This is a genomic window from Polaromonas sp. 39-63-25 (assembly GCF_002278925.1).
In the GTDB taxonomy this organism is placed as follows: domain Bacteria; phylum Pseudomonadota; class Gammaproteobacteria; order Burkholderiales; family Burkholderiaceae_C; genus Polaromonas.
Map to the genome: position 1 here is coordinate 336,714 of NZ_NCJH01000007.1, position 57,671 is coordinate 394,384.

At 63.4% G+C, this 57,671-nt stretch carries 49 protein-coding genes (2 of these 49 cut by a window edge); 12 read left to right on the forward strand and 37 right to left on the reverse strand.

The features are described 5' to 3' along the window. The 3 genes from B7X65_RS11370 to B7X65_RS11380 all read right to left on the reverse strand — a co-directional run. On the reverse strand, positions 1–241 hold the 5' portion of the coding sequence (locus B7X65_RS11370; protein ID WP_293594408.1) for a YciI family protein. Its footprint begins 140 nt before the window's first position; only the first 241 of its 381 coding nucleotides appear in the window; its start codon is at positions 239–241; its stop codon lies off the left edge, out of view. Between the two features lie 290 nt (positions 242–531). Beyond that, positions 532–1,230 carry a glutathione S-transferase family protein gene (locus tag B7X65_RS11375; RefSeq protein WP_293594409.1) on the reverse strand — a complete coding sequence of 233 codons (699 nt, stop codon included), beginning with the start codon at positions 1,228–1,230 and terminating at the stop codon, positions 532–534. A gap of 20 nt (positions 1,231–1,250) precedes the next feature. Further along, positions 1,251–1,673 carry a DoxX family protein gene (locus B7X65_RS11380; RefSeq protein WP_293594410.1) on the reverse strand — a complete coding sequence of 141 codons (423 nt, stop codon included), beginning with the start codon at positions 1,671–1,673 and terminating at the stop codon, positions 1,251–1,253. A 79-nt stretch (positions 1,674–1,752) separates the two neighbouring features. Between B7X65_RS11380 and B7X65_RS11385 the strand changes: the two genes are divergently transcribed. Continuing rightward, a complete protein-coding gene (locus tag B7X65_RS11385; RefSeq protein WP_293594411.1) occupies positions 1,753–2,637 on the forward strand; it encodes a LysR family transcriptional regulator in 885 nt (294 codons plus the stop codon). A gap of 11 nt (positions 2,638–2,648) precedes the next feature. On the opposite strand, the gene B7X65_RS11390 is transcribed toward B7X65_RS11385, so the two are convergent. From B7X65_RS11390 to B7X65_RS11445, 12 genes are all read right to left on the reverse strand, one after another. Beyond that, positions 2,649–3,311, reverse strand: a complete 663-nt coding sequence (locus tag B7X65_RS11390) for an HAD family phosphatase (RefSeq protein WP_293594467.1) — start codon at positions 3,309–3,311, stop codon at positions 2,649–2,651. 228 nt (positions 3,312–3,539) lie between these two features. Further along, complete coding sequence (locus tag B7X65_RS11395) at positions 3,540–3,932, reverse strand: YchJ family metal-binding protein (protein WP_293594412.1); 393 nt, start codon at positions 3,930–3,932, stop codon at positions 3,540–3,542. A 2-nt stretch (positions 3,933–3,934) separates the two neighbouring features. Then, positions 3,935–4,366 carry a rhodanese-like domain-containing protein gene (locus B7X65_RS11400; RefSeq protein WP_293594413.1) on the reverse strand — a complete coding sequence of 144 codons (432 nt, stop codon included), beginning with the start codon at positions 4,364–4,366 and terminating at the stop codon, positions 3,935–3,937. 313 nt (positions 4,367–4,679) lie between these two features. Continuing rightward, positions 4,680–5,807 carry an acyl-CoA dehydrogenase family protein gene (locus tag B7X65_RS11405; RefSeq protein ID WP_293594414.1) on the reverse strand — a complete coding sequence of 376 codons (1,128 nt, stop codon included), beginning with the start codon at positions 5,805–5,807 and terminating at the stop codon, positions 4,680–4,682. Between the two features lie 8 nt (positions 5,808–5,815). Next, positions 5,816–6,481, reverse strand: a complete 666-nt coding sequence (locus B7X65_RS11410) for an SDR family oxidoreductase (protein ID WP_293594415.1) — start codon at positions 6,479–6,481, stop codon at positions 5,816–5,818. Between the two features lie 65 nt (positions 6,482–6,546). Then, a complete protein-coding gene (locus tag B7X65_RS11415; protein WP_293594416.1) occupies positions 6,547–7,740 on the reverse strand; it encodes an acetyl-CoA C-acyltransferase in 1,194 nt (397 codons plus the stop codon). A 35-nt stretch (positions 7,741–7,775) separates the two neighbouring features. Then, positions 7,776–8,258 carry a hypothetical protein gene (locus B7X65_RS11420; RefSeq protein WP_293594417.1) on the reverse strand — a complete coding sequence of 161 codons (483 nt, stop codon included), beginning with the start codon at positions 8,256–8,258 and terminating at the stop codon, positions 7,776–7,778. Positions 8,259–8,266: 8 nt separating this feature from the next. Continuing rightward, on the reverse strand, positions 8,267–10,078 hold the full coding sequence (gene aceK, locus B7X65_RS11425; RefSeq protein WP_293594418.1) for a bifunctional isocitrate dehydrogenase kinase/phosphatase: 1,812 nt from the start codon (positions 10,076–10,078) through the stop codon (positions 8,267–8,269). 5 nt (positions 10,079–10,083) lie between these two features. Beyond that, entirely contained in the window at positions 10,084–10,746 is a 663-nt protein-coding gene (can, locus tag B7X65_RS11430) for a carbonate dehydratase (RefSeq protein WP_293594419.1), read from the reverse strand. Positions 10,747–10,784: 38 nt separating this feature from the next. Further along, positions 10,785–11,966, reverse strand: coding sequence for an isovaleryl-CoA dehydrogenase (locus B7X65_RS11435; protein ID WP_293594420.1), 1,182 nt, complete (start codon positions 11,964–11,966; stop codon positions 10,785–10,787). Positions 11,967–11,987: 21 nt separating this feature from the next. Then, positions 11,988–12,449, reverse strand: coding sequence for a PaaI family thioesterase (locus B7X65_RS11440; RefSeq protein WP_293594421.1), 462 nt, complete (start codon positions 12,447–12,449; stop codon positions 11,988–11,990). 42 nt (positions 12,450–12,491) lie between these two features. Continuing rightward, a complete protein-coding gene (locus B7X65_RS11445) occupies positions 12,492–12,896 on the reverse strand; it encodes a MerR family DNA-binding transcriptional regulator (protein ID WP_293594422.1) in 405 nt (134 codons plus the stop codon). A gap of 112 nt (positions 12,897–13,008) precedes the next feature. On the opposite strand from B7X65_RS11445, the gene B7X65_RS11450 reads away from it, so the two are divergent. Continuing rightward, positions 13,009–14,076, forward strand: a complete 1,068-nt coding sequence (locus B7X65_RS11450; RefSeq protein WP_293594423.1) for an MBL fold metallo-hydrolase — start codon at positions 13,009–13,011, stop codon at positions 14,074–14,076. 72 nt (positions 14,077–14,148) lie between these two features. Here B7X65_RS11450 and B7X65_RS11455 read toward each other — a convergent pair whose 3' ends face one another. From B7X65_RS11455 to glyQ, 9 genes are all read right to left on the reverse strand, one after another. Continuing rightward, positions 14,149–15,732 (reverse strand): ATP-binding protein, encoded by a 1,584-nt coding sequence (locus B7X65_RS11455; protein ID WP_293594424.1) that lies wholly within the window; start codon positions 15,730–15,732, stop codon positions 14,149–14,151. Positions 15,733–15,929: 197 nt separating this feature from the next. Continuing rightward, positions 15,930–16,571, reverse strand: a complete 642-nt coding sequence (locus tag B7X65_RS11460) for a response regulator (RefSeq protein ID WP_293594425.1) — start codon at positions 16,569–16,571, stop codon at positions 15,930–15,932. Between the two features lie 116 nt (positions 16,572–16,687). Continuing rightward, the gene (locus B7X65_RS11465; RefSeq protein ID WP_293594426.1) at positions 16,688–21,379 is read right to left on the reverse strand and encodes a PAS domain S-box protein; all 4,692 of its coding nucleotides are present in this window, start codon (positions 21,377–21,379) and stop codon (positions 16,688–16,690) included. A gap of 225 nt (positions 21,380–21,604) precedes the next feature. Then, the gene (locus B7X65_RS11470; RefSeq protein ID WP_293594427.1) at positions 21,605–21,949 is read right to left on the reverse strand and encodes a response regulator; all 345 of its coding nucleotides are present in this window, start codon (positions 21,947–21,949) and stop codon (positions 21,605–21,607) included. A 112-nt stretch (positions 21,950–22,061) separates the two neighbouring features. Further along, positions 22,062–23,066, reverse strand: a complete 1,005-nt coding sequence (locus B7X65_RS11475; protein WP_293594428.1) for a SprT family zinc-dependent metalloprotease — start codon at positions 23,064–23,066, stop codon at positions 22,062–22,064. Positions 23,067–23,098: 32 nt separating this feature from the next. Beyond that, a complete protein-coding gene (locus tag B7X65_RS11480; protein ID WP_293594429.1) occupies positions 23,099–23,851 on the reverse strand; it encodes a 1-acyl-sn-glycerol-3-phosphate acyltransferase in 753 nt (250 codons plus the stop codon). A 48-nt stretch (positions 23,852–23,899) separates the two neighbouring features. Then, positions 23,900–24,493: a D-glycero-beta-D-manno-heptose 1,7-bisphosphate 7-phosphatase gene (gene gmhB / locus B7X65_RS11485; RefSeq protein ID WP_293594430.1), complete on the reverse strand. Its 594-nt coding sequence runs from the start codon at positions 24,491–24,493 to the stop codon at positions 23,900–23,902. A gap of 10 nt (positions 24,494–24,503) precedes the next feature. Then, positions 24,504–26,633: a glycine--tRNA ligase subunit beta gene (glyS, locus tag B7X65_RS11490; protein ID WP_293594431.1), complete on the reverse strand. Its 2,130-nt coding sequence runs from the start codon at positions 26,631–26,633 to the stop codon at positions 24,504–24,506. Between the two features lie 2 nt (positions 26,634–26,635). Then, on the reverse strand, positions 26,636–27,541 hold the full coding sequence (gene glyQ, locus B7X65_RS11495) for a glycine--tRNA ligase subunit alpha (RefSeq protein ID WP_293594432.1): 906 nt from the start codon (positions 27,539–27,541) through the stop codon (positions 26,636–26,638). Between the two features lie 118 nt (positions 27,542–27,659). Here glyQ and B7X65_RS11500 point away from each other — a divergent pair, with 118 nt between their 5' ends. Then, entirely contained in the window at positions 27,660–28,535 is an 876-nt protein-coding gene (locus B7X65_RS11500; RefSeq protein WP_293594433.1) for a bile acid:sodium symporter family protein, read from the forward strand. After that, a complete protein-coding gene (locus tag B7X65_RS11505; RefSeq protein ID WP_293594434.1) occupies positions 28,516–30,276 on the forward strand; it encodes an amidohydrolase family protein in 1,761 nt (586 codons plus the stop codon). The genes B7X65_RS11500 and B7X65_RS11505 overlap by 20 nt, the downstream gene beginning before the upstream one ends. On the opposite strand, the gene lnt is transcribed toward B7X65_RS11505, so the two are convergent. The 4 genes from lnt to B7X65_RS11525 form a co-directional block, all read right to left on the reverse strand. After that, positions 30,256–31,884, reverse strand: a complete 1,629-nt coding sequence (gene lnt, locus B7X65_RS11510; protein WP_293594435.1) for an apolipoprotein N-acyltransferase — start codon at positions 31,882–31,884, stop codon at positions 30,256–30,258. The genes B7X65_RS11505 and lnt overlap by 21 nt on opposite strands. A 24-nt stretch (positions 31,885–31,908) precedes the next feature. Beyond that, a complete protein-coding gene (locus tag B7X65_RS11515) occupies positions 31,909–32,763 on the reverse strand; it encodes a transporter associated domain-containing protein (protein WP_293594436.1) in 855 nt (284 codons plus the stop codon). A gap of 232 nt (positions 32,764–32,995) precedes the next feature. Beyond that, complete coding sequence (locus B7X65_RS11520; RefSeq protein ID WP_293594437.1) at positions 32,996–34,330, reverse strand: sulfatase-like hydrolase/transferase; 1,335 nt, start codon at positions 34,328–34,330, stop codon at positions 32,996–32,998. A gap of 4 nt (positions 34,331–34,334) precedes the next feature. Further along, positions 34,335–35,345, reverse strand: coding sequence for a Bug family tripartite tricarboxylate transporter substrate binding protein (locus B7X65_RS11525; RefSeq protein WP_293594438.1), 1,011 nt, complete (start codon positions 35,343–35,345; stop codon positions 34,335–34,337). Positions 35,346–35,427: 82 nt separating this feature from the next. On the opposite strand from B7X65_RS11525, the gene B7X65_RS11530 reads away from it, so the two are divergent. Beyond that, positions 35,428–35,973 carry a MarR family transcriptional regulator gene (locus B7X65_RS11530; protein WP_293594439.1) on the forward strand — a complete coding sequence of 182 codons (546 nt, stop codon included), beginning with the start codon at positions 35,428–35,430 and terminating at the stop codon, positions 35,971–35,973. Between the two features lie 84 nt (positions 35,974–36,057). Here the strand turns inward: B7X65_RS11530 and B7X65_RS11535 are convergent, their stop codons facing one another. Both B7X65_RS11535 and B7X65_RS11540 read right to left on the reverse strand, forming a co-directional pair. Continuing rightward, a complete protein-coding gene (locus B7X65_RS11535; protein ID WP_293594440.1) occupies positions 36,058–36,783 on the reverse strand; it encodes a GNAT family N-acetyltransferase in 726 nt (241 codons plus the stop codon). 247 nt (positions 36,784–37,030) lie between these two features. Continuing rightward, positions 37,031–37,504 (reverse strand): Lrp/AsnC family transcriptional regulator, encoded by a 474-nt coding sequence (locus B7X65_RS11540; protein WP_096667479.1) that lies wholly within the window; start codon positions 37,502–37,504, stop codon positions 37,031–37,033. A gap of 128 nt (positions 37,505–37,632) precedes the next feature. Here B7X65_RS11540 and hppD point away from each other — a divergent pair, with 128 nt between their 5' ends. From hppD to B7X65_RS11575, 7 genes are all read left to right on the forward strand, one after another. Beyond that, the gene (hppD, locus tag B7X65_RS11545; protein WP_293594441.1) at positions 37,633–38,769 is read left to right on the forward strand and encodes a 4-hydroxyphenylpyruvate dioxygenase; all 1,137 of its coding nucleotides are present in this window, start codon (positions 37,633–37,635) and stop codon (positions 38,767–38,769) included. Positions 38,770–38,882: 113 nt separating this feature from the next. Beyond that, positions 38,883–39,737, forward strand: coding sequence for a phenylalanine 4-monooxygenase (gene phhA / locus B7X65_RS11550; RefSeq protein WP_293594468.1), 855 nt, complete (start codon positions 38,883–38,885; stop codon positions 39,735–39,737). A 137-nt stretch (positions 39,738–39,874) separates the two neighbouring features. Further along, complete coding sequence (locus B7X65_RS11555; RefSeq protein WP_293594442.1) at positions 39,875–41,635, forward strand: adenylate/guanylate cyclase domain-containing protein; 1,761 nt, start codon at positions 39,875–39,877, stop codon at positions 41,633–41,635. A 39-nt stretch (positions 41,636–41,674) separates the two neighbouring features. After that, entirely contained in the window at positions 41,675–42,799 is a 1,125-nt protein-coding gene (locus tag B7X65_RS11560; RefSeq protein WP_293594443.1) for a phosphatase PAP2 family protein, read from the forward strand. Between the two features lie 6 nt (positions 42,800–42,805). Continuing rightward, positions 42,806–44,776, forward strand: coding sequence for a hypothetical protein (locus B7X65_RS11565; protein ID WP_293594444.1), 1,971 nt, complete (start codon positions 42,806–42,808; stop codon positions 44,774–44,776). A gap of 275 nt (positions 44,777–45,051) precedes the next feature. Then, positions 45,052–45,579, forward strand: coding sequence for a hypothetical protein (locus B7X65_RS11570; RefSeq protein ID WP_293594445.1), 528 nt, complete (start codon positions 45,052–45,054; stop codon positions 45,577–45,579). After that, complete coding sequence (locus B7X65_RS11575; RefSeq protein ID WP_293594469.1) at positions 45,579–46,259, forward strand: class I SAM-dependent methyltransferase; 681 nt, start codon at positions 45,579–45,581, stop codon at positions 46,257–46,259. Before B7X65_RS11570 ends, B7X65_RS11575 begins: the two co-directional genes overlap by 1 nt. Here the strand turns inward: B7X65_RS11575 and B7X65_RS11580 are convergent. From B7X65_RS11580 to B7X65_RS11610, 7 genes are all read right to left on the reverse strand, one after another. Then, positions 46,237–49,467 (reverse strand): adenylate/guanylate cyclase domain-containing protein, encoded by a 3,231-nt coding sequence (locus tag B7X65_RS11580; protein ID WP_293594446.1) that lies wholly within the window; start codon positions 49,465–49,467, stop codon positions 46,237–46,239. The two genes, B7X65_RS11575 and B7X65_RS11580, sit on opposite strands and share 23 nt — an antisense overlap. An 88-nt stretch (positions 49,468–49,555) precedes the next feature. After that, positions 49,556–50,644 carry a M4 family metallopeptidase gene (locus B7X65_RS11585; RefSeq protein WP_293594447.1) on the reverse strand — a complete coding sequence of 363 codons (1,089 nt, stop codon included), beginning with the start codon at positions 50,642–50,644 and terminating at the stop codon, positions 49,556–49,558. 94 nt (positions 50,645–50,738) lie between these two features. Continuing rightward, complete coding sequence (locus tag B7X65_RS11590) at positions 50,739–51,398, reverse strand: Crp/Fnr family transcriptional regulator (protein WP_293594448.1); 660 nt, start codon at positions 51,396–51,398, stop codon at positions 50,739–50,741. Positions 51,399–51,462: 64 nt separating this feature from the next. Next, entirely contained in the window at positions 51,463–52,119 is a 657-nt protein-coding gene (locus B7X65_RS11595) for a helix-turn-helix transcriptional regulator (protein WP_293594449.1), read from the reverse strand. Between the two features lie 272 nt (positions 52,120–52,391). Continuing rightward, positions 52,392–55,817, reverse strand: a complete 3,426-nt coding sequence (locus B7X65_RS11600; protein ID WP_293594450.1) for a response regulator — start codon at positions 55,815–55,817, stop codon at positions 52,392–52,394. Between the two features lie 30 nt (positions 55,818–55,847). After that, positions 55,848–56,966 carry a response regulator gene (locus tag B7X65_RS11605; protein WP_293594451.1) on the reverse strand — a complete coding sequence of 373 codons (1,119 nt, stop codon included), beginning with the start codon at positions 56,964–56,966 and terminating at the stop codon, positions 55,848–55,850. Between the two features lie 93 nt (positions 56,967–57,059). Beyond that, on the reverse strand, positions 57,060–57,671 hold the 3' portion of the coding sequence (locus B7X65_RS11610) for an alpha/beta fold hydrolase (RefSeq protein WP_096696657.1). Its footprint extends 294 nt past the window's final position; 612 of the gene's 906 nt are visible here — the last part of the coding sequence; its start codon lies beyond the right edge, outside the window; it ends in the stop codon at positions 57,060–57,062.

The window sequence follows — 57,671 nt, forward strand, 5'->3', positions numbered from 1 at the left end:
CGCCGCCCACCAGCTCCTTGGCTTCGGCATAAGGCCCGTCGGTCACGGCCGGCTTGCCGCCGCGCGGGCGCAAGGCGAAGGTGGCCTGGGGCCCTTCGAGCGAGGCGCTCCAGACCAGGCACCCGGTTTGCGCGAGTGCAGCGTCTTTGGCCGGCAATTGCGCGGCCAGCGCCTGCATGTCGGCGGGCGCCATGGCGGCCATTTTTTCGGGGTCGTAATAGGCAAGGCAGAGGTATTGCATGGAGATGTCCTTGGGTCGGTGGTTGAGGGTCACACCTGCACGACGAACGGCTGGCCCGACTTTCGACATCTTGCCCCAGGCTGTCAAAAAAACGCCCGCAGGAAGGCTTTTTCTGCGGAAGGGCTGGCTTGCGCTTCGGCCGGCCAACGCCCCTGCGATTGGATCAGCCCGCCGCTTTAGCTACTGTTTTCATAGCTGCTTGCGCCCGCCACACAAGGGCTGAAGGCCAATTTTATGCATACCTCTCGCGCAGGGCCCGGCTGCATGGCAGGGCGACGTGGGCAAGGCCCTCAAGAACGTGGCGCCTCGGCGCTGAGCTCCGGCCGCGCCGCCATGCGCCTGGACAAGGCGGACCCGCGTTGCTGCAGAAAGGCCTGCAACAGTTTCGGGTAGTCGGGCGATACGGCGTTGCGCACCGAGGCACGCTGCGCCAGCGCGCATCGCCAGGCGTTCACTCGGGGCGTGTCACTGAAGACACCAAAATCACCGATGCCGTCGAACACGTCGAAGTACCTGAAGACCGGGCCAAAGGCTGCATCCACCATGCTGAAGCGTTCGCCGGCGAAGAACGGGCCCTGGCCCAGCACGGCTTCAATGTGCTGAAACTTCAGGCGCAGCGCGGTGGCACTGGCCACGAGCGCTTCTTCACTGGGGGCGTTGTAGAAAGCGCCGATGTTGCTGAGAACGGCCGAGCCGAACTCCATCCAGCTGCGGTGCTGCGCGCGCTGCAACGCGGCCTCCGGGTGCAGGCGCGGAGCGGCGGTGTCGTCGAGGTATTCGCAGATGACTGCCGACTCGAACACCGCCTGGTCGCCCACCAGCAGCACGGGCGTTTTGCCCAACGGCGAGACTTTGAGAAACCAGGCGGGTTTGTGGGCCAGGTCAATGTCCTTGCGCTCAAAAACGATGCCTTTTTCGGCCAGCACGATCGCCGCGCGCTGCACGTAAGGGCACAGGCTGTGGCTGATCAGGGTGAGTGAGGGCGTCATTGTCACTGTCTGCTCCCTGGTCACAAGGCAGGCACAAAGCGCTGGCTGCGGCGCAGCGCCAGGGCGCCGTCGCCGGCCAGCCACAAGGTCACCGAAGCCACGGCCAGGAACACCGGGTACTCCCAGCCACCGCCCTGACTGGTGAAGACCCAGCCATTGCCAAGATGCACCAGCGCTGCAGCCACCATGACGGGCACCAGCGCCAGCGAAACCTGTCGCGCATACAGCCCGACCAGGATGGCCAGGCCACCGAGCAGTTCGGCCGCAAACACGGGGTAGGCCAGCGCACCGGGATAACCCACGCTTTCGAAAAATTGCGCTGTTCCGGGCAGCGTGAAAACAAACAGCTTCAACAATGCGTGGGCAATCCACATGGCGCCCAGGCTGACGCGAAGCAAGGCGATGCCGTAAGGGGCGGTGGTGTTGATGTCAGGTTCGGGCATTGCATTTCTCCATTGGGTAGATTGGTCTGTGTAATGTAGTATTGCAATAACGCAATGAAAACAGGCGCGCACGCAAACCATGAATGCAGCAACGCAATACAAGCTCAGCGCCCAGGACGTGGAAGTGGTGCTGGCGCTGGTGCGGGCCGGCACCCTGGCAGAAGCGGGCGAGCGGCTCGCGGTGGATGCATCGACGGTGTTCCGCTCCCTGCAGCGCATTGAAAAGGGTTTGGGTCAACGCCTGTTTGAGCGCTCGCGCACGGGCTACCAGCCGCTGGAGCTGGCGCAGGTGCTGGCCAGCCATGGGGAACAGCTGGAGGTGCAGCTCGAGTCGGCCCGTTCGGCCGCGCAGGCCGAGGCAGAACAGGTTTCGGGCAGCGTGCGCATCACCACCACCGACACCCTTCTGCATGGGCTGGTGGCGCCGGCGCTCCGGTTGTTGCCGTCAAGCCACCCTTTGCTGAGCTACGAGTTGCACACAGGCAATGAGTTGGCCAGCCTGACCCGGCGCGACGCGGACATTGCCGTGCGGGCCACCCGGCGCCCGCCCCAGCATCTGGTAGGCAAACATATCGGGCCGATCCGCATGGCCTTGTTTGCCGCCAGAAAAGGCGGCCCCAAACACTTCGACGCGAGCATCGCCGGCAAAGTGAACTGGGTCGCCCCGGACGACGCCCTGCCGGACCACCCCTCGGTGACCTGGCGCAAAAAACACTTTCCCAAAGTGGCGCCGCGCTACCGCGTGGACAGCATTCTCACCGTGGCGGAAATCGTGGGGCAAGGCATGGGCATTGGCCTGCTGCCAATTTTTCTTGCCAGAGATCGAACCGATCTGCGCGCCCTGACGGATGCACTGGATGAATGCCAGACGGAGCTTTGGCTGTTGACACACACCGAGTCAAGGCACCTGAGACGGGTGTCCACGGTGTTCGGCCACCTGGCCAAACACATGACGCTGGCCTGAGTTGTGGCGGCTCAGCCCAGCAATGCTGGCAAGGCAGTCATGTCCACAAAAATGTGCACCGCGCCGGCCTTGAGCAATGCGTCGGGCGCGTCGTGCCCGGCTTCGGGCGGGCTGTAGCCGAACACGGTGGCGCCTGCGGCCACGCCGGCGGCGACACCCGTCACGGTGTCTTCCACCACCGCGCAACGCTTGGGGTCAACGCCCAGCGACGCGGCAGCAGCCAGGTAAACATCGGGCGCAGGTTTGGAGCGCGGCAGCTCGTGCCCGCTGAAGATGTGGCCCTTGAAGAAGGGCATGAGGCCGCATTTTTCGAGCTGCAGATCGACCTTGAAGCGGTCGGCGCCGGAGGCGCAGGCAATGCGGCCCTCGTACAGGGTGTGGATCTGCGTCACGGCTTCGACGGCGCCGCGAATCGGCAGCAGACCTTCGACAAGCGCTTCATTGCGCCGGCCACGAAACTCGTGCAGCCACTCCTGGGTCAAGGGGCGACCCGTATTGGCTTCGATCAGCGCAGCCTGGTCCTTGACAGCTTTGCCGATGAACAGGCGCATGCATTCGGCGCTGCTGAGCGCCCAGCCGGCTTCTTCCAGCATGTCGCGCAGCACGCCGTTGGTGATGGGCTCGCTGTCGACCAGCACGCCGTCACAGTCAAACAACACGGCTTCGAATTTCAACACGGGTGGCCTCTCTGCAAAATGCTATTGATTCAGGAGCTTCTGGCGCAGGTGGGATAAGGGCTGGAGGCCTTTTTTACTCATAATCCCCGTCAATGCCGGCTTTGGCCTGTATTGAACATCGCCAAGGACCAACACCCTTCGACAGGCTCAGGGCGAACGGGTTCCTACAAGCGACTGAGCGGTCTGAGCGGGTGCGAGGCCTGCCAGGCCGCTCCGGACGTCTCGCTACAGCTGGTCGCCGTCCACATAGTACCAACGGCCGGCTTCGCGCACAAAGCGGCTGCGCTCGTGCAGGCGCACGGCGGGGCTGCCCGGGCTTTTCTGGCGGGCGACAAATTCGACTTCGGCGTGGCTGTCGTCCAGCAGCCGGTGCCGGCGCACGTCCAGCCCGAGCCATTTCACGCCGGGGTCGAACTCGATGCCTGGCGGGCGGTGGCTGGCATGCCAGGTGGCGAGCAGGTAGTCGGCCCGTTCGAGCACAAAGGCGGTGTAGCGCGAGCGCATCAGCGCCTCGGCGTCGGGCGCCGGCGTGTCGTGCGCCAGGTAGCGGCCGCAGCAGGCGGCGTAAGCCAGCGGCCGGGCGCGCGCATCGGCCCGGCTGCAGGGGCAGGCAGCCAACGTCAGCCTTTGGCTCGCGCCGCGTGGGCCTGCTTGTGCGCTTCCAGGGTTTCCATCGGGGCGCCCTGCTTTTTCCACTCGGCAAAGCCGCCGTCGATGTGGGCCACGTTGGTCATGCCCATGTCCTGCAGCGTCTTGGTGGCCAGCGCGCTGCGCCAGCCGGCACCGCAGAACAGGATGAACTGCTTGCCCTCGTCGCCGAACACCGGCTTGAAATAGGGCGAGGCAGGGTCCACCCAGAACTCGAGCATGCCGCGCGGCGCCAGCAGGGCACCCGGCACCGTGCCTTCGCGTTCGAGCTCGCGCACGTCGCGGATGTCGACGATCTGCACCTGCGGGTCGGCAAGTTTGGCCTGGGCCTCGGCGACGGAATACGTGGTGACCTGCGCCATGGCCTCATCGACGAGGGCGCGGAATCCTTTGGTGATGGGCATTTTTGCTGACTCCTGCTGTGTGGTTGGCGGGCATGGATTACGGATCGAGTTCGCAATGACAAGTTTACGGCGTGCATCACACCGGCTACCCCTCCCGGCGTCATCCCGGGCTTGACCCGGGGTCCATGCAGCAAGAACCACCGCCGCCAGTGTGCACGCATGGATTGCGGATCAAGTCCGCAATGACAAACCAACACGCCGGCACCCCGGGAAGCTAAAACCAAGCAGGGGCCGCGGGACCGGCTTTGCCGGACCGCAGGCGCAGCGGCCCCCTCGGGGGCAGGGAGTTACACGCAGTGAACGACCGTGGGGGCTAAAGTGCCCTTTGGATGATGATTTTCTGCACGTCAGACGTGCCTTCGTAGATCTGGCAGACACGCACGTCGCGGTAGATGCGCTCCACCGGGAAGTCGCTGACATAGCCGTAGCCGCCCAGGGTCTGGATGGCGGCGCTGCAGACCTGCTCGGCCATTTCGCTGGCAAAGAGTTTGGCCATGGCCGCTTCCTTCAGGCAGGGCAGGCCGGCGTCGCGCAGGCTGGCGGCGTGCCAGATCAGCTGGCGTGCGGCTTCCAGTTTCGTGGCGCAGTCGGCCAGGCGGAAACCGACCGCCTGGTGGTTGAAGATGGCGGTGCCGAAACTCTGGCGCTCCTTGGCGTACTGCACGGCAAATTCAAATGCGCTGCGCGCCATGCCCACGCTTTGCGCGGCAATGCCGATGCGCCCGCCTTCGAGCGCGCCCAGCGCGATCTTGTAGCCTTCGCCCTCGGCGCCTATCAGGTTCTCGGCCGGGATGCGGCAATTGTCGAAGTTGATCTGCGCGGTGTCGCTGGAGTTCTGGCCCAGCTTGTCTTCCAGGCGCGCAACGACGTAGCCGGGTGCGCTGGTGGGCACCATGAAGGCGCTCATGCCCTTTTTGCCGGCGCCCTTGTCGGTGACCGCAATGACCACGGCCGCGTGGCCGTTCTTGCCGCTGGTGATGAACTGCTTGACGCCGTTGATCACGTACTCGTCACCCTCTTTCACCGCGGTGGTGCGCAATGACGAGGCGTCGCTGCCCACATGCGGCTCGGTCAGGCAGAACACGCCCAGCATCTGCCCCTGCGCCAGCGGTGTGAGCCACTGCTTTTTCTGCGCGGCATTGCCGTAACGCATCAGGATGGCGTTGACCGGGCAGTTGGTCACTGAAATCGCCGTGCTGGTGCCGCCATCGCCGGCGGCGATTTCCTCGATCACCAGCGCAAGCGTCAGGTAGTCGAGGTTGGCGCCGCCAAACTCTTCGGGCACGCAGATGCCGTAAGCACCCAGCGCCGCCAGGCCCTGGTGCGCCTCGACCGGAAAGTGGTGTGCCTTGTCCCAGGCCGCGGCGTGCGGCCAGAGTTCGGTCTGGGTGAAGTCGCGCACCGCGTCGCGGATCATTTCCTGGTCTTGCGTGAGCAGCATGAGAGGTCCTACCAGGCCAACGCCTGGCCGTCGTGGTTGATGAAAGTGCCATTGTGTTCCGCGCGCAGGCTGGCTACGGTGGTGCGCATATCGGAAACGCTTTGCGTGACATCCAGATCGGCGCCAGCGCCACCCATGTCGGTCTTCACCCAGCCGGGGTGCATCGCAACGCAGATGGCTTTGCCCTGCAAGCCAAACGACATGTCCTTGACGACGGAGTTGACGGCGGACTTGGAGGCGCGGTACAGCCAGCTGTTGCCATTGGTGCGCAGCCCTATCGAGCCCATCCGGGATGACAGGACCACCAGCCGGGCGTCAGGCGCCAACACTTCCGTCAGTTGCGGCAGCACGCGCATAGGCGCCAGCACATTGGTGCGCATCACCTGATCGAACACATCGGCAGCCGGTGGGTCGCCCGCATTGCCGCCCGCCAGCACACCGGCGACATACAGCGCGACGTCGATTTTTTCGCCATCGAGTAACCAGGCCAGACCGCTGACGCTGGATACGTCGTCCACCTCCAGCTTGACCGCCTGCGCGCCCAGCGCCTTAAGGCGCTCCAGCCCCGCTGCGTCGCGCGCGGTGGCGATCACGCGCGCGCCGGCGCTCCGGTACTGGCGCACAAACTCCAGCCCGATGCCGCGCGAGGCGCCGATGACGAGTACCGTGCTCATGTCAGATTTTCATGCATCAAATCGGCCTCCAGACCTTATACAGCGTGCGTCAACAGCTATGTAATTTATAGCAATTCAATGGCAATTGCCGTGCCTTCACCGCCACCGATACACAGCGTGGCAACACCTTTTTTCAGGCCGCGGGCCTTGAGCGCGTACATCAGCGTGACGATGATGCGGGCGCCGCTGCAACCGATCGGGTGGCCCAGTGCGCAGGCGCCGCCGTTGACGTTGACGATGTCGTGGCTGATGCCGAGCTCTTTCATGGCGGCCATGGGCACCACGGCAAAAGCCTCGTTGATTTCCCACAGGTCCACGTCTTTCACGCTCCAGCCGATTTTCTTGAGCAGCTTCTGCACGGCGCCGACCGGTGCGGTGGTGAACCACTCGGGCGCCTGGGCAAAGGTGGCGTGGCCGACGATGCGGGCCAGCGGCTTGGCGCCCAGCTCCTTGGCCGTCGATGCGCGGGTGAGCACCAGGGCGGCCGCGCCGTCGTTGATCGACGAGCTGGACGCGGCGGTGATGGTGCCGTCTTTCTTGAAGGCGGGGCGCAGTGTGGAGATCTTGTCGAGTTTGACCTTGCCCGGACCTTCGTCGATGGAAATCACGGTGTCGCCGCTGCGGCCCTTGACGGTGACGGGGGTGATTTCGGCCTTGAAGGCGCCGGACTCGGTGGCGGCCTTGGCGCGGTTCACGCTGGTGGTGGCGAACGCGTCCTGCGCCTCACGCGTGAACTGGTACTTCTCGGCGCACTGCTCACCGAAGGTGCCCATGGCGCGGCCGGGTTCGTAGGCGTCTTCCAGGCCGTCGAGCATCATGTGGTCGTAAATGCGGTCATGGCCGATGCGGATACCGCTGCGGCCCTTGAGCAGCAGGTGCGGTGCGTTGGTCATGCTTTCCATGCCGCCGGAGACCATCACGTCGCGGCTGCCGACCAGCAGCTGGTCGTGCGCAAGCATGGTGGCTTCCATGCCGGAGCCGCACATCTTGGACAAGGTGACCGCGCCCGCGCTGGCGGGCAGGCCACCCTTGAAGCCGGCCTGGCGCGCCGGCGCCTGGCCCTGGCCGGCCATCAGGCAGTTGCCAAACAGCACTTCGTCGACTTTTTCGGGCGCGACGCCCGAGCGTTCGATGGCGGCCTTGATGGCGGCGCCGCCGAGGTCGTGCGCGGCGAGGCTGGAAAAGTCGCCCTGAAAGCCGCCCATGGGGGTGCGGGCGGCGCCGAGAATGACGATGGAATCAGTGGTGGAACTGGACATGGTGGTTTTCTCCTGAGTTGAACAAGTTAAACAAATTAGGCAAGCTGGATGACTGCGCCGCGCTCTTCGCGGGCGATGCGCAGGATGTATTGCTGAAAGCCCGGGTCTTCACCGCGCAGCAACAGCGGCAGGGCATTGAAAAAATTCTCGCGCTGGCACCACTCGCGCATGTAATCGTCCCAGCTGTTCCAGCGACGCGCCTCGACCTCGCTCATGCGTTCGCTCCAGGCGACGATGTAGGCGCGCTCGAACAGCGAAATCAGCATGTCGTAGATGATCATGGTGCGTTCATTCTGCTCGCGCGTGGGACTCTCCAGCGGCTCGTTGGTGCGCAGGTGCAGGTCGGGGTTGGCCAGCACGACTTTCAGAAAGTCGTTGTAGGCGTCGGACAGCAGCTGGTAGGCCGCCTCTTCCTCGTTGTTGCGCTCCTTGCGCTGCTCGAGGGCAAAGAAAAATATCGCAAACGGCAGGGCCAGCGCGGTGACCACGAAGCTGGCGTATTCCCAGGCGTCCCGCATGGCCGTCCTCAGGCTTTCTGCGCCGCGTGCCTGCGCACAAAACGCCGCTCGCGCTCGTAGGGGAACACATCGTGCACATGGCCGGCGGCAATACGCTCCTTGTGGCCCTGCCAGAAGGCGGCATCGAGCAGGTCGGCGTGGTGCTTCATGAAGACCTCGCGCACCGCGGCGTTGCCGAGCAGGAAGGGCTCGAAGGTCTCGGGGAACACGTCCCGGGGCCCGACCGAGTACCAGACCTCGCCGCTCATTTCTTCTTCCTCGTTGCGCGGCGTGGGCACCTTGCGGAAGTTGCAGTCGGTGAGGTATTCGATCTCGTCGTAGTCGTAAAATACGACCTTGCCGTGGCGCGTGATGCCGAAGTTCTTGAACAGCATGTCGCCGGGAAAGATGTTGGCCGCCACCATGTCCTTGATGGCGTTGCCGTATTCGACCACGGCGCGCTCGATCTGCGCCTTCGCCGCCGGCTCGTCCACGCCGGTGTCGAAGGCTTCCTGCAGGTAGATGTTGAGCGGGATCATGCGGCGCTCGATGTACACATGCTTGATGATGACCTCGATGTTGCCGTCGCCGTCGCGGTCGCTGATCTCGAGCTGGCTGGGTGCAAATTTCTCGATCTCGGCGATCAGTTCGTCGTCAAAACGCTCACGCGGGAAGGCCACCTCGCTGTACTCCTGCGTGTCGGCCATGCGGCCGACACGGTCGTGCTGCTTGACCAGCAGGTACTTGGCCTTGATCTGCTCGCGCGTGGTTTCCTTCTGCGGCGGGTAGTAGTCCTTGATGACCTTGAACACATAGGGAAAGGACGGCAGATCGAACACCAGCATGACCATGCCCTTGATGCCGGGGGCAATGCGGAACTTGTCGGTCGAGTGGCGCAGGTGATACAGGAAGTCGCGGTAGAACAGCGTCTTGCCCTGCTTGGCCAGGCCCAGCGCGTTGTAGATTTCGGCGCGCGGCATGCGCGGCATCATGCTGCGCAGGAACTGCACGTAGGCCGAGGGGATGCCCATGTCCACCATGAAGTAGGCCCGGGCGAAACTGAACAGGATCAGGAGATCGTCCTCGCCGATCAGCACGGAATCAATCGCCAGCTTGCCCGACCTGGCGTGCAGCAGCGGCAGGGCAAAGGGCAACTCGTTGAAGCCGTTGATCAGCTTGCCGACGATGTAGGCGCCCTTGTTGCGGAAGAACAGGCTAGATAGCACCTGGATCTGGAAGTTGGCGCGCAGCTTGACGTCGCCCAGACGGGCGGCCAGTTCCTCGACCACGTAGCCGGTGTCGCGCGCCAGGTCTTCAAACTCGATGTGCAGCTCGAAATCATTGACCAGCCGGACCAGGTGGTCGTGCAGGGTGTCGCGCTGGGGGTAGTAGGCCCGGTAAGTGGGCCGCGCGGCGGGCTCGTCGTTTTCGATGTACTCGGTGCTGATCGCCGGCCGGACAAAAATGAAGTCGTTCTGGAAATAGCTGCGGTGCAGGATCTTGGTGGTGACCGAATTGAAGAAAGTCTCGGCCAGCTCGGGCTGGTGATGGTCGACCAGCAGCCCGATGTAGTGCAGCTTGACCTGGTGCCAGACGTCCATGGACTGCTCGCCCGCCTTGAACTCGCGCTCCAGCCGGGTCGAGGCCTCGCGCACGCGCAGGTCGTAGAACTCGATGCGCTCGCGCTGCGACCGCTGCTGGCCGTGCCAGTCGGCGGTTTCAAAACGGTGTTTGGCGCGCGCCGACTCGGTACGGAACAGCTGGTAGTGCCGGTTGAAGCCGTCCATCATCGCCTTGGCGATGTCGTAGGCAAGCGGCGAGTCGAGGCGCTGCGGAAACATGGCCGTCAGGCGGGGCGCCGGGAGTCCCAGACGCGATCGACCGCCAGACGGTACAAGGCATCAAGATCGGCAGGGTCGGAGATGGTCATGCTCAGGTCCTGCAGCAGCCCGTCGTTGACACCGAAGGCCCAGCCATGAATGCTGACCTTCTGGCCCTTGGCCCAGGCATCGACCATGACGGTGCTGACGCAGACGTTGACCACCTGCTCGATGACATTGAGGTCACACAAGGCGTCGGCGCGCCGGTCTTCGGCCAGGCTGTCGAGCAGCTGGCGATGGCGGTGGCGCACGTCCTGGATGTGGCGTATCCAGTTGTCGGCCAGCCCGATGCGCGCGCCTTCCAGCGCCGCCTGCACACCGCCGCAGCCGTAGTGTCCGACCACCATGATGTGTTCGACCTTGAGCATTTCCACCGCGAACTGGATCGCCGACAGCGCATTGAGGTCGGAGTGCACCACGATGTTGGCCACGTTGCGGTGCACAAACACCTCGCCCGGCTCCAGGCCGGTGATCTGGTTGGCCGGCACACGGCTGTCGGAGCAGCCTATCCACATGTACTTGGGCTTTTGCTGCTTGACCAGGCTCGTGAAAAAGCCCGGACGCTCGCGCTCCATCTGGGCGGCCCAGGCGCGGTTGTGGGTGAAGAGGTCGTTGATGGAAGAGGTCATAAGCGTTATTGTGGCCTGCGTCGCAATTTACCTGGTCTCTACATGGTCTCGGCAAACAGTTCGCGCCCGATCAGCATGCGGCGGATCTCGCTGGTGCCGGCGCCGATTTCATACAGCTTGGCGTCGCGCCAGAGGCGGCCCAGCGGGTAGTCGTTGATATAGCCGTTGCCGCCGAAAATCTGCACGCCCTCGCCGGCCATCCAGGTGGCTTTCTCGGCGCACCAGAGAATGACGGAAGCGCAGTCCTTGCGCACCTGGCGCACATGCTCGGTGCCCAGCAGGTCGAGGTTTTTGGCGACGGTGTAGGCAAAGGAGCGGCCCGCCTGCAGCACGGTGTACATGTCGGCCACCTTGCCCTGGATCAACTGGAACTCGCCGATGCTGGTGCCGAACTGCTTGCGGTCGTGGATGTAGGGAATGACGCTGTCCATGACGGACTGCATGATGCCCAGCGGCCCGCCGGTGAGCACCGCGCGTTCGTAGTCCAGCCCGCTCATCAGCACCTTGGCGCCGCTGTTGAGGCCGCCCAGGATGTTCTGCGCCGGCACCTCGACGTTGTTGAAAACCAGCTCGCCGGTGTGCGAACCGCGCATGCCCAGCTTGTCGAGTTTCTGCGCGACCGAAAAGCCCTTCATGTCTTTTTCAATCAGGAAGGCGGTGACGCCACGCGCGCCGAGCTCGGGTTCGGTCTTGGCGTAGACCACCAGCGTGTCGGCGTCGGGGCCGTTGGTGATCCACATCTTGCTGCCGTTGAGCAGGTAATAACCGCCCTTGTCCTCGGCTTTCAGTTTCATGCTGATGACGTCGCTGCCGGCGCCGGGCTCACTCATGGCCAGCGCACCGACATGTTCGCCGCTGATCAGTTTGGGCAGGTATTTGGCGCGCTGCGCTTCGGTGCCGTTGCGCTTGATCTGGTTGACGCACAGGTTGCTGTGCGCGCCGTAGGACAGGCCGACGGAAGCGCTGGCCCGGCTGATTTCTTCCATGGCGATCATGTGCGCCAGGTAACCCATGTTGGCGCCGCCGTACTCCTCGCTGACGGTGATGCCGAGCACGCCCAGGCTGCCCATTTTCTGCCAGAGGTCCATGGGGAACTGGTCGTTGGCGTCGATTTCAGCGGCACGCGGTGCGATTTCGGCCTGGGCGAATTCGCGCACCGTATCACGCAGTGCGTCAATGTCTTCGCCAAGCTGGAAGTTGAGTCCGGGCAGGTTGTTCATGAGGGTCTCCTTTTGTGGTGTTCAGTTTTTCACGTCGTCACGGCCGGTGATGGTCATCAGCGTGGCGCCCATGGTGGCAATGAGTTTTTCGCGGCCGTCGTCGATGGCATAGGCCCGCCCCTCGGTCACGGTCACGGTGCGTCCGGGTTTGATGACCTGGCCCACCATGCGAAAACGCTGGCCTTTGGCAGGGGCAAGCAGATTGATCTTGTATTCGATGGTCAGCACGCCGGCGTCAAGCGGCATCAGCGTGAAGCCGGCGTAGCCGCAGGCCGAGTCGAGCGCCGTGGCCACCATGCCGGCATGCAGAAAACCGTGTTGCTGGCTCAGCCCGGCGGCCCAATCGAGCTCGATGACCACCCGGCCCGGCGTGATGCCGGCCAGCGAGGCGCCCAGGGTGGCCATGGCACCCTGGCGTGCAAAACTGTCCTGCACACGGGCCGCATAAGCCTCGTCCTTGGGCTCGAAATGGGGAAGTTCCATGGCCGGCTCCTGATTGACGTTTACGTAAACGTCAATTATGGCCTATTTTGCGGTTTTGGCCGTCTTGCCCAGCAAGGCGCGGGCTTCCTTCTCATGGAGCCGGACCTCTTCGAGGTTGGCCTGCAGGTCGGCCATCTGTTCCTCGAGTTGCTTGCGGTGCTGGGCCAGCACGGCCAGGAACTTCTTCAGTTGCGGGCCGGTGTCGCGCGGGCTGTCGTAGGTGTCGATGATTTCCTTGGCCTCGGACAGGCTCAGCCCCAGGCGCTTGGCGCGCAGGGTGAGCTTGAGCCGGGTGCGGTCACGCGCGCTGTACACGCGGTTGCGCCCGCCGGGCCCCTCGCGCTGCGGCTGCAACAGGCCCATGTCTTCGTAAAAACGGATGGCGCGTGTGGTCAGGTCGAACTCTTTGGCCAGATCGCTGATGGAGTGCGTGGTCGTGGTTGCCATGTGGTGAAACCCTGGTGACAGGGCCCTCGTGAAGCCGCTAGCTAATTCGGGTGTAATGGAAGGATCAAGCTTACGTTAACGTAAACGTCAATCCAACCGGCGATCTTACAAGATGAATCCACAGGAAGCCCAGCTGCACTACCCTTTCGGCGATGCCCTGCCGCCATCCGGCGGCGCCCTGGAGGTCGCCCCGGGCGTCAAGTGGCTGCGCATGCGCCTGCCCTTTGCGCTGGACCACATCAACCTGTGGCTGCTGCGCGACGAGCTGCCCGGCCCCGCGGGCGGCGTGCCCGGCTGGACGGTGGTGGACTGCTGCGTCAGCAGGGACGAGTCCAAGGCGCAGTGGGAACAGATTTTTGCCGGCGAACTGGAAGGCTTGCCAATTCTGCGGGTCATCGTGACGCACATGCACCCGGACCACATCGGCCTGGCGCACTGGCTGTGCCAGCGCTGGAACGCGCCGCTGTGGATCAGCGCCACCGATTACCACACGGCCCGCATCGCCACCCAGAGCAGCACCGGTTTCGGCGGCGAAAGTGCCGCCGGTTTTTTTGCCTCGCATGGGCTGACCGACCCTGAGTCCCTGGCGCTGATCCGGGCACGCGCCAATTATTACCCCGGGCTGGTGCCCGAGGTACCCGCCCACTTCCACCGCATGCTGGACGGCCAGGTCATCACCATAGGCGGGCGCCGCTGGACCTGCATCAGCGGCTACGGCCATGCGCCCGAACACATTGCGCTGCACTGCGCCGAAACCCACACGCTGATCAGCGGCGACATGGTGTTGCCGCGCATCTCGACCAATGTCAGCGTGTACGACACCGAACCCGAATCCAACCCGCTGACCCTGTTTTTGCAGTCCATCGACAAGTTCGCGCCCCTGCACGCGGATACGCTAACCCTGCCCTCGCACGGCAAACCGTTCCGGGGCCTCCACACACGGATTGCGCAGCTGCACGAGCATCACCACGACCGTCTGGCCGAGGTCATGCAAGCCTGCCAGGCCAGAGCCTGCAGCGGCGCCGACATCCTGCCCGTGATGTTCAAGCGGGCCCTGGATCTGCACCAGACCACCTTCGCCATGGGCGAAGCCGTGGCGCATCTGCACACCTTGTGGTTTGAAGGCCGGCTGCAGCGCCGGCTGGGCGGCGACGGCATTTACCGGTTTGAACCGGCCTGACGCGCCCCCGAAAGGGGCGCCCGGCTCAGCGGGCGGCGGCTTTCAGTTGGCGCGCGTTGCCGCCAGACTGGGTCAGGCGGCCGGCGGGGAGCCGCTGACAGAGCCCGACTCCTGCGGCAGGGACATGAAGAAGCTGGCGCCGCCCTTGTCAGCAGCGACGGCCCAGACTTCACCACCATGCAGCTGCGCCACACGCTTGACAATCGCCAGGCCCAGGCCAGTGCCGGGGAAATCCACCGACGAGTGCAGGCGCTCGAAGGCAGTGAACAGTTTGTCGGTGTAGGCGGTGTCGAAACCGGCACCGTTGTCAGAGACCGACAGCACGATGTCTGCGGAATTTTCCCCCGGCATGAGTCCTACCCTGATCCAGCTCTGCTCTTTGCGGGAGGTGAACTTCCAGGCGTTGTCGAGCAGGCAGGCCAACGCAATGGACAGCTGGTCTTTGTCACAGACAAGCGGTAGCGAAGGTTCCATTTCAAGCACCAGATGCCGCGCCGGCTCCCGTTTGCGCAGCTCGGCCACAATGCGCAGGCACACGGGGGCCAGATCCACCCGGTCCGGCGCCATGACCATCCTGGGCAAGTAGGTCAGGGTGCGTAAATCATCAATCAGCCTGGCCAGCTGGAGGCTGCTCGCCTGGATGCGCGCCAGGTAATGCTGGCCTTGCGCATCCAGCGCCGTGCCATGTCGCTCTGCCAGCGTGGTGGCAAACCCGTCGATGACATGCAGCGGCGCCTTCAGGTCGTGCAACATGGCACTCGTGAAAGCATCGAATTCGCCACGGCCGCGCTGCAGTTCACCGGTGCATTGTTCGATGCGGATCTCGAGCTCTTCATTGAGCCGGGACAGATGGGCATCGGCGAGGTGGCGTGCACCAACGTCGGTCACACTGACCAGCACGGCCGGCCGCAGATCCCATTGCACGCTGGAGCAGGCCAGTTCAACCAGCATGAGCTCGCCATCTGCCCTCTTCTGGGTGCACAGTCGCATTTCCTGCTGGAAGTCACTCGGTGGCAGGGAGTCCAGCAGGGATGCCCCCTCCCCCTCCGGAAAAAGCGACTCAACAAATGCCCCCCTCAGCGCTTCAGGCGCCAGGCCATACAGGGCCGCCGCCGCATTGTTGACTGCGAGCAAGTGCCGCGAGCCGGTATCGAGCAACCACATCGCCTGCGGGTGGGCGGCGAACAGGGTCTGGTTGCAGGACTCGCTGTTTCGCAGCGAACGTGACGCCTGATGAACGGCACTGACATCCCTGAGCGTGACCAGCAAGCCGTTGTCGTGCTGGCGCAGGCAGTAGTCAACCCACTGGTTCTCAAACGCGTGCCAGACGACAAAACTGTGGCTTCCCGTTTCGAGCAACGCCTGCTCGGTGGCGCCGCGGTACTCATCTGCAATTTCTTCCTGTACCGCGTCCCAGAAATCCACACCCCGGAGGTTGCCGAGTGCGGAATGCATGAGCGCCTGGGCACAACTGTTGAAGGCCACCACCCGGCCGGCATTGTCCAGCAGGACAATGCCGTCGGACGACAGGTCGAGGCCGGCCTGCAGGGCCTCTGCGTTGGCTCGCGCCTGTCCGGTGCGGGCCCCTGGAAGCAGCGCCCGCCGGCTTCCCCTCAGCGACTTCAGCCATGCCTTGAAAAGGGTCAGCGGTGCCAAGACCAGGCTTCTTCAAACGCAGGCGACCGCCGCCCTAGTGCTTCGCCCCAGCGGCATCGAAACCCCATGAAAACAATCGGTTCGCGCCCGGGGCGAGGCACGAACCATAGGCACAACCGGTGCCATGGCAGGGATTCGCGACGACTGCAGGGAAACGAAGGTGCGCCGTCATGTGTCGGCAAGTCCGGGCCGGAGCACTAGCGCCATTTTCGGTTAGCCACCAGCAGGGCGGTTACGTACCCATGCAGCCAGTCGAAATTGATCGGCTTCTCAAGGAAGTAGGAGTTGGGTGGAAGGCCGCCTCGTTCCGTGATGGATTCCCGCGGCAAGCCGCTGATCACGAGGATCTGCATGGCCAGCAACTGCTGGTTGCGTTTGAGGGCGCGCAGCATTTCCATGCCGTCCACGCCGGGCATGTTCAGGTCGGTGATCAGGAGGTCCGGGCGCATGCTGGCAATGTCCATCAGGGCCTCCAGGGCAGAGGGCATGAAGCTGCAGTCCACCGCCATGTCCCATTCCTCGAAATGGGCCTTGTAAAGCTCGCAGGTGGCCTCGTCGTCTTCCACCACCAGAACTCTCAGGCGATTGCGTGGATCCGCGTCCACCTGGGCACGTTGAGGACTGTTTTTCTGGAGATAGGCATTGATGGCACGCAGAGAGAGCCGGCGGTGGCCTCCCAGGGTTTTCCAGGCCTCAATCTCGCCCTTCTCGACCAGGGACTGCACGGTGGCGACCGACAAGCCCAGCAGTTTGGCGGCATAAGTGGTTCCGCAATAGTCATCGCTGGAAAAATCGCTCGCAGTGATGGCTTTTTCGAAAGTTTGGGGTTCGCGGGGCATAAAGAAGCCTATTAGGTATTACACCTGCAATTTAAACAATTTAATAAATTTAATCAATTGAATTTAACGGCTATCAATTCATATACATTTTTTACAATCGGACATCTGCATTGCGCTCAAGCGGCGGCCGCGCCACTTGGCAGGGTAAAAAAGAAGGTGGCCCCCTTGCCGGGCTCGGCGTGCGCCCAGACCTTGCCGCCGTGGCGGCCGATCACGCGGCTCACGGTGGCCAGCCCCACACCGGTTCCCGGAAACTCGGTCACGGCATGCAGCCGCTGAAAAGTATTGAAGAGCTTGTCGGCATAGGCCATGTCAAAGCCCGCACCGTTGTCCTGCACGAAAAACACGGACAGCCCGGCAGCGTCAGTCGTATGTCCGACCCGGATATCGGTACGTGACCGCCCGGAAGAAAACTTCCAGGCGTTGCCGAGCAGGTTTTCCATCACCACGTGGATCAACCGTCCATCACCCTGGGCCTGCAAACCCTCTTCGATATGGATGCTGGCCACGCGCTCCGGGTTGCGCCCCTGGCATTCACCGGCAATTTCCGCAGCCATGGCGCTCAAATCCACCGTTTCATGCCGCAACTGCATGCGCGAGACCTGCGCCAGGGACAACAGGTCTTCGATCAGCCGCCCCATCTGGGCCACACCCGCGTGGATGCGCGACAGGTAGTGCTGGATCTTTTCGTTCGGGCTGCCGGCATTGAGCTGCTTGGCCAGCAGGCGGCTGAAGCCGTCCACCGTGTTCAGTGGTGAACGCAGGTCATGCGAGACCGAGTAGGAAAAGGCTTCGAGTTCCTGGTTGGACAGGCGCAGTGCTGTTTCAATGTCCTTGATTTCCGTCACGTCGGCATCGATGCCAACCCAGAACAGCACGCTGCCCTCATCATCAAGCACGGGAGAGGCCCGGTAAGACATGGTGTGGTAGGTGCCGTCCGCCGTACGCAGGCGCCGCATCCCCACATAGGGCGTCCGGCTCTGGCGGGATATCTTCCAGTTGGCAGACATGTCGGCCAGATCGTCGGGGTGCACCACGCTTGACCACTTGTATCCCATCCAGTCATCCGGTATCCCACCCATCAATTCGTACCACTTGCGATTCAGATAGGTCACCTTGCCGTCAACGTCGACATTCCAGATGATCTGCGGGGCCTGCTCGGCCAACGCCCGGAACAGGGCCTCCTGCCGCGCCAGGGCGGCAGTCCTTTCAACGACCTTTTCTTCCAGCCCCTGGTTGAGCTGCTGCACCTGCTCAAAAAGCTGGGTGTTTTCAATGGCGATGGATGCCAGTTGCGCGAGTTCAACGCCCACATACTGGTCCTGCAATGTGAACTCGCCATCGTATTTGTCGCTCAATTGCAGCAGCCCGATGTTCTCGCCACTCTGGCCGGTCAGCGGAACGGCCAGCCAGCCTCGCATGGACGGTTCCGTCCCGGCCTCATCACCAGGCCCGCCCCAGCGCGGGTCAGCCTCCAGTGCGGACTGGGTCAGGCGCATCGGCCTGTTGGTTTCGCAAACGGCCGCATCCAGGCCATAGAGGTGGGTCAATCGCACCAGGTCGCGACAGTGGGCATATTTGTCCGAGTACGACACGGCGTTGACGGTCCGCGTCTGCCCTCCGGAGACCGTCAGGCTCACCACGGCCTGGTGCGCGCCCACCACGGCCCGGACCTGATCCACGGTTTCCTGCAACGTGGCCTCGACGGTGCGGTGGCGCGTGATGGCATGGGTCGCGTCGGCGGCGCGCTGCAGCGTGAACAGGTAATCCTGTACTTCCTTTTCGGCCCTGACCTGTGCGGTGATGTCCAGCGCAACCGCGAAACGCGCCTCCCGGCCCATGTAGGTAATGGCCCGGGCCACGGCCTCCACGGGAAACTCAACGCCGTCCTTGCGCAGATGCAGCCAGCGGCCCGGCTGGCCGATGACGCCCTTGTCGAGATGCTGCTTGAACCGGGCCTGCTCTGCCCCCGACCGGATATCAAAGAGCGTCAGCTGCAGGAACTCTTCCTTGGAATGGCCATAGTTCGCCACAGCAGCCTCGTTGACGGCGAGAAAACGGGCGGTCCCGGCATCAACGATCCACATCGGGACAGGCGCGGCCTTGAACAGGGCTGCATAACGCTGCTCGCTGTCGGTCATGGCCTGCTCGGCAAGTTTGCGCCGGGTAATGTCGCGCTCTACGGCGACGATGTGGGTCACCCGCCCCTGCGTGTCTGCAATGGGTACCATGTCCAGGTCCAGCCAGATCTCTTCACCGCTCTTTTTGTAGTTGATCAGCTCCGCGCGCACGGACTCCCCCTTGCGCAACGCCGCACCGATGCGATCCAGTTCGGTGCGCTGGGTTCGCGGTCCCTGCAGAAAACGCGGCGACCGGCCCAGCGCTTCCTCGCGGCTGTAACCAGTGCGGCGCTCGAACGCGTTGTTGACGAATACGATGCGCGGCCCTGGCTCATCGAGCAGATCGGCTTCGGTGATCAGCACGATGTCGTTCAGCCGGGAAATGGCGGCCTCCAGCAATCGGAGTTGCGCCTGGGATTCGTGCTGGTCGGTGATGTCCTGCAACACCCCCATGAGGCGCACGACCTTGCTGTCCCTCAACATCGCATGGCCCCGTGTGCGCACCCAGATGCGTCGCCCCTGCGCCGTGACAAGCGGCACCTCCATGTCCCAGGGCGTGCCGTCGGCCAACGCCGCGGCCAGCGTGGCGCGCGCCAGGGGCTGCATTTCCGGCGGGTGAAACTCGAGTGCCTGCTTCAACCCCAATGGCACCGACGGATCGAGGTCAAAAATCCGGTACACCTCTGCGGACCAGTAAGGCGTCATGGTCTCCACGGTCAGTTCCCAGCCCCCGATACGGGCCATCTCGCCAGTCTGTTGCAGCAGCTCCGTGTGGCGAGCCACGGCGAGCTCCGCCTGCTTGCGGGCCGTGATGTCCTGGACCACACCGGCACGCCAGACGATCTGGCCGCTGCTGTCTGCATGGGACTCACCGAGCTGGTGTATCCAGCGGGTCTGGCCGTCCACGGTGAGGATGCGGTACTCCACGTCCATGCGCTGACCCTCCTGCATGGCGGCCTCCCGCACGCGAATGTAGCCAGCACGGTCTTCCGGATGGACCATCGCAATCACGGTGTCCGGTCGCCCGTCAAAGCCCGCCCGGGTCAGACCGAAGAGTTCATACACCTCGTCGGACCACCAGAGCCGGCCGGTGGCGAGGTTCAACTCCCAGTTGCCGATCCGCCCCAGCCGCTGGGCATTGAGCAGCTTGCGCTGGACCTCGCTGAGTTGCTCGTAACTGTGCGTCTGCTCCAGCTGCAGTTGCTGCATGCGGGTGATGTCTGAAAACACCATCAGGGCGCCAACGATGCCGCCCGCGCCCTGCATGGGACGGTAGGTGCAGCTGATCAGGCGGCCCACCGGCTCACGCTCGTTGCGCACCAGCATGAGTAGGGGGCCGCCGCTCTCGCCGCGCAGGGCCTTGTGCAGGGGCAGGTCCTCGAAACCGTACAAGCCCTGCGTGTCCGGAACAAACAGCCCCTGGCGTTGCGGCCACTGCGGCGCCAGCACCATGGAGCTGTCATCAATGGCAAACAGCTGGGAGGCTGTCTGGTTCACCAGGATCACCCGTCCGGCGGCGTCCACCGCCAGCAGGCCTTCCTGCATGCTGTTGATGGTCAGCTCCAGCGCTGCATAAGCCTGCCGGTTCCGCGCCAGCTCATTTTCCAGAGCCCTTTCGCGATGCTGCAGCGAGTCAGCCATCAGATTGAAGCCCGCGGCAATTCTGGAAAATTCACTCTGACTCTCACCCGGTCTCATGGGCACACGCGCGTCCAGGAGGCCCTTTTCCAGCTCCCGCGTGGCGTGAAGAAGCTGGCGGGCCGGCGCCACAATCGAACGGCTGGCAATCATCCAGGCAATCCCGCCGCCAAGAAGCGCCACCAGCGCAAGCGCCGCCAGCTCCTGCCACAACTGGCGCCGGACAGGCGCGACGATCAGGTCGCGGTCCATGCTGACCGACACAAAAACCGCGGCCTCCGAGTTCGGGCTGCTCGGCATGAATGCCCACAAACGTTCATGCCCCCCGCCATCCGGGCCTTCGCGCACCCCGGTGCTCATGGCTTTGACCGCTTCCTGCAATACCGGGCTGCGAACCTTGTCGCCTACACGGATAGGCAGGGCCGGTCTGCCCGCCAGCAAGGCGCCTTCGCGGTCCTGAACACCCAGTGCAGCCCCAGACGGCAGCTGTATCCCCGCGATCGTCCCGGCCATCCTGGCCAGATCGAAGGCGGCGTAGACCACCCCCGTCACCTTGTCATCCGCGCCCATGACAGGCAGTGCAAAGGTCAGCACCGGCGTGCCGGCAAGCCGTCCAACCGCATAGGTGCCCACGACAAAGCGACGCTGGGCGATGGCATCGCGGAAATAGCTGCGGTCGCCCAGAAAGGTTTTCTTGGCGCTCCCCAACGCGTGACAACGGGTTTGTCCGTCCAGCCCCAGAACGCCCAGATTGGCGTATTCGGGAAGATGGCGGGTCAGGCTTGAAAAATGGTGGTCGCAGTCGGCGTGATTGCCTTCCTGCACCTCCGGCAGCGAAGCAAGCAGGGTCAGCACCTGCCTGGCGGAGTCTGCCACCCGCTCCTGGCTGGCGGCGGCCAGCGAAGCTGCAAACTGCAGGTTGGCCTTGGCGCGTTCGAGCTCAGCGCCGGCATTGTGCAGTGCCTTGAACATCGACAGGCCGAACAGCGGAACAATCGCCACCAGCACCAGCACGACAATGCGCGTGCGCAGGCTGATGTCCACCCTCATGCGGTGATCCGCTGCGGCACGGGTCGACGTAAAAGGGCCGCGTCCGGACAGGTACGCGTGGAACGGGGCTGAAAGGTTTGAAAAGGAGTCAGGACGAAGTTCATGCGGTCGGGGTTTCTGAAACAGGCCGCCAGCGGCCGCTTTCAGATGGACTCACCCGACTGTAAGTCATCTGCAGTAGCCCCCGCTACTCCAGCGAAGGTTCCCTCCTCGCCGCAAGGGCCGTCAAGCTGCGGCGATGGACTCGTTGACGCGCAGCCAGTAGTCCTGCAGACGGCTGAGCTTTTCCGTGAAATCGCCGAAATCGACGGGCTTGCGCACAAAGCCGTTGGCGCCGCTCTGGTAGCAGGCAATGATGTCGGACTGCTCACTCGACGAGGTCAGCATGACCACCGGAACCAGCGCCGTCAGCGGGTTGCTGCGCAGGCTGCGCAAAACATCCAGCCCGGACAGCTTGGGCAGCTTCATGTCGAGCAGGACAAAGGCCGGCTGCTTCTGTGTGTCGCGCCCTGCGTGCACCCCCTGGCCAAACAGGTAATCCAGCGCCTCGGCGCCATCGCGTGCGGTCACGATGGCCGTGTCCGCCCCCTATTACAGACATTTACACATTTATCCAGCCCGTTCGGCGCGCGTTTTGTGATGTGTCAAAAACACTCCGCATTAGACCCCGGCGCCGCCCAAATTACCATCGGGGTAGTGCCTCTTCCTTCAGCTGGCTGCGCAGCAGCGCATAGTCCGGCACCACCGTGCGCACCGTGTCCCAGAACCGCGGGCTGTGATCCATGACCCTCAAATGGCTCAATTCGTGGACCACCACATAGTCAATGACTGACTGTTTGAAGTGAATCAGCCGCCAGTTCAGCCGGATGGAGCCGTCTGCACTGGCGCTGCCCCAACGGGTTCCGGCGCTGCTCAGGCTGAGTTTGCGCCATTGCACACCCAGATGCGGTGCGAAATGGTCGAGGCGCTCGGTAAAGACGCGCTTGGCCTGGCGCATCAGCCAGGCCTGCACCGAGTCACGAATCTGCTCGGCCGTGGCGTCGTGGGCCAGGGCAATGTGCAAGGTCAGCCGGGGAACACCCGGCAGGCTGGAATTGGGTGCGTCTTCCCCGGTGTGCAACTCAGCAGCAGCACTGCTTTTCAGCTCGCCGCCCACACCGCCAAAGGCGTGCCGCGGATCGATCACCACAATCACCGGCTCTCCGAGAAAAGGCAGGGTCGTGCCGTCTTTCCACTCAATGCGGGCCGACTCCAGCCGGTCGTGGCGCGCGCGGGTTTCCTGCAGCTTCTTGACGATCCAGCCGGATTTTTCCTGCACAGCCTTGTCTATTTCATACAGGGGCACCCACTTGGGCGCACTGACGACCAGGCCCTCAGCCCCCACCGAAAACCCGATGGTGCGCCGCTTGCCACGCCGGAACTGGTAGCCCACCACCGTGCCTTCGAGCAGGGCTTCCCGAGAAGCGGCCGGGTGCCGGTAAGTGGCCGGCGCCAGCACCTGCGCCAGGGTCTGGGCGGGTGGATGGTTTGATGCAGACGCTATCTTTTCGATAGCTGTTGACGCAGGCGCAATAATGGCCAATGGCTCATTTGGCCTAGAAGTTGTGGCTTTGGCAGGCAAATCTGCCGTGGGTCTGGCTGGCTCCAGGTCAAAAAGGTCCAGCGTGAACTGAAGAAGCCGTTGCATGCTGACCAGTGTAGCTTTGACCAGCCCAGCCGTCAGGCGCCCGAGGCGGTTTCCGGATAGGCCTCGGGGTCGAGCCGGCGCATTTCGGCTTCTATCCAGGCCTCGACTTCACGCATCAACTCCTCAGGCTTGCGGCCCACGCTGCTGATGGGTTTGCCGATCGAGATGTCGACGATGCCCGGCTTCTTGATGAAGGCCTTGCGCGGCCAGCACTTGGCCGATGTCACGGCCACCGGAATCACCGGCGCGCCGGTCTCGATCGCCAGCCGCGTGCCCCCGGTCTTGTACACGCCTTTTTTTCCGCGTTCAATCCGCGTGCCTTCGGGAAACATGATGACCCAGACACCCTGGCTCATCAGCCGGCGGCCCTGCTCGACCACCTTGTTGAAGGCCTGTGTGCGCTGGTTACGGTCGATGTGGATCATGTCCATGCGCGCCATGGCCCAGCCGAAAAAGGGCACGTACAGAAGTTCTTTCTTGAACACATAGGCCAGCGGGTGCGGCATCAGCGTCGGCATGGAAAACGTCTCCCAGGTGCTCTGGTGCTTGAGCAGCAGCACGGCCGCGCTGGTCTCGCCGGTCGGCAGGTTTTCCATGCCGGTCACGCGGTTCTGGATGCCCAGGATCACCGTGCCGCCGCGGACGGCCACGCGCAGCCAGCCGGCGCACAGCCAGTAAATCTGCGTGCTGCTGCCAAACAGCGAAAAAATCAGGACGGCCAGCCCCCAGGGAATCACGGTGAGAATCATCCACAGAAGGTGCAGGACGGAGCGAATCAGGGGCATGGCGTGTGTCTTCAGTCGAAATTTCGAGTGTTTCAGGGCGGCAGCCCTTTAAACATCTGCGCCAGGAGCTACGTTTTTCATAGCACTGGCTGGGGCGCTGCGGTTCAGGATGAATTCCACAAAGGCCGGCAGGTCGGTATGGACCAGCGTGCCGGGCGGCAGGCCCTCCGGCAGGCCACCGTCCCGGTGCCTTGCCGATTTTCCGGTCAGCACCAGGTGCGGCTCGCAACCGGCCGTAGCGCCGGCGAGCAAATCGCGCACCGAGTCGCCGGCCGTCGGCACGCCCTTGAGCGGTATGCCAAAACGCGCGCCTATCTGCTCGAACAATCCGGGCAGGGGTTTGCGGCAGGTGCAGCTTTCTTCCGGGCTGTGCGGGCAGTAAAACACCGCATCGATGCGCCCCCCCAGCGCCGCGAGCAGCTTGTGCATCTTGGCGTGCATGGCGTTGAGCGAGGCCACATCAAACAGGCCGCGCCCCAGGCCCGACTGGTTGGAGGCAATCACCACATGCCAGCCGGCGTGGGTCAGCCGCGCAATCGCTTCGAGCGAGCCCAGCAAGGGCATCCATTCATCCGGCGTCTTGACGAAATCGTCGCTGTCGCTGTTGATGGTGCCGTCGCGGTCGAGGATGACGAGTTTCATGACGATTCGCCTAGCTGGCGAGTTTGGACAGATCGGCAACGCGGTTCATGGCGTCGTGCAGGCTTTTGAGCAGGCCCTGCCGGTTCAGGCGCAAGTCCATCTCCTCGGCGTTGACCATCACACCGTCGAAAAACGCATCCACCGGCGCACGCAGCGCGGCCAGCGTCTGCAGCGAGGCGGTGTAGTCGCCAGCTTCGAACTGGCTGTTGGCCTTGGGTGCCAGCTCTTGCATGGCGGCGTACAAGGCGACTTCAGCGGGCTCCTTGAGCAGCACCTCGCTGACATGGGCATCCACGTCCTGGGCCTTCTTGAGGATGTTGCTGATGCGCTTGTTGGCAGCGGCCAGGGCCGGCGCTTCCGGCAATGCGGCGAAGGCGCGCACCGCGGCCAGGCGCTTGGCGACATCGCCAAGGCGTTGCGGGCGCAGGGCCAGCACGGCTTCGACTTCCTGCGCGCTGAAGCCCTGCTCGCGCAGGGAGCCGGCGAGGCGGTCATAGATGAAGTCGGTCAACGCGGCAGAGGCGTTGGTGATCTTGTCCCCAAAGACCGGCGTCGCGTCCTCGACCAGCTCGGCCAGCCCCAGCGGCAGATCTTTCTCGACCAGCATGCGGATCACGCCCAGGGCGTGGCGCCGCAACGCAAACGGATCCTTGTCACCGGTCGGCAGATTGCCGATGCCGAACATGCCCACCAGGGTTTCGAGCTTGTCAGCCAGCGCCACCATCACGCCGATGGTGTTGCGCGGCAACTCGTCACCGGCAAAACGTGGCTTGTAGTGGTCCTCGATCGCATCGGCCACCTCGGCGCTCAAGCCATCGTTGAGCGCGTAATAACGTCCCATGATGCCCTGCAGCTCCGGAAACTCGCCGACCATGTCGGTCACCAGATCGGTCTTGGCCAGTTCGGCGGCGCGCTGGACGTCGGCCACATTGGCATTCAGCCGGTTGGCAATCGCTTCGGCAATCGTGCGCACGCGTTGGACGCGCTCCCCCTGCGAGCCCAGCTTGTTGTGATACACCACCTTGTCCAGCCCTGCCACGCGCGAAGCCAGCGTCTTCTTGCGGTCCTGATCGAAAAAGAACTTGGCGTCGGCCAGGCGCGGCCGCACCACGCGTTCATTGCCGCCGATCACGGCGCTCGCGTCGTCCGGGCTGATGTTGCTGACCACCAGAAACTTGTTGGTGAGCTTGCCCTTCGCGTCGACCAGCGGGAAGTACTTCTGGTTGGCCTTCATCGTGAGGATCAGGCACTCCTGCGGCACGTCGAGGAACTGGGATTCGAACGCGCACACCAGCACGTTGGGGTGTTCGACCAGCCCGGTCACCTCGCTCAGCAGGTCCTCGTCCATCAGCACCTCGTAGCCCGGGCCCAGGCGCTCGGCAGCCTGCGCGAGCTGCTGCACGATGGCAAAGCGGCGGTCGTCAAAGCTGGCGATCACCGCGCCGTCGCTCAGCAGGGTCTGAGCGTACGCGTCGGCATCCTTGATCACCACGGGCGACACTTTGGCTTCAAAGCGGTGACCCTGCGTGGTGTTGCCCGCCTTCAGGCCCAGCGCCGTGATCGGCACCACGGTGCTGCCGTGCAGCGCCACCAGGCCATGCGCGGGACGCACGAAGTTCACGCTGCTCCAGCCGGGCAACGCGCAGTCGGTCTCCAGCTGGTAACTCATGACCTTGGGAATCGGCAGCTTCGCAATCGCTTCTTCGAGTGCTTTCTGCAGGCCGGTATCGAGCGTTGCGCCCGTCACCAGGCTGTCGTAGAACAAGGCCTCGGCCTTGCCGTCGGGTGCGCGCTTGAGGGCTGCCACCGCCGCGGCCGGGTCGGACACGTCGGCACCGAGCGCCTGCAGTTTCTTCAGCAAGGCGGGCGTGGCGTTGCCGGAAGCATCCAGCCCCACCGAGACCGGCATGAGTTTTTGCTGCACCGCCTTGTCAGCGGCCTTGCGCCAGACATGCGTGACGTGCGCAGCCAGGCGGCGCGGCGAGGCGTACGCCGTCACCACCGAGGTATCGGCGCTGGCCAGGCCCTGGGCCTTGAGCTGCTCGAACAAAACGCCGGCAAAGGCCTCACCGAGTTTTTTGAGCGCCTTGGGCGGCAGCTCTTCCACAAACAGTTCAACCAGAAGGTTTTGCGTTGTCATTTTTATGCGGCCTTCTTCGTCATCTGTTCCACCCACTCGCGCGGCGCCATCGGGAAGCCCAGGCGCTCTCTGGATTCGTAATAACTCTGCGCCACGGAACGCGCCAGGTTGCGGATACGGCCGATGTAGGCAGCACGTTCGGTCACGCTGATGGCGCCGCGCGCGTCCAGCAGGTTGAAGCTGTGCGCGGCCTTGAGCACCTGCTCGTAGGCCGGCAGCGCCAACTGCACCTCGATCAGGTGTTTGGCCTGCTTTTCATATGCGGTGAAGGCGGTGAACAGGAAGTCGGCGTCGCTGTGTTCGAAGTTGTAGGCCGACTGTTCCTTTTCGTTTTGCAGGTAGACGTCACCGTAACTCATGCTGTCTGTCCACTGCAGGTTGTAGACGTTGTCCACCCCCTGCAGGTACATGGCCAGCCGCTCCAGGCCGTAGGTGATCTCGCCGGTGATGGGCTTGCAGTCGATGCCGCCGACCTGCTGGAAGTAGGTGAACTGCGTCACTTCCATGCCGTTGAGCCAGACCTCCCAGCCCAGGCCCCAGGCGCCCAGCGTCGGGTTCTCCCAGTCGTCTTCCACGAAGCGGATGTCGTTTTTCTTCAGGTCAAACCCCAGCGCCTCGAGCGAGCCGAGGTAAAGCTCCAGGATGTTGCTGGGCGCGGGCTTGAGCACGACCTGGTACTGGTAGTAATGCTGCAGGCGGTTCGGATTCTCGCCGTAACGGCCGTCTTTCGGGCGGCGGCTCGGCTGCACGTAGGCGGCCTTCCAGGGCTCCGGACCCAGCGCTCTTAAAAACGTAGCAGTGTGCGACGTTCCGGCGCCCACTTCCATGTCATAGGGCTGCAACAAGGCGCAGCCCTGGGCATCCCAGTAGGACTGGAGCTTCAAGATGATTTGCTGAAAGGTCAACATAAATAGGGTGTGCGGCGACGCAGGGCCGGATGGGAAAGACAAAGCGGGCCTGAACCCGCGAAAACCCTTGATTTTACGGAGCTTTCACCGGGTTACCCTCAGACGCAAGGAAAGTGTCATGACAACCCAACAATTGATTTTGAGCCTGGTGCTGGCCACCATGGTGCTTTCGGTCGCGCTGGAACTCAAGGTGAGCGACTTCAGGCGCGTCGCGCAAACGCCCAAAGCGGTGGTCTGCGGGCTGATCCCGCAGTTCATCCTGCTGCCCGTGGGCACCTGGCTGGCTACCCTGGCGCTGGACCTGCCGCCCAACGTCGAGGCCGCGATGATCCTGGTGGCGGCCTGTCCCGGCGGCAGCCTGAGCAACGTGGTCACCCACCTGGGCCGCGGCAACACGGCGCTGTCGGTCAGCGTGTCGGCCGTGGCCAGCATCATTGCGCTGGTTGCCACACCGTTCAACTTCAGCTGGATGGTGGCGGCCAACCCGGCCACGGCCGGCTGGCTCAAGACACTGGACATCGACCCCTCGGGCATCTGGATCAGCCTCTTTCTGCTGCTGGCCCTGCCCATGGCGCTGGGCCTGCTGTTCTCGCACCAGTTGCCGGCGCTGACGGCGCGCATCCGCAAACCACTGGGCAACTTTTCGCTGCTGGCACTGCTGGCTTTCATCGTGCTGGGGCTGATCAAGGAGCGCCAGCTGCTGACGCTGGGCCTGCTGCCCATGCTGGGCATCGTGATCGCGCACAATGCCAGCGGCCTGTTTTTCGGCTGGGTCACCAGCAAGGCCATGGGCGTGAGCGAACGCGACCGCCGCGCCGTGATGATCGAGGGCGGCATGCAGAACTCGGGCCTGGCCCTGGGCATCATTGCCGTGCAGTTCAACTCGGACCTCGGCATGGTCATCATCGCCAGCCTGTGGGGCATGTGGCACATCGTCAGCGGCCTGTCGCTGGCTTACTTCTGGAGAAAAAAAGATGCTCGACTTGCTTTTTAAAGGCGGCACCGTGGTCGACGGCAGCGGCGCCGCGCCGTTTGTGGCCGACGTCGGCGTGCAGGACGGCCGTATCGTGGAGATCGGCCGCATCACGGCGGCCGCGCGCGACACCGTGGACGCCAGCGGCGCCTGGGTCATGCCCGGTTTTGTGGACATCCACACCCACTACGACGGACAGGCCACCTGGGACGAGACCTTCAGCCCCAGCATCCACCACGGCGTGACGACCGTGGTCATGGGCAACTGCGGCGTCGGCTTCGCGCCGCTGCGGCCCGGCAGCGAGGACCGCCTGATCAAGCTGATGGAGGGCGTGGAAGACATCCCCGGCGTGGCCCTGACCGAAGGCGTGAAATTTTCATGGGAGAGTTTTGGCGACTACATGAACGCGCTCGATGCCATGCCACACAGCCTGGACTTCATGACCATGGTGCCGCACGACCCGCTGCGCATGCTGGTGATGGGCGAACGCGCCGAGGCGCGCGAAGCCGCCAGCGCGCAGGACATTGGCGCCATGCGCGAGCACCTGCGCACGGCACTGGCGGCCGGGGCGGTGGGCTTTTCCACCGGCCGTTCGGACAACCACCGCACGGCCGAGGGGCATGACACGCCGGCCTCGATCGCCAGCGCGGCCGAGCTGACCGGCATTGCCCGCGCCTTTGACGGCCTGAGCCACGGCGTGGTGCAGGTGGTCAGCGATTTCGACCTGATGCAGGGGCCGCAGAACTTCGATGCCGAGTTCGACCTGGTCGAGCAGCTGGCGGCGGCCAGCGGGCGGCCGCTGTCCATGAGCTGGCTGCAGCGCGACCCGGGCGGCGAGCAGTACCTGGCCATGCAGGCCCGCGTGGAAGCGGCCGTGGCGCGCGGCCTGCCGCTGTACCTGCAGACCGCGGCGCGCGGCATCGGCGTCATCAACGGGCTGGACGCGAGTTTTCACCCTTTCATGGGCTTTCCGGGGTACAAGGAAATTGCTACGCTTTCTGTAGCGGACCGCGCAGCAGCGATGCGGGCACCAGACAGAAAAGCCCGCATACTGGGCGAGAAGTCGGAGCGCCTGGCGGGCGACGGCACGCCGATTCCGCCGCTGGTGGACATGCTGCTCGCGCGTATTGAAATGATCGCCGGACGCATGTTCCCGCTGGACGCCACGCTCAACTATGAACCCAACGTGATGCAGAGCTTTCTGGTCCGCGCCAAACAGCGGGGCATCACCGCGCTGGAGGCGCTGTACGACTACTTCAGCGAAGGCGACGGCGGCAACCTGGTGTACTTTCCGATCTTCAACTACAACCAGGGTTCACTCGACACCGTGCGCCAGATGCTGGGCCACCCGCGCGCGCTGTTCGGCCTGGGCGACGCCGGCGCACATGTGGGCACCGTCTGCGACGCGAGTTTTTCCACTTTCATGCTCACGCACTGGGTGCAGGGCCGCGCGCAGGACCGCCTGCCGCTGGAACAGGCGGTGGAAATGATGAGCTCGCGCAATGCGCGTTACCTGGGGCTGAGCGACCGCGGGCGGCTGGCGGTCGGCCTGCGTGCCGACATCAACGTCATCGACCCCGCGCGATTAAGCGTCGGCCTGCCGCAGCTGGTACGCGACCTGCCCGCCGGCGGCAAGCGTTTTCTGCAAAAGGCGCAGGGTTACATCGGCACCTGGGTCGCGGGCCAGTGTGTGGCCCGCGAAGGTGAGGTCACGGCCGCACGGCCGGGCCGGCTCGTGCGTTCAGGCCAGCAAGCGGCCTGAACGCAAGCGAAAAGCCAGCGCCAGTCCCGCGACACCCAGGCCCAGCGCCCACCATGGCCACAGGCCGTAACGCGACACCCACCAGGCGTAAGGCGTGATGCCGTTGCGGCCTTCCACCTCGCCCACCAGTGCGCCGCGCGTGTGGCGCGGCAGTTCGTGGGTGACCTTGCCGCGGTGGTCGATGATGACCGTGGCGCCGGTGTTGGTGGCGCGCAGCATGGGCCGCTCGAACTCCAGCGCCCGCATGCGCGAGATGGCCAGGTGCTGGTCGATGGCAATCGTGTTGCCGAACCAGCCTATGTTGCTGAGGTTGACGAGCACCGTGGGTGCCGTGGCAACGTTGGTGAAACTGGCGCCCAGCTCTTCTCCAAACAGGTCTTCGTAGCAGATGTTGGGCGCCAGCCGCTGGCCCTGCCAGTCAAACGAAGGCTGGCCCAGCGGACCGCGCTTGAAGTCGCCGAGCGGGATGTTCATGAGGTTGATGAACCAGCGAAAACCCGGTGGGACGAACTCGCCAAACGGGACCAGGTGGTGCTTGTCGAAACGGAAAGCCTGGGCCTGGCCGGGCTTGAGCCCCACCGCCGAATTGGCGTAACCCGCGCTGTAGCTGCCCAGCGGAATGCCGATCAGCGCCGCCTGCTGCCCCGAGGCAAAACGCGCCTGCACGGCGCTCCAGTAACCTTCGGGCAGTTGCTGCGGCAGCAGCGGAAGGGAAGTTTCCGGCGCCACCACCAACGCGGTTTTGGCGCCCTGCAGTTGCTCGCCGTACCAGCGCAGCGCCGTCGGCAGGCCGGTCCCGGGCTGGAATTTTTCGTCCTGGGCAATGTTGCCCTGCAGCAGCGTCACCTGCAGGCTGCCGGCCGGGGTGGAGGTCTGCTTTCCCGCCGCCAGCGCCCCTGCCACGATCAGCGCCGCCAGTACCGGGAACATGACCAGCTGGCGCCGTGACCGGCCCAGGCCGGCCAGGCTGGCGGCCAAAAAAGCCGCCAGGAAGGTGATGCCGTGCACCCCGATCCACCGCGCATATCCGTCCATCCAGCCGTCCAGGTGCGCGTAGCCGGCCGCGCCCCACGGAAAGCCGGTGAAAAACTCCACCCGGGCCAGCTCGGCCAGCAGCCAGAGTGCCGCAAAAACAATCGCCCGGCGTGTTCGTCCGGCAGGGGCCAGGGTGACATAGGCCGCGCAGGCCACCGCGTAATAGGTGGCCAGAAAAGTCGCCAGACCCACCACTGCCAGCACCGTCAGCGGCGCGGCCAGCCCGCCGTACACATGCAGCGAGATGAACAGCCACCAGAAGATACCGCATAGCCAGGCGCTGCCAAACAGCCAGCCCAGCAGCAGCCCCTGCTTGAAGCGGGTGCAGCGGTCCAGCGACCGGGCAAGCGCAGCCAGGGCCAGCAGTTGCAGCCACCAGACCGGCTGGCCCTGCGCCAACCCGGAGGAAAAAGGCCACGCAACGCTCAAGGCATGGGCGCATCCAGCTATTAAAACAATAGCAACATCAAGAAAGGAAAGCCCCTTGCGCGGCTCCGGGTGCCCGATATGCTCCAGCAGGGCCGGCAACGTGGGCAGCGCCGACATCATGCTGTGGATCGAATTCCGTGCCATCCGCTGCTTTTTGTCCGCTGCGCCTCAGGTGCCCGTGGCGACGGGAGACACCTTGAACCAGCGCACGGCGCCCCCTTTGGTGTGCAGCACGGTGAACTGCAGGCCGGCCAGCGCGTAGAGTTCGCCGCGTTTGGGCACATGGCCCATCTCGTGGGCGACCAGGCCGCCTATGGTTTCGAAGTCGGTTTCGGGCAGCAGCACGCCGAAGGCCTCGTTGACCCGCTCGATCGAGGTGTCCCCGCTGACGCGGTAGCTGTGGTCGGTCAGGCCGAAGATGTCGCCCTCGTCCTCGGCGATGTCGAACTCGTCCTCGATCTCGCCGACGATCTGCTCGAGTACGTCTTCAATCGTGATGAGGCCAGCGACACGGCCGAACTCGTCGATGACGATGGCCAGGTGGTTGCGGTTGCCGCGGAATTCGCGCAGCAGGTCGTTCAGGCCCTTGCTCTCGGGCACAAATACCGCCGGGCGCAGCAGCGCGCGGATGTTGAGCTCGGGCGCACGCTGCAGCTTGAGCAGATCCTTGGCCATCAGGATGCCAATGATGTTTTCTTTTTCGTCTTCGTAAACGGGAAAACGCGAGTGCGCGGTGTCGATCACCAGGTGCAGCAACTCGTCGAAGGGGGCGTCGATGTTGATGACGTCCATGCGGGGCGTTGCCACCATCACGTCGCCGGCCGTCATGTCGGCCATGCGGATCACGCCTTCGAGCATCTCCCGGCTTTGCGCGCCGATGACATCGTTGTCCTGCGCCTCGACCAGGGTTTCAATCAGCTCGTCTTTGGAATCGGGCCCGGGGTGAAGCATTTCCGCCAGCTTCTGGAGGAAGCCGCGCTTGTCTTCGGACTTGGGCGGTCTACTGGGGGGGAAGTCGGACACGGAGGTGTGCGGTAGTTGGCAAGTTGCCAAGGATAACGTACTTCGATCAGGCGCAGCAGCCGCTCGGGGGCATCTTTCGACAGGCTCAGGACGATGGGATAAGAAGTGAGCGACGGTTCGGGCTCTTAAGTCAAGCAGGGGCCGCGGGGCCGGCTTTGCCGGCCCGCAGGCGCAGCGGCCCCCTCGGGGGCAGGGAGCGACACGAAGTGCGCGACCGTGGGGGTCGGCATATCTAGCGCTGCGGCATGTCCTTGACCGAATAACCCAGGCTTACCGTGGCATCTGCCGGAATGGGCGGCATGTCGTCGTTCCAGCGGTCCCATGCCTCGCGCATCGCCGCCAGGCGCCCGACTTCGCGGCCGGCCAGGTTGGCTCGCTCACGTTCGTCGGCGGGGATGTTGAAGAGGTAGTCGTTGCCGTCCACCCGCAGGTACTTCCAGTCGCCGTCGCGCAGCGCCCGCTGGCCCCGGTGGTTCATGCGCCAGTAAAGCGGCCGGTGAAAGCGCCGGCCGGGCTGCTGCAGCACCGGCAGCAGCGAAACGCCGTCCAGCGGGTAATCGGGATCGGCCGCCACGCCGGCGGCGGCCAGCAAGGTGGCGGACCAGTCCATGCTCATGCAGTGCTGCTCGCTGACCTGGCCGGGGGCAATCTGCGCCGGCCAGTGGGCGATCCACGGCACGCGAATGCCACCCTCCGTGAGGTCCATCTTGCCACCCACCAGCGGCCAGCTGTCGGAGAAACGTTCGCCGCCGTTGTCACTCGTGAACACCACCAGCGTGTTGTCGGCCAGGCCGTGCCGGCGCAGGGCGTCCATCACCTGACCGATGCCTTCATCCATGTGGTGGATCATGCGGCGGTAGCTGTGAATGTTGCCGCCGTGCAGGTGAAACAGGTTGTCCCTGATGTCCTGCGCCAGCGCCTCGTCGTCACGGGTCTCCCAGGGCCAGTGCGGTGCGGTGTAATGCATGCTCAGAAAAAAGGGCGTGCCGGCTTTGGCAGCGCCGGCCATACGCTCGACATAGTCCACCGAGCGCTGCGAGATCAGGTCGGTCAGGTAGCCGTCTTCCTTTTTCTCCTCTTCGCCGAACCACAGGTCGTGGCTGCCGTTCGAACTGCAATGCGTGAAGTAGTCCACCCCGCCGGACATCGGGCCAAAGAACTCTTCATAACCCGAACGCAAGGGGCCGAAAGACGGCGGATAGCCAAGATGCCACTTGCCAATCAGCGCTGTGCGGTAGCCACTTGCCTTGAGCAGCGAGGGCAAGGTGGGGTGTTCGGGCGGCAGGCCCAGCGTGGTGCTGCCGCGGCTTTTGTTGTTGATCGGCTCTTCGGCGGCGCCACGCAGGCGGTACTGGTAACGCGCGGTCATCAGGGCAAAGCGGGTGGGCGAACACACCGGGGAGTTGGAATACCCCTGGGTGAACTTCATGCCCCCCGCGGCCAGGCTGTCGAGCACGGGCGAGACGGGCGCCCGGCCCCCGTAGCAGCCGAGGTCGGCATAACCGAGGTCGTCCGCGACGATGAAGACGATGTTGGGGCGTGGCGAGGCGGTCAAAGCTGTGTTCACCCGCTCAGGACTCGGGCTTGAAGCCGGATCGCCGGATCACCGGCGTCCACTGTGTGTTGAAAGCCTTGAACGACGCCTCGGTCTGCGCCTGGGTCATGGCCACCGGCACCATTTTGGCGGCAGTGAATTTGGCGCGCGTTTCGGGCTCGGACATGATCTGGAACACCGCCTTGCTCAGCAACTCCACCGTGGCCCGGGGCGTGGTGGATGGGGCAAAAAACGTGTTCCAGCCCACGGCACTGAGCGGCAGGCCCTGCTCCTTGAAGGTAGGCACCGTGGGCGAAAACGGCGAACGCTTGAGGCCCGAGGTGGCCAGGATGCGCAGCTTGCCGCCTTCATGCTGCGGTAGCAGGGAGTCCAGCGTGTCAAATGCCAGGGGGATCTGCCCGCCGATCAGGTCGGTGATCAGCGGCGCGGACCCCCGGTAACCCACCACCTCGATGTTTACCTGCGCCATGTAGCTGAGCATCAGCGAGAAAAAATGCGGCAGGCTGCCGGTGCCGGGCACGCCGGCATTGGCCTTGGTCGGGTTGGCGCGAATCCACGCCAGCATGTGCTGCACTTCTTTGACCGGCAGGGCGGACCCGACCGCCACGCCGAAATCGTAATCCGTGACGGCGGCGACCGGTACATAGTCTTTTTGCACGTCATATTTGAGGTCTTTGTAGATCAGGGGCGACACGCTCATCACGGCAGGGTTGGCCAGCAGCAACACCGTCTGGTCCGGCGGCGTATTGACCAGCTGCTGTGCAGCCAGCCGTCCACCGGCGCCGACGCGGTTCTCCACGATCACCGTGCGTTTGAGCAACTGCTGCAGGCGGTCGGCCACCAGCCGGGCCGCGCGGTCGGTACCGCCGCCCGGCGGATAGCCCACCACAATGCGCATCGGCCCGCTTTGGGCACGCGCCCAGCGCGGCACGCCAACGCCGGCGGCGAGCGCTCCCGCGGCGGCAGTGTGAATCAGGATTTTGCGGCGGTTGAAGGCAGGTGGTGCGAGCTCGAGGCGCTGTGGCATGATGATTTCTCCGGTTTGGAGCCGCGATTTTCCCGGCACGTCCATTGATTGCGGAAATCAATCATCGCCCGTAATAACCCTGATGCCTCACTCCCTTCCTGCCGTGCCGCGTCTGGCGCAGCCAGAAACTCTCGACGACCTCCTGCTGTACCGGCTGAGTCGCCTGCAGGCGGCCGCTGGGGGTGTCGTGGTGCGTTACTGCGAAGGTCAATTTGGCATCACCCGGCGCGAGTGGCGCGTCCTGGCCGTGCTGGCTGCGCGCGGGCCCATGGGCTCGTCCGCGCTGGCGGAGCAGGCCCACCTGGACCGCCCGCGCACCTCCAAAGCAGTGACGACGCTGGCCGGCAAAAAGCTGATCAGCCGCACCAGCCGCGCCGGGGACGCGCGGCACATCCAGCTGACGCTCACGCCAGCCGGCATTGCCCTGCACAGTGAGTTGTTTCCCTTGGTCAGCCGGATCAACCGCGACGTGCTTGCGGCCCTGACGCCCCAGGAAACGGCTCAACTTGGCGAGATGCTGGAACGCCTGCAGCAACGCGCTGACGTCATGGCCGGCCAGAACGGCCTGCCGATGGCCGACCGGCGCCATGGGAGCAGCGCGCGGCGCTACAAACCCGCGGCAGATTGACTTTTCGGTCTGGGGCCATCCCCATTCAAGCAGGGGCTCCCTCGGGGGCAGGGAGCTACGCGAAGCGAGCGACCGTGGGGGCTTTTATATAGGCATGCGGTCGCGGCTGTCGCGCACGCCCTGCCGCACTTCCTGGACCATGGCCAGGATGTTCCAGAACTGTTTGGCCTGGACTTTCAGGCGGTAGTCGGTCTGGGCAATCTGCTCCTCGACGATCTCGGTCATGCGCGAGTCCAGGTCGGCCGGGGGCAGCTTGAGGTAGGCCTCGCTTTCCGAACCGTCGCGCTCGATCACGGCGCCGGCCTTGCGGGCGATGTTCAGCATGGCGGTGTTTTCGCTGAGCGCGTGGATGAACATCATGCTCACCCCCTCATTGCGTGAATGCATCACGGCGCGGTCGAACAGGCGCGCGCCGTAGCCGCGCCCGCGTGCGTGCTTGAGCACCGACACACCAAACTCGGCGCAGCTTTTCAGCTCCGGGTCGATCGACAGCGCCAGGTGCGCCATGGCGATCAGTTCGAGCTTGCGGTTGTAGATACCGAAAATCTCGTCGCGCTCGAAGTTCAGGCCGGCCACGTAACGCTGGATCTGTTCGTCGCGGGCGGCGTAGCCAAAACGCAGGTAACGGTCATGCGGCTCCAGCGCCAGCAAATGTTTTTCGATGCGTTCGCCGTGGGTGGGACCGATGGAGCGGATGGGCACCAGCACAGGCGGCCTGTGCGGCGCGCGCGCTGCGTCGTCCACCGGCGGGCGGAAGAACTCCTTGCCCGCAGAAATGGACGCTTTGATGAATGTGCCGGGGGTAACCATAAGTTCAATATAAGGGTTTTCCCTAGAATGTCCAGCCCTGAAGGCTATTTAATCGCACGGCCCCGGGGAGACGCTCGGGTTTTTAGCAAAAAATAGCCATTTGCCCTTATTGGATGGGCGCTGACAGCTATGAATATCGTAGCAAATTTCCTCAAAAAACACCTGCCGAACCGGCATTAATCGACATCAAAAGGGTGGCCGGCCCCTAAATCAGCCCCTGACCAGGCCCACCGTGCAGGCCAGCGCATCAAACCGGAACCGCCGTGGTCGACTTCACGCGGTCCAGCACAAAACTGGTCTTGCAGTCCTGCACGCTGGGGTGTTTGAGCAGCGTGTCCATGATGAACCGGCTGTAGTGGCCCATGTCGGCCACAACCACACGCAACAGGTAATCCATCTCGCCGGTCAGCGCCGCACATTCCACCACCTCGGGCCAGGTCTGCACACTGGCGCGAAACAGGTCCATGGGGTTGCGCTTGTGCGACTCCGTGTGTTTTTCCAGCCGCACGTTGATGTAGGCGGTCAGCCCCAGCCCGACCGACTCGGGCCTGACCAGCGCCACATAGCGGTCGATCACGCCGCTTTCCTCCAGCCGCTTGACCCGCCGCAACACGGCGCTGGGCGACAGGCTGACCTGCTCGGCGATCTGTTCGTAAGTCGCCCGGCCGTCAGCTTGAAGGCTGCGCAGTATGAGCTTGTCCAGCTTGTCAAGTGCTTCCATAGGTCATATTTTGCAGGTTTACTGCGCATTCATCAAGTCTGGCGCCGTGTTTTGCATAAAAATTGATGTGCTACACGTCTAAAGTGGATGTGCCGCTATTTTTTCTGAACCGCCTGGAGACAACACGCATGAACGCAGCCATCACCAAACCCGCCCTGCCTTCCCCGCCAGCCGCCGCGGCTGCCTGGGACAACCCCATGGGCACGGACGGCTTCGAGTTCATTGAATACGCCGCGCCCGACCCCGCCGCCATGGGCGCCCTGTTCGAACGCATGGGCTTCAAGCCGATTGCCAAACACCGCCACAAGAACGTGACGCTGTATCGCCAGGGCGGCATCAACTTCATCATCAACGCCGAGCCCGACTCCTTTGCCCAGCGTTTTGCGCGCCAGCACGGCCCCAGCGTCTGTGCCATCGCCTTTCGCGTGCAGGACGCCAAAGCCGCCTATGAACGCGCCATTTCCCTGGGCGCCTGGGGTTACGCCCACACCGCCGGCCCCGGCGAGCTGAACATTCCGGCGATCAAAGGCATTGGCGACTCCATCATCTATTTCATCGACCGCTGGCGCGGAAAAAACGGCGCCAGGGAAGGCGATATCGGCAACATCGGTTTTTTCGATGTGGACTTCGAACCCCTGCCGGGCGCCGAATTGAACCCCGTGGGCCACGGCCTGACCTATATCGACCACCTGACCCACAACGTGCACCGCGGCCGCATGGCCGAGTGGTCGGGTTTTTACGAGCGCCTGTTCAACTTCCGCGAGGTGCGTTACTTCGACATCGAGGGTCAGGCCACCGGCGTCAAGAGCAAGGCCATGACCAGCCCCTGCGGCAAGATACGTATCCCGATCAACGAGGAGGGCAATGAAAAAGCCGGCCAGATCCAGGAATACCTCGACCGTTACCAGGGCGAAGGCATCCAGCACATTGCGATGGGATCCGACGACCTGTACGCCACGGTGGACGCGCTGCAGCTGAGCGGCATCAAGCTGCTCAACACCAGTGACACCTACTACGAGCTGCTCGACAAACGCATACCCGGCCACGGCGAAAACGTGGCCGAGCTGCGCTCGCGCAACATCCTGGTGGACGGCACGCCGGGCGAGCTGCTGCTGCAGATCTTCAGCGAAAACCAGCTCGGTCCGATCTTCTTCGAGTTCATCCAGCGCAAGGGCAACCAGGGTTTTGGCGAAGGCAACTTCAAGGCGCTGTTTGAAACCATGGAGCTCGACCAGATGCGCCGCGGCGTGCTGCAGACAGCATGACAACCACCCTGTCACACGCAGCAATCAGCGATGACGCAGCCCGCGCCGCGAAGGGCCGCCCCGAGCAAGCGACGGCCCCCTCGGGGGGCGGCGAACCACACGCAGTGGGGAGCGTGGGGGCTGCTCCACCCGTCGTTTACGGCGCCAGCGACCGCCCACCACGCGGCGACTACGCGCGCGCCGGCGCAGACTACACCTGCCCGCAGGACTACGACAGCTATACCGCCGCTGATCACGACACCTACCGTCGCCTGTACGAGCGCCAGGCTGCGCTGCTGCCCGGCCTGGCCTGCGACGAATTCATTGCCGCCCTGCCCTCGCTGGGCGCCAGCGACCACATTCCGCGTTTTGAAGACATCAACCAGCGTCTGCGCAAAGCCACCGGCTGGGAAATTGTCACCGTGCCCGGGCTGATTCCCGAGGTGCCCTTTTTCACGCTGCTGGCTAACCGCAAGTTTCCGGTGACCGACTGGATACGCAAGCCGGAAGAGTTCGACTACATCGTCGAGCCTGACGTCTTCCACGACCTGTTCGGCCATGTGCCGCTGCTGTTCAACCCCGTCTTTGCCGACCACATGCAGGAATACGGCAAGGGCGGGCTCAAGGCGCACGGCCTGGGCGCCTGCGAACAGCTCAGCCGGCTCTACTGGTACACCGTCGAGTTCGGCCTGATCCAGCAGAAAGACGGCCTGCGCGCCTACGGAGCCGGCATCCTGAGTTCATCGGGCGAGCTGCAGCATTCGGTGCAAAGCCCCGCGCCACAGCGCCTGCCGCTGGACATAAAACGCGTGATGCGCACCCGCTACAAGATCGACAGCTACCAGCAGACCTACTTCGTCATCAGCAGTTTCCAGGAACTGTTCGACAAGACCGCGCCCGATTTCACACCGATCTACCAGCGCCTCCGGGGCCTGCCCGACATCGCCGCCGATGCCAGGCCGGCTGAAGAAGAAGTCGTTCAACACTGAAACAACATCGCGCGGCGCAGCAGGGGCGCCACAGCCATTGAATGGTCGTCGGGACGGTTTCCTCCTACAAAATGAGGAGGTAAAATTTTGTTACACCGTCTACGATGAGGCTCCCATTGATTGAACTCCCTGCTGCCATGACAAGAAACACGAAAGTGTTGCTGGTCATGGACGTGGTGGAGTCGGTCAGGATCATGGAGCAGGACCAGGATGGCTTTGTACGGCGGTGGCAACAACTCGTGGAAGAAGCGGAGCAGAACGTGCTGCCGCAGCATGGCGGGCGCATTGTCAAAAGCCTGGGTGACGGCCTGATGCTGGAATTTGCCAACGCCCAAAGTTGCGTTAAAGCCGCCTTCGCCCTGCACAGTTTCACGCGGCAGACCAATAACGGCTTGCGGCCCGAGCACCAGATGCACCTGCGCATGGGCGGCCACCTCGCAAGCTTCGTCACCGACCAGCACGACATCTACGGCACCGACGTCAACCTGACTTCGCGCGTGAGCACGCTGGCGGGTCCGGGGGAAACCGTGGTGACGGCCGACATGCGGGATCAACTCGCGCCGCTGCTGGACGCAGACGTCGAAGACCTCGGCGAGTGCCACCTCAAACACGTCAAGGAGCCGGTGCGTGCCTACCGCGTCGGCCCGCCCGGTGATGCACCCATCGTCCCGCCGGGCAACGCGGTCGAGCTGAACCTGCGGCCCACGATTGCGGTGATCCCGTTTGCGATGCGCAGCAACGAGCCCGGCCATGAACTGCTCGGTGAAGCATTGGCTGACGAGGTGATCGCGGCGCTGTCGCGGACCTCGGAATTGCATGTGATTTCGCGGTTGTCGACCACGGTGTTTCGCGAGCGGCAGGAGGCTGTCGAAGATATTCGGACGCATCTGGGAGCCAGTTACATTCTCTCTGGGACCTGCCGCAGCATGGGCGCCCAATTGGCGCTGTTTGTCGAGTTAATCGATGCAAAGACCGGCCACGTGGCGTGGGCCGACAACCTGAAAGGCCAGGTACACGGACTGTTTGGTGCAGACGACGCACTGATCGCTCGCCTCATCTCTGCAATAAGCACTGCGGTTATGTCTCAAGAATTACAGCGGGCGCGCAGCCATGCATTGCCGACACTTGAAGGCTACACCTTGCTTCTGGGCGCGGTATCGCTTATGCATCGCAATTCGTTCAGCGACTTCGACCGGGCACGGCAGATGCTTGAACACCTGATTGAACGCAGCCGCCGGCACCCGGTCACCTACGCATGGCTGGCAAAATGGCATGTTCTCAAAGTGCAGCAGGGATGGACGCAAAATCCGGCACAGGAAACTCAGCTCGCGCAGCGCTGCATCCAGCAGGCACTGGAAAATGATCCTGGCTGCGCTTTGGCCTGGACAGTCGACGGCTTTATCCACACCAACCTGTTGCGCCAACTGGACGCCGCAGACCACCGCTACGGCCAGGCCTTATCGCTGAATCCGAACGACTCGCTTGCATGGTTGTTGAAGGGCATGCTGCGAGCATTTGCTGGCGAGGGCGCCCCTGCCATGGAGAGCGTTACGCGTGCAACATCGCTGTCCCCGCTGGATCCTCTGCGCTATTTCTATGATTCATTAACCGCGTCGGCTTGCATTTCCAATGGCCAATACGAAGAGTCGATTCGGAGCGCCAAGCGATCACTGCAGCTGAACATGATGCACACGTCGACCTATCGGGCGCTCGCGATGGCCCAGGCTCTTACGGGCAGACTGGCGGACGCGAAACAAACCGTCAACCGCCTTCTCGATCTGGAACCAACTTTCACTGTCGCAAAGTTTTCGCAACGCTATCCGGGCAAAGACATCGCGCCGGACTACGCCGCAAAGCTGGCCGATGCCTTGCTCATGGCAGGTGCCCCCGCGCACTAAATTCAAGATTTATCTAACCCAACAATCAGGAGGGGCACTATGTCTATTATGGGTGGCTACGGTGGTTATGGCGGCTATGGCGGCTACGGTGGTTATGGCGGGTACGGAGGCTATGGCGGGTACGGAGGCTACGGTGGTTATGGCGGTCCCGCTCCGGAAGCCGGCCCCTTGCTCGCGGAAGCAATGACCAAAAGCCGGGGTGCCCTTGTGGGACCTTTTCAAGGTGCGACCGTACCCTTTACCCTGCCGGTTCCCTTGGACAAACCAGACCGGCTGGCGGAGTGGAGTGTTGTACCGCGCTTGCAAGCGTGTGAACTGGAGTTTCTCTCCGGCCTGTACTTTGATGTCAACCAGTCACGTGATGCGATGACGGTTGGTTTTGTTGATCTCAACAAAAAATCTCTCAAGAGAGTGCAGTTGGCTCGACTCGTCCGGCCAACGGCATCCATATTCCGCCAGCAAGTCGATCTGGTGGCAAATTACGCAGAACTTCGCGAGGACAGGGGTAGCGAAGTCTTGGCCCAAACCTCACCTTCGCATGCGCCTTTTTGGGGCTCCATCGTCGGTCTTCAGGATCACCGCCATAAGTGGACACAGGAGCTGATCACTCTTGCGTTGATGTTGGTGGTCGACGTGGAGATGCGGTTCAAACACGCCTTCGCATGTCCCCGCCCAATGGCATTGTCACCTCAGATTCAACCAATGATTCCGACTCCCGGGCACGGAAGCTGGCCCAGCGGCCATTCGACCGAGGCTTTTGCGGTTGTCACAGTGTTGGAGGCCCTGATCAACAGCGCCAACGGAACGGGGGCCAAATATAACGAACAGTTGCAGAGACAAGCAGCACGCATTGCGGTGAATCGCACGGTCGCCGGTGTGCACTATCCCGTCGACAGCGCGGTCGGACGAATGCTTGGTACCGCACTGGCAGACTTTTTTGTTGCTCGCTGCACAGGCAAGATCAAGCTTCACGAACGCGGATTCAACGGCCCCAGGTTTCACGGCCCCAAAGACCAGGTGCTGGACTTCGATCCCCGCGTGTCCATGATCGACAACAAGAGCGGCTATTACGAGTACGGGTCAACGGCATCGGCCATTGCCGCCTCACCGCTGCTCGAATTCATGTGGACCAAAGCCGCCAAAGAGTGGCAGCCGCTCAAGTAAGCCGCCATGAGCTGGACCAAACTGCCCAAGGGCGAGTTCACGGGCATCGATTGGGCCAAGCCCAGTGCCACCAACGGTTTTGACCCTTACCTGGTATGGGCCGAGGCTGACAACTTTTCGGGCTACGGCAACAAGCGGCCAAAGTGGTTGCCGGTTGCCATCGAACTCAAGTCGGGTACGACGGTGCAACAGCTTATTGCTGCCGCGTCGCCCAAATGGCTGCATGTGCCGCCCGCTTACACCAGCCGCGCTGCGCCCAAGGGCTTGCGCTTTTGCACGGCGCGCGTCAGGCCGGCGTTTTTCAAACAGCTGCAGCCGGGCGGCAGTTTGCATGCGCTGGTGCTGCGGCTTGAGTTGGGCTTGCCTGCGGCGGAGTATGCCGACGACTCGGCGGTGAATCCGCCGGCAAACCCGCCCGTGCATTCGAGCGGCCCAGCCTGGCAGGCCGAGACTCAGGCCGAAGGTCTGCTGTCCGGCAACGTCCTGGCGCTGATCGACGACAGCCTGGCGCTGGCTCATGCCAATTTTCTTCATCAGGGCAAGGCGCGCACCCGCTACTTCTGGCGGCAGGACGCCCAAGGCAAGGGCCGCACACCGCAAAGCATGGGCTATGGCCACGAGTTGACCGCCGCCGACATCAATGCCGCCATGCAGGCCAACACCTACAACGGTTTGGTGGACGAAAGTGCCGTCTACGTTGCGCTGGGGCTGTCCACCCTGGGCAGAAAAATGCCCAGGCGCGAGCACTTCTTTCATGCGCTGGATACGTCCGTCAGTCACGGCACCCATGTCATGGATCTGGCGGCCGGTCCGCGCACGCTGCTGGCGCAAGTTGCCAATTTGCCGCCCACGTTTGACGCACCGCCCAGCTGGGCGCTGGCCGATGACGATGCCAGCCGGGCGGCCTTGATTGCCGTGCAACTGGACTATGACACGGTGCGCGACACCTCGGGCGGCTCAATGAACGTGCATGTGCTCGACGGGTTGATGTATGTCCTGTCGCGCTGCGCGGACGACGCCAAGGTGACGGCCAACATCAGCTTCGGCACGCTGGCCGGCCCGCATGACGGGACATCGCTGCTGGAAGCTGCCATGGATGAGCTGATTGGCTTGCTGCAGGGGCGTCTGCAGATCGCACTGGCTGCCGGCAACAGCTACCAGCTGCGCACGCACGCCAATGCAACGCTATTAAAAAAAGAGCGAGCTGCGCTTCATTGGCGGGCGCTACCCGACGATTCGACCCAAAGTTTTGTGGAGTTATGGGTTGAGGAAGACCGCGACGGTCTGGAGATCACCATCACCCCGCCGGGGCGCGCGGCCTTGCCCCCGCTGAAGTTTGGCGAGTCGAGAATGTGGACGGGCGGCGGCAAGCAACCGTTGTGCGCGCTGATATACCCAAAGACAGTCGCTACCGGCCGACGCGGCACTTGCGCCCTGCTCGCGGTCGCGCCCACGTTCAGTTTTGACGACAAGACGGCGACCGCACCCAGCGGGGTGTGGCAAATCACGCTGACCAATACCGGCAAGAAGGCGGTCACCGTGGACGCTTATGTGGAGCGGGACGACGTGGTCATCGGCACCCGCGGTGGCGCCCGACAGTCACACTTCGAGGACGCGTGGTATGACACCAGCGGGAACCCGGACTCCTTCGTGGACCATCCCGACAACCCAAGCCTGATCCGGCGCAGCGGAAGCTTCAACAGCATCGCCACAGGCAGCAAGACCGTGTCGGTAGGCGGTACGCGGATCACCGGGCCGCGCTGGGCCCACTATTCCCCGCAGAAACCTGACCCCGATGCAGGGCGGGTTCAGCGCCCGGGGGTAACCAGGATTCCCGATGCGCAAGCGTTCAGCGACGAGAACCCGGCAACGCTGGGCGTGAATGCGGCCGGAACGCGCAGTGGCGCGGCGGTACGCCTGATGGGCACCAGTGATGCGTCACCCCAGGAAGCCAGGCGGATTCTGAACGGCATGTAGGCTTGGCAGGAGATGCAGCGAAACCGGGTCGGTGTGAATCACGGGCCTGTGAAGGATCCGCAAGCGGACGGGTACTTTCGGCAAGGCCGCAGCTGTTGACAACAACGCAACACTTTGCACCGTGGCGTCGCTCGCTGATGGCCTAAAGCTCCTGCCCCCGGTTCACCCTCTTTTCACGGGAGAGAGTTGGCCCTACACTCAGCGTGGATTTACAGTACGTTGCAATTTTTACGCCGAACCAGCAATTTCATCAACCGTAACCGCAGGAGAGATTTATGGGCTATTTCATGAAAGAGCATGACATCCACGTTGGAAGTCTGCTTGACCAATTGAATGTACGTTTCGGACCAACGCCTGACAAGAAAACGCATTTTGGTGGCATCGACGAAATGGTGGCACTGCAAAAAGAGTTCAAGATTTTCAAAAAGGGCCGCTCGTTCAAGAGCAGCGTGGCAGTCCTCAATATCGGTGCGTCCAATGCCGAGGCCAAGAACCGCATGCACGACTATTTCACCAATCTCAGCAAGCATGACTCGAATGTCGCTGGCCAGAACGGCGACGTGGCCATTGTCAACGCCATGGCGCGCAACCTTGCTTCAAAAAGCCCGCTGCCGGTCTATTTCACATTTCATGACATGCGGGCAGAAAAGGGCAACACACGTGTGCTGATCAAGGAGAAGGACCGGCCGGTCGCCTATTTCAACCAGGATTACCTGACCATCTCCCTGCCCACCATGGCGCTCAAGGCAGCAAAACCAACAGCCAAACCTGCGGCAAAAGCGGCCAAGAAAACGGCCAAGTGATGAAAGCGGGGGCGGGCACCATCGCCATCACCAGGGCGTCCTCCCCCGATCCGCGGCTTGTCCAGGTGCACTCGGGCATTGAGCGTTATTACTCACAAAAAGTTCTCGCACATGGCGCGACTGCCCTCGGGGTGGACTGGACTTGCCAGCCAACCCAGGAACTTCGCTTTGTGCAACTCATCAAGTTGTGCGACTTCCGCCAGCCGTTCTCGCTAAACGATGTGGGCTGCGGTTATGGCGCGCTGCTGGCCTTTCTGGCCAAACGGCATCGGGGCGCAAAGGTGGACTACCTCGGCACCGACCTCTCTCAGGCCATGATCGACCAGGCCAAACCGTCCCCGCGCCCCTCCATGCGCTCTCAGTTTGTGGTGACCGGTGACATTCCCCGCGTGGCCGACTACTCGGTCGCCAGCGGCATTTTTAATGTGAAGCTGAACCAGCCCACGGTCCGCTGGACGCTTTTCATCCAGCAGACGCTGGCCGGGATGCATGCCGCAAGCCGTCTTGGTTTTGCAGTCAACTTCCTGGCGCCTCCTGGGCCGGACATGCAGGCCATCCCAGAGCTCTACCGTGTGTCACCGGATGTGTGGGCAAGCCACTGCGAGCGGCAGTTCGGAGCAAAAGTGGAGCTGATCGAAGGCTACGGCATGCGCGAATTCACGCTGCTTGTCCGACGCTGACCCCAGTGTTTTCGGGGGGCTGATGGATCAGCATGGCCAGACGGGCCCGTTCGCGCAGCAAGGTCGACTCATAAATCGAGGCACCGGTCAGCTGCACCAGCGCCTCGGCCTCCGCAAACAGGGCCTGCGCATCGGCCACCCGCGCCAGCCCGTGGGTATCCAGCGTTGCCGATGCCAGGGTGATCAGGGCGCGACACTCCGGCAGCCGCGTACTGCGCTGGCGCGAAATGGCGATCGCCTCACTGGCAGCGGCCAGGGCTTGCTCAAAACTCCCCAAGCCCCGATAACACTCGGCGAGGCTGGCCAGGATTTCGGTTTCAAACTCCATCGCAACCTGGTCACTCCTGACAAGTGCCAATGCCTCCGAATAGGTACGTGCCGCAGTGTCAAAGTCGCCACCAATGCTTGCCACCGTAGCGCGACAACTCAACGCAAAAACCCGCAGGTAAGGACTTTCGTATTTTGCAGCGATCTCGGCGACATAAGCGTAATGTGCCTCTGCCAGCGCGGCATCGTGGCGACACCAAGCCAGTTCTATATAGCCGAAGCGGGCGAACTGCAGGATCACCGGGTCATTTGATGATTGCCCCATGTCCAGCAACTCCTTCAGGCACTGCTCGGCTTCATCCAGACGCCCCAGCCGCGTCAGCAACCGGCCCCGCATCCCCATGACCCAGTGTTCGATGCTGAAGCCAATCCATTCGCGGTCGAACCTGTCAATCTCCCCGATGTCACGAAGCGCGCTGCTGTTTGCCTCCAGGGCTTCGCCCAGCATGCCGGCCCAGGCATAGGCCTGACTCAATGCGGCATTGATCATCGCAGCGCGCCCCGGGTCGGCACCAGGCGCCATCAGTGATTGCGCTTTCTGAAGACGTTCAACATAACCGTCCGCAGGGCCTCCGCTGGCCTGGAGCATTCTGCCTTCAGCCATCACCAGCAATTGAATCAGTCTGCCGTCCACCTCACCGGCAAGTTCCATGGCTTCGTCGATAAAGGGCTGCACCTCCTGCAGGGTCAACCCCTCGCGCCAGCCGAGCACGCAGATCTGGCCGCCGGCCCGAACACGCAGGTTGTCGGTTCTGGCAGACCGGGGTTGCTCCTGCAGGAGCGCCCGCACCTTGTGCCAATGCTTGATCGCCAGCGCCGAGTTGGTGGAGCCCACCCACTGCGCGGCACGTGCGGCATGGCTCGCAGCCTCGAGGAATTGCCCTGCCGACTCGTAGTGGTAGGCAATCAGGCCCGCATACTCATCGAGCTGATCGCGGTAATACACTTCCATCGCCACCGCCACCGCGCCGTGGAGCGGGCCGCGGCGCACCTTGAGCTGCGCGCTGTAGGCCACTTCCTGGATCAGGGGGTGGCGAAAGGTGAAGCGGCGGCCACCCACGGCAGGCTGCGGCAGGATAAGTTCAGCGTGACACAGGCCATCGAGCCCTTTTTCGATCACCTTGGCCAGCGGGCTGGCCATGTGTTCCAGCACGGCGAGCGGGATCTCCTTGCCGATGATGGCGCACATCTGCAGCAGGGTTTTTTCGGGCTCGCCCAGACGGTCAAGGCGGGCGCCAATCACAGCTTGCACGGTAGCGGGCAAGGCCCGCTCTATCGCCTCCAGCCCTCCGGCGCGAAGATCGGAGCCCTCCAGAAAATAGCCGCGGTCGACCAGCGAACGCACCAGCTCTTCTGCAAAAAAAGGATTGCCGCCGCTTCGCGCTGCCACCAGTTCACAGATGTCCTGGAGTTCGGCACGGGGCCCGATCAGCACCCTGACGAGATGCTCTGTTTCCCTGAGGCTCAATTGCCCGAGGTCGATTTTTTCGAAGTTTTCAAACTGGGCCCAAGGCAGGCGGTACGACGGCCGGAAATTGAGGACCACCATGGTCTGGGTGCCGGCGGCCGCCTCAACCAGTGTCGCAACGAACTCTTCGCTGGCCTCGTCCAGCCAGTGGAGGTCTTCGATGAGAATCACCGACGTCGTGGCCGCATCATGCTTGACCAGCTCGCGCACCACATTGAGCAACCTGGTGTGGCGCGCCTTGGGACTGAGCGCGGACGGCGCGCTGCCGGCCTGCGCCACCCCGAGAAATTCGTACAGCAAGGCCAGGTCGGCTTCCGCCGGGGAGCCGAGCTCGGCCATGCGCTCGACAATCCGGCTTCTGGCGGCGGCGGCATCGTCGGCAGGCAGAATGCGGAAAAAGAAGGTTCTGAGAAGGCTCAACCCCGGCTGCAGGGGCGTTGCGTGGCCATAAGGCTGTGCACGCACCTCAAAAACGGGAACCTGCCTGGCCCGGCACCACTGGACGAACTCGTGGCACAGCCGGCTCTTGCCCGCACCGGGTTCACCCGAGATGCCCACCACCCGGGCCTGCCCTAGCTCGGTGACGAGCAGGGCCTGCTTGAGAAGATCACTTTCCCGGTCCCGACCAAGAAAGGGTGTCAGGCTGGCCGGATGAAAATGCTGGTCCGACGAGGCCATCCTGAACCCCGTCAAGGCATAGATCGCGGATTGCCCTGAGATCCCCTTCAGGACATGCTGCCCCATGGGCTGCACCTCACAGAGAGTGCGAACCAGCGCATAACAGCTTTCGGTCAGGCAAATACCGCCGGGATCGGCGAGCCCCACAACCCGGCTCGCGAGATGGATGGTGAGCCCGTGGGCTCCCCCTCCCTTGCCGTCGGCGTTCTGTGGATCCGACGCCACCTGCCCTGAATGCAAGCCGACCCGAATGCGCAAGCCCTGGCCCTCCGGGGCGAAGGCCCGCTGCATGTCGAGCGCGGCTTCGCAGGCCAGCAAGGCGTGACCTTCCAGCGCCCTGGGCGCGCCAAAGATGGCCATGACACCGTCGCCCAGTGTTCGTATGACTGTTCCGTCAAACTTCTCGATCGAGGCGCACATCCGCGCCAAGGCAGGGCCCAGGCGATCCATCGCCTGCTCGGCATCCAGGTCGGCGATCTGCTCCGTGGAGCTCACGATATCGGCGAAAAGGACGGTGGCCTGTTTGAGTTCGCCCCATGTCACGCCCGGCGGGGCGGCTGCAACACCCGGGGCGGCGCCGGCGTGGGGAGTGCCGCACGCACCACAAAAGCGCGCCGAAGGGCTGGACTCCTGGCCGCAATGGCGGCAAACCTGCGGCAAGCCCGCCCCACACCCCTCACAGAACCGGTTTCCGTCGGGGTTAACAGTCAGGCATGAGCCACAGCGCAACGACATTTCTTTAAGAACTCTCAACAACACACAACGGGACCACTACGAATCGTTACACGGTACCCCTCACAAAGCAAGGCATTTGCACCCGGGTTCAGGTGATCACCTTGACAGCCTGCCAGGCCGACATGACGGCCTTGCATTCTTTTGACTTAACGCCAAAGCGCTGGGAGGCCACGTCTGTGGTTGCTCGCGCTGCATCCTGAAAACTGGCCTTGGGCTTGAGTTTAGCGAAGGCCTCGTACCAGATCGGCCCGGCTTTTTCCCAGGAGTACCCGCCTATTTTTCGGGCCGCCAGGTAAAAGGCGTGATTGGGAATGCCGGAGCCGTCATGCACGTCAGCGCCATCGACATACTGCTCCATGTTCTTGAACTGCTCGTCTTCGTACCACGTCAGCTGGCGGTTGCCTGGGTCCTTGAGAGAGCGGATGGCCCGGCCGTGCTGCGGCGCAAGCATGTGCTCACCGAGCAACCAGTTGGCTTGCGCGACGTCCTGCCCCGCGTGCCACTGTTTGACCATGCTGCCGAAAACATCGGAAAAAGACTCATTGAGCGCGCCGCTCTGCCCCTGGAGCGCATGTGTCTGCTCCTTGAATTCGCGATCCTTCGGAGCCACCCGAACAACACCCAGCCCGCCAGCGATCATGTGCTGCGTGACGCCGTGCGTGAGTTCATGGGCAATGATGTCCAGTGCAGCGGTAAATCCACTCACGTTCTGGTCGCCATCTCCGTAGACCATCCGGTCGCCGGTCCACATCGCATTGCCGAAATTTTTTCCGAAATGCACCGCAGACTCGACCCGCATGCTGCGGTTGTCGATCGAATGCCGGCCAAAAACCTTCAGGTAAAAATCAAGCGTGATGCCGGCATTGTCATAGGCCTGGTTGGCGGCGTGATCCTTGACCGGCTTGTCGCCCTCGTCCCGTACGGGCTTGCCTGGAAGCACGGTGTCCGTGCCTGCATCAAAAATACTGCGCCGCCAGGACGGGGCGGAATGAAGCGCCTGCGGCAGTGACGCTGCCGGCGCCTGGGGAGCCCATGCGCTGCGCTGCGTACGAAGGCGCGAGGCACTTTCCATGTGGCCATGGATGACATGGCGATCAGCCTCCCCGGCTTTGTCGGCGAGCTTCCTGAGCAATTTGGAAGGAACTGCAAAACATGCGCAGCGATAGGCGGGGCCCACGGCCGTGACCTCTTGAGCACACAAGCGGTCAACAGCCATTTGCGCTATTGGCAGCGACTCGTCGCCATACGGGAAATAGGCCACCCGAACCGGCCTACCAGCGGCTGGGCAGTTTCTTGAGCAACGTGATGCGCCGGATGCCCAGTTCGATGTAGCCCCCTTTTTCGAGGTCTTTGAGCAGCCGGCTGACCATCTCGCGCGAGGCGCCCACGCGATTGGCGATGTCCTGATGGGTGATGGACTCCAGCGTGGCGCTGCCGCCGGGTGCTTCGCCGGTGTCTTCCCGACGCTCTTCCAGCAAGGCAACCAGTCGCCCGTATACGTCGAGCAGCGCCATGTTCCGCGCCGTCTCTGTCGCGGAACGGGCCCGGCGTATCACCTGAACCACGAGATTGATGGCAAATTCAGGCTCTTCCACCAGGTGTTCACTGACATCTGCCCGGCTCAGCACCGCGCAAGTGCAGGGCTCCAGCGTCATCACCGAGGCAGATCGGGGCCCGCCGTCGAGCGACATCTCACCGAAATAGTCGCCCGCATTGACCGTCCCGTAAGTGATTTCGCGTCCGCTTTCGTCCATGGCGAATACCTTGACACTTCCCTTGAGCAGGACAAACAGGCTGTCGCCGGATTCACCCTCATTGATCAACACCGCATTTTTTCGGTAGGTCCGCAACACGCCGCGGCGAGCCAGCGAGCGCAACTCGGGAACCAGTGGCGTAAAAAGGTCTTCGTTTGAAGGTATTGACGTGCTCATGATGAGCCGTAATCTAGCACGCGGCGGCCCCCAAGTGTGGGCCGCTTGGGGGCAACAGGCCCTTTCAGTGAATTTGGGCCAGGTGCAAAGGCGCCACCGGTGGCAAAACGGCGACACGGTTCACCAGCTCGCGCACACCGCTGGACCCGGTTTTTGCGCAGAGGCTACGCACATGGCTGCGTACCGTGGAAACAGCCACCTTCAGCTGGACGGCAATTTCCGGCGTGCTCAGGCCCCGGCACAAGATGGCGAGCACCTGCTCTTCAGTCTGGGTCAGCCCGTAACTGCGCGCAAAAAAACCGAACATGCCGGATTCGCAGACTTCGGCACGCGCAAAAAGCAGGGCGATGCGGGCATCCCAGGCATCGGCGTCGGGTTTGAGGGGCACAACGGCCAGCGTCAGGGTCAGTCCGGCGCCAGACACATTGATCAGGCTGCGCTTGCCTGCCACCGCCTTGCCCAAGGCATTCTGGAGCGTTTTGCAGTCTGCCGGCGTCGTGGCATGGACTTCCCCGCCCACCCTGTTGAGCACCCGATGACGGTTCAGCTCGGTGCGGGCCGCACGATTGGCGTGGATGATCTGGCCGTGCTCACCCACCACAATGACGCCGTGGCCCAGTACGTCAACCAGCAGCGACAGCACGTCCGGACCTGCGTGCGGGCGGGTCGCGTCCTGTGGCAGGGAAGCATCCAGGAATCCAGCGGTCAACAGGGTGTTCATCTTCAGGGCTTAGCTGTTACAGGTTGTTAAGCGTATGAAGCCTGCCCGATTCTGGATAGTGAATATGGAGTCTCGATTTTGTGAACAAAGTCACAATTGCAGATGACACTTGAGGTGACCGTAGACCGAATCTGACCGGATTTGATGATTTCCCCAGCACACCACAGGGTCGAATTCACCATCAGTAAGTGGGTGCAAACTTTTCATGGACGAAGCTCACGCCAGGAAATATGCTCTCCTAACTTCCCGAAACCCGCAAAAAGACGGCAGCCTCAGACCCAAGTGTCAAGGATGACGCTGGTCTTGGCCCAGTAGGTCTGAAGCCTTTCCAGTTGCTGGAGGGCGTTGGCCGGGATCTCACCGGTTTTTGCCACCAGTTCCAGCTCACTGCACACGGTTTGCATGGCCACGGCGCCGACGTTGCTGGTAGCGCCTATCAGGGCGTGGGTCGCCCAAGCCAGGGCGGCAGCGTCGCCGGCACGGATACTCTCTTCAATGGCGCTCAGGCGCTGGGAGGCGTCGGCGACAAACAGGCCGATCACCTCGCGCGTCATGGTCAGCGCGTCGTCGTCGAACTCCTTGAACTGGGCCAGGCGCTCCAGGTCCATCAGCACGGGTTCAACCGCAGGCACAGGGCCACTTTTTGGCGTCGGCGCCACAGCCTGCGGCCCGGCGGCGATCCCCTGGCCCCGCACCGGGGGAGCCGTTGCAAATCCACCAGAGCCTCCCGCAGCGGCCGTCATCATGGGCAGCCAGCGCTCCAGTGCCTGGGCCAACGCGGCAACATGCAGCGGTTTGGTCAGGTAGTCGTCCATACCCGCCGCCGTGCAGCGGGCGCGGTCCTCGGGAGAGGCGGCCGCGGTCAGCGCAATGACGGGGGGCGCATTCCTGCCCATCATGGCCTGAATTTGCTGGGTGGCCTGAAAGCCGTTCATGCGCGGCATGTTGATGTCCATCAGCACCGCACCAAAGCGCGAGCCCGCACCGTGGGCACGTGCCACGGCCTGCACCGCCTCGCGCCCGTCCAGCGCGGTGGCAGTGTGGTAACCCAGCCTGGCCAGCATGGCGCAGGCCACCTTGAGATTGACAGCGTTGTCATCCACCACCAGCAAGGTCAGGTTTTTCGCAACGGCCAGGCCTTCGGCGGCGGTTGATTCCGAGGGCGACTTCTGGCTGCCCGGTACCGACAGGCAGCGTGCCAGCGCGTCGAACAATTGCCGCTGCCGGGCGGGCTTGAGCAGCCGCGCCTCGAACAGCCGGGCGGCCTCATGGCCTGGCGGCATGAAACCGGACGTCAGCAGCACCAGCGGTATTGCGGCCAACGGCGCCGTGGCCTTGATAACGCGGGAAAGCGCCACGCCATCCATTTCAGGCATGTGCATGTCGGTGATGATGAGGTCTGGCAGCGCCCCCCCGTTTTGCGCCAGCGCCAGCGCCTGCAAGGCCTGCGCGCCTGACTCGGCGGTAGTCACCTGCATGCCCCATAGCTGGAGCTGCCGCGTCAGGACCCGGACATTGGTGACGTGGTCGTCCACCACCAGCGCGCGTTTCCCATGCAGGGCAGCCGCGTCGACAGTTGCAGCCACCGCGGGCAGTTCGGCCGGCGGCGCCTGGATCGTGAACCAGAAGGTGGAGCCCTTGCCCGGCACGCTGTCCACGCCGATGTCGCCGTCCATGAGTTCGACCAGCCGCTTGCATATCGCCAGCCCCAGGCCGGTACCGCCGTACTTGCGCGTGGTGGAAGCGTCTACCTGGGTGAAGGCCTGGAACAGCGAGCCCACGCGGTCGGACGGAATACCTATGCCGGAATCGGACACGCGGAATTCGACGCGCACCCGGGCCGGGTCACCGGGGTTGGGCAAGGAACGCGCACTCACGGTCACTTCACCTTTTTCAGTGAATTTGACGGCGTTGTTGATCAGGTTGATCAGCACCTGGCGGATCCGCGTCACGTCTCCGGAGATCGCTGCCGGCAGGGCAGGCGAGCCGTTGCCCGCGGCCTCCGGCACGTCAACGATCAGCTCCAGGTTTTTTTCCCGGGCGCGGGGGGCGGCAATGTCACAGGCCCCCTCGATCGCACTGCGCAGGCTCAGGGGTTCAGATTCCAGATCCAGCTTGCCCGACTCGATTTTCGAGAAATCCAGAATGTCGTTGATGACGGCCAGCAACTGGTCGCTCGACAGGCGGATGGTCTGCAGGTAGTCGCTCTGCTCGTCGTCCAACGCGGTCTCGGCGAGCAGGGTACTCATGCCCACCACGCCGTTCAGGGGGGTGCGGATCTCGTGGCTCATGGTCGCCAGAAATGCGGCTTTGGCCCGGGCTGCCTGCAAGGCCTCTTCACGCGAGGCGAGCAGCTCGACCGTGCGCTGTGCCACCCGCTCCTCCAGACGCTCGTTGGCCTCTTCGATCACCCGGGCTTTGGCCTGCACCTCGGCACGGTAATGCTTCAGTTGCTCGGCGCTGGAGTGCATGACCCGCGAAAGCTCCATAACCTCCCGCAAATGCGTGCCGCTGTCGATGCGCGGCACTTCACCCCGCCCGAGTTTTTGCGCAGCCACGCTCAGGCGCTTGAGCCGGCGCCCGATGCGGTTGGCGACATAAAACGCTGCGGCCGCCCCAAGCAGGACCAGCCCGCCAATGAGGGTCAGGGACACCTTCCAGGCGCGAGTGATCTCAGCGGTGAAATCGCTCTCGGGCGCGGCCACCACCAGGGTCCAGCGCAAGCCCGCTGATTCGCCGAAGGGGCGTTGCACCATCAGCAGGGTGCCGCCCTGCATGGGGATCCGCTGCAACGCCGTGTTGACGGCCACCGAATCCTCGCGCTTGCGGGCCTGCTCGCGCTGCAGCGCTGCAAAACTTTCGCGAATCACCGGGTTCGCGCTGTGCTGGGGGCTTCGCCGCGCAGACTGCCCCGGCGCGTCGTCGAACAAGGGGTCCCCGGCCGACCCGGCGACCAGCCACCCCCGCTCGTCCACCACGAAAGCCGCACCACGAGCGCTGATGCGTTGCGTTTGCAGCAGGTCGGCCAGCCGCTGCAGATAGAGGTCCACACCAAACACGCCCGCTGCGCCTCCATCCACGTCGTACACTGGCTGGGACAGCGTCACGAACAGTTGCGGTTTCCCGGGAACCACCTGAATCGGGGAGAACACGCGGCCCTTGGCGACCAGGGCCCCCTGGTACCAGCCCCGGGTGCGGGGCTCGAAGTGGGTCTGCGCAACTGCCAGAGGCCGGCTGCGGTCGCCGGGCCGGCGCGCGGTGAAGGCCTGAAGCCCCGTGTCCGCGGGGCCACGGAACTGCACGGTCGTGCCAACACTTGCGTTTTCCACCGAAAAATACTCGCCCCGGCTGTTGCCGAAATAAAGGTGGGGCACATCTGCTGACTGTCTGCCCAGCGCGAACGCCATGGACTCAAAGGCCGAACTCTGGCGCAGCCAGTCTCGGGCCTGCTCGGTCTGGGTGGTGCTCAGGCGCTCGGGAAACAGGCCGTTCAGTATGGTGTGTGCCTGCCCCAAATGGGCTTCCGTTCCAGACTGCACCCTGGCCGCCACGTTGAACAAAATTCCCCCGGCCAGCTCCTGCACCGCCTGGTCACTGCTGCGCGCCATGAGCCAGGCCACCAGCCCCGCCGGCACGAGCGCAAACACCAGCAAACTGGCCACCAGGACCCGGCGCAGGGAAAACGTTTTCCTTGGCATGGAGCTGCGATCTGCCAACTCACCCACTGGTCAGGCGAGCGCCAGGCCCAGCAACTCGGCGGCATCGATGGCGGCCGTCCGACCGGGCAGGGACACCAGCGCCCGCCCACCGGTGTTCACCGCGCCCGTAACACCGCGCAACATGGCCACACTGGCTGCGATCTGCCAGCCAGCCTTGTAGGCCTGCTTCTGCAGGAGCAACGTGGCGCTCACCGTGTCGCCCACCGGCAGTATCTGCACACTGCCATGCAGGGGATCTTCAAGTCGGGCCAGCGCCACGGGACCGCTGTTCAAGGCCACGCTGACATCGAAACGCGGCAGCCCCTGCCCGGGGAAATGGGAATTGAGAAACTGCTGCACGCGTTTGGCAGCGTCGAGCAGGCCCAGGGCGGCACGGGCGGCACGTAAGCCGTGATTGACCGAGGTCGTGTCCGTGCTGTCGACAAAAACGACCATCAGGCCCTCGCCAACAAATTGCATGTGACGCGCGCCGAACAGATGCACGGTATCGCCGGCGTTGTTGTAGAACTGCCGCACCACATCGCTCAACTCCGTGCTGGAGAGTTTTTCAGCCAGCCCCGCGTAATTGAGCACGTCGACGAACAGGACGGTGGCATTCGAAAACTTCTCGTCCTGGCTCGATGCATCCGCCGCAGGCCACTTGTCGCTCAGTTCGGAGGCCAGTTTTTTTTCATACAGGCGGGCCAGATGCTGCTTCTGGTCCTCCAGGGCGGCCTGCACCGCAGCTTCCACCGCCATGACCTGTACGGCCGCCTGCATGTGACGCTTGTTCAGCTGCGCGGCCGCAGCCTCGCGCAACTCGCCGGGGCGGAAAGGTTTGGTGATGTAGTCGTCGGCACCGCTGGTCATGCCAATGCGCATATGGGCCCGCTCCTGCAGCGAGGTCAGCAGGACCACCGGCGTGCCCAGGATGGCCGGACCGGCACGCAGGGCCTGCAGCATGGCAAACCCGTCCATCACCGGCATCTGCACATCGCTGATGACCAGGTCCGGCTTGTTCTGGCGCACCAGCTCGAGCCCGGACAGGCCGTTGTCGGCCGACAGTACGTCGTACCCGTCTTTCCTGAGCACCGATGCCACCAGCGTCCGCGTGGCGGCGTCGTCTTCCATGACCACTATCAGAGGCATTTTTATCCCAAGCATTAAGCGAAACGCGGCCGGCCTCTAGCTTACACAATTTGTTACCGAGTAAGAAGTTTTAGCTAACGCGTCTGCCAATTTTTACGGATCGAGCCCGACCAGCGCGAGGCTCGCATCCATGACCTGCGGCAAAAATGCAAGTTGCACGTGAGCGGCACCGTGCACCAACCGGTTGTCAGCACCGGGAAGCGTCGCAGTGGAGCTGGGAAACACGATATTGTCGCAGTTGGAATACCAGCAAGTGAACAGTGCATGGCGGTGGGACGGCATGTCCAGGTCCAGCTCCCGGTGCCAGGGTCCGGACAATTGCATCTGGCGGCCGTTGGTGACAAGGCTGAAACGGGCCAGCCAGGTGCCCCGATGCGGCGTCCCGATGGTCACCACATGGCAGACCCGCGCCTCGGCCTTCATGATCCTGAGCCAGGCACGGGCGGCCAGCCCCCCCATGCTGTGGCACACGATCAGCGGCGGCAGGCCGGTGGCCGCGGTCACGCGCTGGACCGCCTCGTCGATCAACGGTGCGTAGTCGTCAATGGAGGCAAAGGGCGGCTCCAGGTTGAGGGCGACAAATGCGTGCCCCGTCCCTTGAAGCCGCTTCAGCCAGGGGGTCCAGAAGCCCCGATTGCAGAAAAATCCATGGATGAACACGATCCCACGCCGGCCTTTTTCGACAGCGTTCACCGACAACTGATC

Excerpts from the sequence above, each read along its gene's own strand:
- B7X65_RS11535 (WP_293594440.1), bottom strand. The coding sequence starts at position 36,783 with ATGGTTACCCCCGGCACATTCATCAAAGCGTCCATTTCTGCGGGCAAG.
- lnt (WP_293594435.1), bottom strand. The coding sequence starts at position 31,884 with ATGGCACGGAATTCGATCCACAGCATGATGTCGGCGCTGCCCACGTTG.
- B7X65_RS11565 (WP_293594444.1), top strand. The coding sequence starts at position 42,806 with ATGAGCTGGACCAAACTGCCCAAGGGCGAGTTCACGGGCATCGATTGG.
- B7X65_RS11600 (WP_293594450.1), bottom strand. The coding sequence starts at position 55,817 with ATGCCAAGGAAAACGTTTTCCCTGCGCCGGGTCCTGGTGGCCAGTTTG.
- B7X65_RS11380 (WP_293594410.1), bottom strand. The coding sequence starts at position 1,673 with ATGCCCGAACCTGACATCAACACCACCGCCCCTTACGGCATCGCCTTG.
- B7X65_RS11500 (WP_293594433.1), top strand. The coding sequence starts at position 27,660 with ATGACAACCCAACAATTGATTTTGAGCCTGGTGCTGGCCACCATGGTG.
- B7X65_RS11530 (WP_293594439.1), top strand. The coding sequence starts at position 35,428 with ATGCCTCACTCCCTTCCTGCCGTGCCGCGTCTGGCGCAGCCAGAAACT.
- B7X65_RS11415 (WP_293594416.1), bottom strand. The coding sequence starts at position 7,740 with ATGTCCAGTTCCACCACTGATTCCATCGTCATTCTCGGCGCCGCCCGC.
- B7X65_RS11445 (WP_293594422.1), bottom strand. The coding sequence starts at position 12,896 with ATGGCAACCACGACCACGCACTCCATCAGCGATCTGGCCAAAGAGTTC.
- B7X65_RS11385 (WP_293594411.1), top strand. The coding sequence starts at position 1,753 with ATGAATGCAGCAACGCAATACAAGCTCAGCGCCCAGGACGTGGAAGTG.
- B7X65_RS11580 (WP_293594446.1), bottom strand. The coding sequence starts at position 49,467 with ATGTCGTTGCGCTGTGGCTCATGCCTGACTGTTAACCCCGACGGAAAC.
- B7X65_RS11560 (WP_293594443.1), top strand. The coding sequence starts at position 41,675 with ATGTCTATTATGGGTGGCTACGGTGGTTATGGCGGCTATGGCGGCTAC.
- B7X65_RS11420 (WP_293594417.1), bottom strand. The coding sequence starts at position 8,258 with ATGCGGGACGCCTGGGAATACGCCAGCTTCGTGGTCACCGCGCTGGCC.
- B7X65_RS11450 (WP_293594423.1), top strand. The coding sequence starts at position 13,009 with ATGAATCCACAGGAAGCCCAGCTGCACTACCCTTTCGGCGATGCCCTG.
- B7X65_RS11605 (WP_293594451.1), bottom strand. The coding sequence starts at position 56,966 with ATGCCTCTGATAGTGGTCATGGAAGACGACGCCGCCACGCGGACGCTG.
- B7X65_RS11480 (WP_293594429.1), bottom strand. The coding sequence starts at position 23,851 with ATGCCCCTGATTCGCTCCGTCCTGCACCTTCTGTGGATGATTCTCACC.
- B7X65_RS11525 (WP_293594438.1), bottom strand. The coding sequence starts at position 35,345 with ATGCCACAGCGCCTCGAGCTCGCACCACCTGCCTTCAACCGCCGCAAA.
- B7X65_RS11410 (WP_293594415.1), bottom strand. The coding sequence starts at position 6,481 with ATGAGCACGGTACTCGTCATCGGCGCCTCGCGCGGCATCGGGCTGGAG.
- B7X65_RS11400 (WP_293594413.1), bottom strand. The coding sequence starts at position 4,366 with ATGCCCATCACCAAAGGATTCCGCGCCCTCGTCGATGAGGCCATGGCG.
- B7X65_RS11435 (WP_293594420.1), bottom strand. The coding sequence starts at position 11,966 with ATGAACAACCTGCCCGGACTCAACTTCCAGCTTGGCGAAGACATTGAC.
- B7X65_RS11555 (WP_293594442.1), top strand. The coding sequence starts at position 39,875 with ATGACAAGAAACACGAAAGTGTTGCTGGTCATGGACGTGGTGGAGTCG.
- B7X65_RS11375 (WP_293594409.1), bottom strand. The coding sequence starts at position 1,230 with ATGACGCCCTCACTCACCCTGATCAGCCACAGCCTGTGCCCTTACGTG.
- glyQ (WP_293594432.1), bottom strand. The coding sequence starts at position 27,541 with ATGTTGACCTTTCAGCAAATCATCTTGAAGCTCCAGTCCTACTGGGAT.
- B7X65_RS11475 (WP_293594428.1), bottom strand. The coding sequence starts at position 23,066 with ATGCAACGGCTTCTTCAGTTCACGCTGGACCTTTTTGACCTGGAGCCA.
- B7X65_RS11575 (WP_293594469.1), top strand. The coding sequence starts at position 45,579 with ATGAAAGCGGGGGCGGGCACCATCGCCATCACCAGGGCGTCCTCCCCC.
- B7X65_RS11405 (WP_293594414.1), bottom strand. The coding sequence starts at position 5,807 with ATGCTGCTCACGCAAGACCAGGAAATGATCCGCGACGCGGTGCGCGAC.
- B7X65_RS11540 (WP_096667479.1), bottom strand. The coding sequence starts at position 37,504 with ATGGAAGCACTTGACAAGCTGGACAAGCTCATACTGCGCAGCCTTCAA.
- aceK (WP_293594418.1), bottom strand. The coding sequence starts at position 10,078 with ATGTTTCCGCAGCGCCTCGACTCGCCGCTTGCCTACGACATCGCCAAG.
- gmhB (WP_293594430.1), bottom strand. The coding sequence starts at position 24,493 with ATGAAACTCGTCATCCTCGACCGCGACGGCACCATCAACAGCGACAGC.
- glyS (WP_293594431.1), bottom strand. The coding sequence starts at position 26,633 with ATGACAACGCAAAACCTTCTGGTTGAACTGTTTGTGGAAGAGCTGCCG.
- B7X65_RS11595 (WP_293594449.1), bottom strand. The coding sequence starts at position 52,119 with ATGAACACCCTGTTGACCGCTGGATTCCTGGATGCTTCCCTGCCACAG.
- hppD (WP_293594441.1), top strand. The coding sequence starts at position 37,633 with ATGAACGCAGCCATCACCAAACCCGCCCTGCCTTCCCCGCCAGCCGCC.
- B7X65_RS11460 (WP_293594425.1), bottom strand. The coding sequence starts at position 16,571 with ATGCCCCGCGAACCCCAAACTTTCGAAAAAGCCATCACTGCGAGCGAT.
- B7X65_RS11465 (WP_293594426.1), bottom strand. The coding sequence starts at position 21,379 with ATGAGGGTGGACATCAGCCTGCGCACGCGCATTGTCGTGCTGGTGCTG.
- can (WP_293594419.1), bottom strand. The coding sequence starts at position 10,746 with ATGACCTCTTCCATCAACGACCTCTTCACCCACAACCGCGCCTGGGCC.
- B7X65_RS11505 (WP_293594434.1), top strand. The coding sequence starts at position 28,516 with ATGCTCGACTTGCTTTTTAAAGGCGGCACCGTGGTCGACGGCAGCGGC.
- B7X65_RS11570 (WP_293594445.1), top strand. The coding sequence starts at position 45,052 with ATGGGCTATTTCATGAAAGAGCATGACATCCACGTTGGAAGTCTGCTT.
- B7X65_RS11590 (WP_293594448.1), bottom strand. The coding sequence starts at position 51,398 with ATGAGCACGTCAATACCTTCAAACGAAGACCTTTTTACGCCACTGGTT.
- B7X65_RS11440 (WP_293594421.1), bottom strand. The coding sequence starts at position 12,449 with ATGGAACTTCCCCATTTCGAGCCCAAGGACGAGGCTTATGCGGCCCGT.